Origin of the sequence: Brevibacterium sp. HMSC22B09, from assembly GCF_001806795.1 — a bacterium.
GTDB lineage: Bacteria > Actinomycetota > Actinomycetes > Actinomycetales > Brevibacteriaceae > Brevibacterium > Brevibacterium ravenspurgense.
This window is the reverse complement of sequence record NZ_KV786025.1, coordinates 1-57,671: the sequence shown is the minus strand read 5'-3', so window position 1 is coordinate 57,671 and position 57,671 is coordinate 1. Positions and strand designations below refer to the sequence as shown.

The following is a 57,671-nucleotide window of genomic DNA, read 5'->3' as shown; positions in this document are numbered from 1 at the left end:
GGGTGCTAGGCCTGCGAAGACGGAAATGCCGAGGGTGTAGCGGCGGTAACGGGTCAGGGCGAAGACGAGTTCGGTCATGATGCCCTGGCACAGGCCGGTGAACAGGATGACCGGGCCGAAGACGGAACCCAGGAGAGCTTCGGTTGCTGCGGCGATGAGTTCGCACACGATCGCGGCGCCGGGTTTGCGGATGATGAGTGCCCCCACGGGCCCGGCCAGCAGGTAGAGGCCGCCGACTAGGCCCGTGGTTGGTGGGAACACGAGGTTGAACGGGACGTCGATGATCGGCCGCAGGGACGTCCACGCGAAGTACACGGCACCGAGTGCGACGGCGAGCACTGCTGCGACGATGATGTCAACGGTGCGCCATGTGAGGCTGCGTGTGGGCGTGGTGTGTGCGGTGTGGGTCATCGGGGTCTTTCAGTTCATGTGCGGTTGGGGGTTGTGTGCTGGCGGGGTGTGGTTGTCGTCCGCCCGGAAGCGAAGGCTGACAGTGCGCCTGTGGGCACGATTGCCTTCCACAGGAGCCATGCACCCAACCCGGAAATGATAATGCTGGAGGCGATTCCGCACACGGCGTAGACGACCTTGAATGTCATAGCCCATTTGGCGTAGTACATGACTATTTCGCCGACCACCAGGGCGACACCTGCGCCGAGGCCGGACAGGAGCATGACGGGCAGGTTCCATTTGCGGTAGAGGAAGGCGAGGAGCACGATTTCGGCGCCGGCTCCCTGCAGGAGGCCGGAGATGATGGCGGTTGCACCGAAGTGGGAGCCGAGCACTGCTTCGACGACAGCGGCGAGTGTTTCGGCGATGATGGCCGCACCGGGTTTGCGGACGATGATTCCGGCCAGTGGCCCTGCAAGCACCCAGATGCCGCCGAACAGGCCGACCAGTGGTGGGAATGCGACGGTCCAGAGTTCGAAGACGCCCCAAATGGCAGCGACTCCCCAGAAGATGACGCCGACTGCTACTGCGATGACGACGGTGACGATGATGTCAACGGTCCGCCAGCGCAGGCTGGTTTTTGTCTGCGTGCTCTGTGGCCGTGGGTTTTTCGTCTGTGCTGACGAGGTGGTGTTCGGGTTGCTTGGGTTGGTGTGGTGTCCGGGCTGGACACGGTTGTCCTGTGTCATGAGTCCTCCTCAAGGCAAGGAGGGGTCAAGAGTGTGCTCGACTTCCTTCGCCGGTGCTAACCGGGCAGGTTCGAGGGTCTGCGGCATCGCACTCTCAGCGCCCTTGTTCGGATCTCTAGGTTTGATCCGAGGCGCTCCCCTGTCGTACGGCCGATACCTTAGCAAGGACAGTGCGCTGGCGCACGGGATTGGGTGGAAGGACACAGTTCGCATGAAGACGGTGCCACCTTAGACCCGAGGCCACTCGTGGTGGGATTCTCGAATGAGCGCCGCTGCGTACCCATGGAATTACAGCCCATCGGCTCAAGGCCAGCGTTTCTATTCGCTTATGTCAGTGCCTGGCGATATGCTGCATCAGGAAGTCAAAGTCAGCCACGAATCGCCAAACTCGGGGCAAAGACAAAAACCGACTATTGCGGGATCTGCAGACCGGGAGGTAGGCGCTGGTGGCTGCTCATTACTCCATGGGGGAGTTCTTTTCAGGTCCCGGCGGGCTGTCCCTCGGCGCATCAATGGCTGCTGAATCGTTCAATGAGCACGTCGTACCAGCAAACTCAAACACGGACCCTATAGTTCTTGAGCACCAATGGGCTGTCGACATCGACAGCGATTCCTGCGAAACCTACAGGAATAACATCCTCGCCCACCGGCCTCAAGCCGTCCGAAACATTGACGCCCGTGAGGCAATCAAGGACTTAGATTCTTTTGAACCCATCGATGGTTTTGCGTTTGGTTTCCCGTGCAACGACTTCAGTCTTGTGGGCAAACAGAAAGGCCTGTTGGGCGATTTCGGTGGGCTATACCAAGCCGGCGTAGCAGTATTGAATAAAAAAGAGCCTAAATGGTTTGTTGCCGAAAATGTCGGTGGAGTTCGAAGCGCCAATCAAGGTGACGCATTTAAGCAAATACTTGCTGACCTGCAGGCGGCAAAGGGAAAAAGCTACGACATTGTTCCCCATTTGTACCGATTCGAAGAGTACGGTGTCCCACAGACTCGGCACCGAGTCATCATTGTTGGAATCCACAAGGATGAACAAGTCAGATTCAAGGTCCCGGCGCCTAGTCACGGACCAAGAAACAATGCTTTAAACCTTCCCAGGTACGTTTCAGCTGAAACCGCGCTTAGCGCAACATATCCAGCAGGATTGAACGTCAAACACACGGAAGATCCTGTTCACACTGAACGCGTACGGCAACGGTTGACATACATACCCGAAGGTGGCAACGCCTTTAGCGCTGCCATGCCAGAAAACCTCAAGCTGAACGTCAAAGGAGCAACACTCAGCCATATCTACAGGCGCCTGAGAAGAGAAGAGCCCAGCTACACCATCACCGGTTCAGGCGGGGGCGGCACGCACGTCTACCACTGGGAAGAGAACCGCGCACTCACTAACCGTGAGCGAGCCCGGCTGCAGACATTTCCTGACGATTTCAATTTCAGCGGCTCACGCTCATCGGTTCGAAAACAGATCGGGATGGCTGTGCCGCCACTCGGCGCAAAAACAATTTTCGAGGCACTCTTCAAAACCTTGAATGGCATCACCTACGACACAACAGAGCCTAACCTTCTAGAAGTGCTCAGAGAGTCGAAGGGCATCCTGCCGTCATGGAGTCAGATTCGCACCCAGCTTTTTAACTAGCCGCACTCAACGACGAGGAAGAATGATGGACGAGAACGAGCGCCGCACGATTGAGATGGTCTACGGTTTCCACCGTAAGACACAGAACCGGGAAGAGGCCGAAGCAGCGACGCGCAGACAGCTCAGCACCTATGGCAAGGCTGTGCTGGATGAATTCTTCAACGAGCTAGAACAACTCCGCCAAAAATCCACAACTCTCTTCGTCAATGACATATCGGCCCGGCAGGACATCAAGGAGCGAGGATGGTACTTCCCCGACTCGGACGGTGATCTTTGGAGGAGTCTCAAGGACAAGATGCTTGACAGCGGCCTCCGCGAAGCAGTCAACAACATCGACAACGAAAGTGACGCCATAGTTGCAGCCTCCGCAGAGCCCTACCAGTTGAAAGACAGGCGCAAGGGCCTTGTCATCGGCAACGTTCAATCCGGAAAGACGGCGAATTACGCATCGGTCATTGCGAAAGCTGTAGATGCCGGCTACCGATTCATCATCGTCCTTGCCGGTCTTCACAATAACCTTCGCGGGCAGACACAAAGACGGCTCGACAGAGACCTCGGCGTGGAAGATGGCCCCCTCCCGTGGTATCGACTTACGTCATCAGACAGCGACTTCGGTCCAGGCGATGCGCGCAACGCCGAGGCAATGACACAGGGCACTCAGCCTGTCTTAGCTGTTGTCAAAAAGAATTCATCGCGCTTGAGAAACCTGCGCAACTTTCTTCGCCAAATCAGCCTGGATACCCGCGAATCTCGTTTCCCGATTCTCATTATCGACGACGAATCCGACCAAGCAACGCCCGATTCATCCAAAGAAGGCGCGCAGGAAACAACCGCAATCAACACCCTCGTTCGGCAAATTTGGGATGAGGTCAAAAACGGCACGTACATCGGATACACCGCTACCCCCTTCGCCAACGTCTTCATGAGTTCAGATGACCGACTCGGCGATGGGCACGGTGTCGATATGTATCCCGATGACTTCATCTACGTGATGAAAACACCGGACGCATACTTCGGAGCAGAGCGTCTGTTTGGAATCTCTCCGCACGACCCCGACGGCTGGGAAGACGATCCTCCTAACGTCGTACGCGAAATCCCTAAGGGGGACAAAGATCTTCTGCTGCCCCCGGGTAAAAACCAAAAAGCAATTCCACCGCAGATGGCGAAGTCGCTCGAGGACGCCATCAAATGGTTTGTAGTCGCTTCGGCGATCCGTCGCACGCGCGGACAGCAAAACATGCACTCATCGATGCTTGTGCACACAACTCACCGTACTGAACCGCACTTCCTAACCCAGAAGCTGATCGATGATTTCCTCGAACCGCTCCGCATTTCCGCCCTCGATGACGATGTCGAAGCTTTCCATGAGGTTTTTACGCGAGAAGTCAACAAAGCCAAGGATCTGTACCAAGGTGATGCGGCAGCACCCACGTGGAGGGCCGTTTCCGCAGAGATCCCCACAGTTCTCCGCAGGCTCCGGACCGTCGTTGACAACAGCCAAAGCCTGCCGAAGGATCGTTTGGACTATACGAAAGGTCCGCAGACGGTCATTGTCATCGGCGGTGGAACGCTGTCACGAGGCCTGACCCTCGAAGGACTGTTTGTCTCCTATTTCACGCGGTCATCAAACCTGTACGACACACTGCTCCAAATGGGGCGGTGGTTTGGCTATCGGCACGGATACGAAGACCTCCAGCGGATCTGGCTCACAGAAGGACTAGATGAGGACTATCGCCACCTCGCCCTCGTTGAGCTCGATATGCGCGAAGAGATCCGCCGCATGATCTCCAACGGCGACAAGCCGAAAGACATCACCGTGCGCATTCGCCAAGCCCCCGGTCGGCTGCAGATCACGAACCCGAACAAGATGAAGGGAGTACAGAAGGTCGAAACCGACTTCGAGGGATACCGCATCCAGCCCACTCTCTTCGACCTCGAGGACCCCAGTGTGCTTGACCAGAACCTGGATCTCACGAAACAGCTTCTTAAAGAGATCAGTCCACACGCTGCTCCCGAGAGCAGCAACCGAGGACGGTTCTTCAAAGATGTTGACTTTCCACCCATTGCAGATTTTGTCAGCAGGTTTAAGACAGACGCTCTCAACGATGAGCTCCGACTCAGCGGTATTCAGTGGGTAAAGGAAAAACTCCCTGAAACCAAATGGAACGTCGTTCTGATTGGGGGAAGCGGAGCCACAAACACGCTCGAAGAGACCGGCTTCCCAGTCAAGACCGTCACACGTGCGCCAATCAAAGGCATCGACCCACGATTCCCGCACCGGATCAACATACGAACCCTGATGACAGGAAGCGACTACCTCATTGACCTGACAATGCAGGGATACAAGCCAGAATCTGAAAAGCAGATCTCCATCAAGGACGCCAGAGAACTGCGGAAGAGCTCCAAATGGACAAACGGCCAAGGGCTTCTGCTTCTATACCCCATCAGCCGAAACTCGGAGTCGTCGCGGAAATCTGAAGCCCGCCAGCCTATGGCCGAAGCGTTCCAAGAAATCGGCCGGCCCGAGTTGGCGATGCCAGGCGACGAATCCAAACCGCTGATGGCCTGCGCAATGATCTTGCCCTGGGATGTTGACCACAGAATCAAAGCCAAGGGCACGTTCGTCGGTGTACCTCGCAACAGTGAAATGTTCGACGATCAGGACGATTATCGAGAGCCGATGCCGGAGGACCGAGAGAAGGACTTCAGCTGATGACCAACATCCGAGCTCTGTTCAATCAGACCCGTCGCGAACCCGGTTCTCAGGCTGGAAACGCCTTAACTGTCATTCAAGGGAACGGCGAACACGGCCAACGCTCGTGGTTCGGTTTTGATGCTGACAAGCGGCCAACTGCCGTTTTCGAAACGAGCGAAGAGCTTGGCTCGCCGTACGGCATCAGCGGTGCTGTCACCGTCGACTTCAAAAAGGTGCACGAGCAGGTCGGCGGTGAGAACAATGGGGAGTGCGCCTTAGTTCTCACCTGCCTCGACCCAAGCTTAGAGACGGCTTTCATCAGCTTTCTCGAAGACATAATCGAGCGCATCGCAGATGACTCTCCCGTCATAGCCTCTGTCGCCAATGCGGCAAACCAGCTCAGGCGGCTGCTGTCACTTCAAAAGTCTGCACTGGGAGAAGAGGCAGCGCTTGGGCTGTTTGGAGAACTCAGCTTCTTGCACAAGCTTGCTGAAGTATTCGGTCCACAAGCCGTTGATATGTGGACGGGACCAGCGAATAAGCAGCATGACTTTACAACCGAATGGGCCTGCACCGAAGTCAAAACTTCAGCATTTCAAAATCGGTCAGAAATCACCGTGCACGGGCTGAAGCAGCTTGCACCGCTGGCTGATCTGCCCCTGACCCTGGCAGTCGCCGATGTTGAGAAGGGCGCGGGCAGTACCGTAGATGAGCTTATCGACGGACTCGCGGCTTTCGGCATCACCCACGGCATGCTCTTTCCACTCTTAGAGAAAGCAGGCTTCGCATACGGTATGAAGGGTGCTGATTCGCTGCGTTTCAGTCTGCAGCGATGGAGGTTTTGGGAAGTCGCAGCAGATTCCCCCGTTCTGTCATACGTGCATCTTGATGACGCAACAGTCAACGCGATCGGAAATGTCCGGTACTCGCTGAACCTGAGCTCACTCGGCGAACCCAGCAAGGATTTCAATGCCCTCCCAATCCTCAAGGGAAACGCGTGACAATGACAGTGCTCAAACGCTATTCAAAGCCCCACGGAGCGGGAGACCAGGCCAGCGGCGGTAGGGACAAGCTGCTGAAGTCGACGACCAACCTCAGCCGAACCGAGCTGCTTATTCGGGAAACACTGCAAAACTCCTGGGACGCGAGGGAAGACGGCTGGAGGCCTGCTTACGGTGTTCGCATCCGCAGACTGTCGTCTGAAGTGCGGCGAACCCTTCGTCAGCAGGTCTTCAACAACCGCTACGATAACCTGCCGAGCCTTCACCGCAGTCTAGAAGAGGACAACACCTATGTTCTCGAGATCTATGACCGAGGCACCGTCGGGCTCAACGGCCCCGTTCGGGCCAATGAGGCTGCTGCACCGGGAGAGCCGAACAATTTCAATCCCTTGGTATTCGATATTGGAACCACAAAGGACGCCGACGACTTAGGAGGCACCTATGGTTTCGGTAAAACGGCGGCGTTTGAAGCCTCTTCCGCAAACACTCTCGTCTACTGGTCGGCGACAGAAAATCGGTACGGAGAGATCGAATACCGACTGATCGCCTCAGCCCTTGGGGATCCATATACAGTCGGGAACAGGCGCTACACCGGTGCTCACTGGTGGGGAGATCCAGGCCAGAACGAGATCATGCCCTTGACCGGCCATGCAGCACAAGAACTCGGCGAAAGACTTTTCGACGTTCATTTCGGGTCTGATGGCGATGACCATGAAAAGGGCACGTCAATCCTCATTCTCGATCCGACGGTCGAAAACCCAGAAAGCGGACGTCGAACACCGGTTCGCACCGAAGAGGAGGCCAAGCTCCTCGCCAAGAAGATCTGCGAATCACTCGCACATCACGCGTGGCCCAAAGTCATCCCGGACAGCAGCGGCGAAACGCCGATGATCATCGATGTCTACCACGACGACTTGAACCTCGGAGTCACTGAAGACATCCAATTCCGGTACGCGCGCTACGGAAGTGCTCTCGCGCACGTGAGGCGACTGCAGGGCGAGCCCTATTCCTCCGATTCCACAATTCTTAAGCCGTACACCGGCCAGCTGGACCTATTTGACACCCCCATAACGCTGAACCGGACATCCATGGAAACCCCCTCAACAAAAGCTGAGTTCTGGGGATCACGCACTGACAGAGTCGCCGGCCACCTGGTCCTCATGAAAACCGTGCATGTTTTAGATGACGACCAAACAAAAGCCGCTCCGATGAACCACCTCGCCCTAATGCGATCACGTGCTGAACTCTTAGTTGCCTACGACGACATGCGATCGACTGAGGCGACAGACTTCAGCTGGCACGGCGTATTCAAACCAACACCTGAAGTAGACCGGCATTTCGCGGCCACGGAGCCTTCTACTCATGACGCATGGACACCGAACATTGCAGTGTCAGACATCTCGAAGTCAATCGTGGATCGAACGCTCAAGCAGATTCGAAAGCGCGTGTCTGAATTCCTCGATGTAGACGGCAAACCTGATCGCGACGGCGGACTGTCCGTCAAAAAGTTTGCCAACAGCCTGTCAGCCTTTGCTCCTGCTGGCGTCATCGAACAGGTCCCCTCGGGCACGCGAGCGAGTTCACAGACCGGATTCAGGCGGCGGGCAGCAAAAAGAGAATTGGTCACTATCGACGGACACCGGGAAATCGTACGAAGCGACAGCCCCGAAGCCGATCAAGAGATCACCTTCAGCGTTTCTCCCCGGTCCGACGGTCCAGTTGAGGTGAGCATTGCTGTCACCGCACGAACACCGGAGGGCTCTATCGCCATCGACGACTCGGAATTCAAGGTTCAGTGGCTAACGGACGACGGCATCTTGAGCACTGACAAAACCATCTCGGTCAGTCCTGGGTTCAGTGGTCGAGTCATATTGAGCTTTCCCTTCGCCGCGCAGACATCCGTGAGCCTTACAGGAAAGCACAGCCGATGAGCACAATCACACTGCATCCTTTCCCCCGCCTGACCAACAGCCAGCTTAATTGGACGCCCTTTGCGCTCATGCTCAATGGAGCGCCCACTGACATCATGGATCTCGCCGATGATTGGGACCCGAACTCAAAGCTGACGATTTCAGCCGCAGTCACCATCAACGACCTCAACCGCGATGAGCTTCGTGCCCCAGAGACATCAGTTCCAGTCTTGAAGCTGACTGTGGCCTGCCAGGACACAGCTACAACATTTGTCGGGGAAGTGGTGCTCGACGAGTCTGCTGACCATCGTTGCACGGGATCGGTCGAACTCGATATCGACACGGAAAAAATTGAGAATCAGCTGATCGTCCAGGCAGTGGTGGTTCTGCCGGTATCTGGCGGTGCGGGACGAACAGTTCCGTGGCTGAACAATCGAATAATCGCTGAATCTAGGCAACTGAGGATCGGCCTCTCGGCGGAAAACCGAGGGTTTCCCACTTCTGCCGCATCATTTAAGGAGGAGGGCTGGTACGCAGCACCGTGGCGCTTTGACCTCGAGTGTTCTGATCTTTCCGATACATTCAACAACTCGATCAGGCTTTATCTGAATCAGGACGACAAGAACGTCCTCGAACTTGTGAAGAGCGGAAAACCAAAGGACCTACGAGAGCAGCTGGTGGCTTCGATCCACCGAGTTATGCTCCTCACTGCTGAGCGACTCAGCCACTCTTACGGGCCCAAGACGTCATCGGACCAAATTGCCGAAACCTATCCCGATTCAATCGCAGCTGCGGCACGCCGTTCTGCGGTAGAGCATCTTGGTTTGGAATCTCTCGACGAAGCCTTAAGCCTCATTCGCGAGAACCCAGAGGAGTTGGAATACCTCATCATGGCTAAGACCTTCAGGACGTGACGACGATGTTAAAGCGCTTACCCCGTCTCAGCGTCAAGTCTTCAACTGAGCTGAGAAAGGCTTTCTGCCGTGGCATGACAGAATTCAGTCACTCTGATCTCGTTGAAGTGCTGAATAAGCCCGAAGCTTACCCGTTGACAGCAGGAAAGCACGTTCGCCTTGGAGAGCTAGAAGACTTTCGTAGGCGGTGTCGGATCACAGTCGCAGATGCCGGTGAAAACCTGACAAACTTTGACGTTCTGCTCGGTTCAGAGCTCTACCACTTCGGACAGCAGTTCCGCGGCGATCTTGGCAACCCTTTGGTATGGGATTTCCTGACACTCATCCTGCTTCCTGACCTGGCAGCAGTGCGCTACAACCCCCGGAATGCCCCATCATCGCGATTTACCGGTGGCGACAGGCGCCACGTCTTTCAGAGACTATGGCGCCGGTGGCTCGTCCTCGGACCGGCGATCGTTCAGAGCCAGCGGCTAACCGAAGACGACTACGTTGCACTTCTTGAACGGCGAGTCACATCCGAGAGGCCAGTCCTTGCGAAGATGACCGCCGAAAAGATCGTCAGCAGCGGCTTCACTGGTCATCAACGGAGACAGTACACCCGAATCTTCATCAAACGTCTCCAGCAGATGTCGGGTGTAGTGCTCCTCGATGAAAACGACACGGAATCCCTCCAAGCAGTCTTCACCGAAATCGATGAGCACGTCCGCGAGCAAGTGCAGTTCTCACAAGACGACGATGCCGACCATTGATGACCGCTCCTGGGCCTCAGACTTCCATGCCCGCAGGACCATGCAGGCGAACAGGCGACGGGACACCAAACCTGAGCTCGCCATCCGCCGGATTCTGCATGCACGCGGTTTGAGGTACAGGACAGATGTTCGGCCTGATCGATCCATCCGTCGTCACGCGGACATCGTTTTCACAAAAGCGAAGATCGCTGTCTTCGTTGACGGTTGCTTTTGGCACGGCTGCCCCGAACACTTCATACCGCCGAAAGCCAACGCCGGCTATTGGGCCCAGAAGATCGAAGGCAACCAGAGGCGGGACGCCAACACCAATGACGTACTCAAGGCTGCCGGCTGGACAGTCCTGCGATTCTGGGAACACGACGACCCAGCCTCATCGGCCGATCGCATCGAGCAGTGCTGGAAGGCCAAGCGCCAGCAGACTTAGACCGCCGACAGGATCTGCTCGCCCAGCACGAACACCGCCATGGCCAGAACGAACACTCCGAAGCCCTTCTTTAGCTTCCTTTCGGGCACTTTGCCGATGAACGACGCCCCGATCATCGAACCCACAATCGACAGCCCCGTGAACACCAGCGTGAACACCCACGGGATCTCCGTCTGTCCCAAGTGACCAAGCAGACCAGCCGCTGACTGCAGCGCAATGATGTACACACTCGTGGCCACCGCAAAGTTCATACCCAAACCGCCCACCAGGGCGAGCGCCGGCACAATGAGGAACCCTCCCCCAGCACCGACCAGACCGGCAATCACACCGATCATCGTGCCAAGCACAACCACCAACCACACCTTGGGGCGGCGTTCGACAGTGTCACCTCGGCGGCGGCGAATCATGCCGATACCCGCAGCGAACATCACGGTTCCGAAGATCAGCATGAGCACAGTCCCCGGCAGATACCCCGACAGCTTCCCGCCGAAAAACGAACCCACCATCGAACCGAGCGCAAAAACCGTCCCGATCTTCCACTGCACCCGATGGCTGAACGCATGCCGCACCGCGCTGATCAGCGACGTTGTCCCCACAATGAACAACGACATCGCAATCGCCTGCTCCGTTGGGAAACCCGCCGCATAGGTCAGGATCGGCAGCGTGAGAATCCCACCCCCACCGCCGAACAGCCCAATCGTCACCCCGACAAGCAAAGCCAGGATCAACGCGACAACGATCGGCGCAGTCACAGTCATATCCGCAGCATTCCACTTCCCAACGACACCGGCAGGTCACTCCCAGCCTACGACCTCACGAGGTGGAGGTTCAGCAGTCGGGCAGCGGCACCTCGTTATTCATCTGGCCGGCACCGGCCGGCCACTCAGTGAGCTTCCCGATGCGTGCGCGCAACCCAGATGCCGCACAGGCCCGAAATGAGGCAGCCGGCAACCAAGTAGATCGCAACACCCAGCCACGAACCGTTGCCGATTGCCACCAGCCACGTGGCGATAAAAGGCGTGAACCCACCGGCAATCGCAGCGGCCACCTGGTAGGCGGTTCCAGCACCCGAATACCGGAACTCAGCCGGGAACATCGAAGCGAAAAGCGGCTGCTGAACAGCCACAACAGCATCGTGGGCGATGTTCACCAAAATGATCGCGCAGATGACAATGCCGATGAACGCACCCTTATCTAGGGCGAAGAAGAACGGGAACGCAAAAACCACACCGACAACCACACCGAACAGGTACACGCGCATACGGCCGAACTTGTCAGCGAGGTAGGCAAACAGCGGGATCGTCAAAATGCCCAAACCGCCCACAAACAGATTGACGTTGAGCATGGTCTGGCGCTCAAAGCCCAGATTGTCAACAGCAAAGGCGAACGCAAAAGTCGTCACAACGTACATCGAGAACAGCTCGATGAACCGCAGACCGATGATCTGCACCAGCTGGGCCGGATAGCAGCGGACCGCCTCGAACAGCGGCAGACGCTTAGGTTCGTCCTCTTGCTGCAGGCGCTTTTCGACCTGGATGAACTCTTGAGATTCGGCTACCCCTGCACGGACCCACAGGCCCAAGGCCACCAGAATTGCGCTGAAGATGAACGGGATCCGCCAGCCCCAAGCCGTGAACGCCTCGTCAGACAGGACGCTGTTGAGAAGCGACACCGCCGCGGTCGACAGGAGCAGACCCACCGAATAGCCAATCTGCACACCGGACGAAAACAGTGCGCGCAGACCCCGCGGAGCGTTCTCAACGGCAAGCATTGCCGCACCACCCCACTCACCGCCGACGGCCAGACCCTGCACACAGCGCAGAACCACCAAAAGCAGCGGAGCCACCCAGCCGATCTGCGCATATGTGGGCAGCAGACCGATGAGGGCGGTGGCAACGCCCATGATGGTCATCGTCCACACGAGCATCCGCTTACGGCCGATGCGGTCACCGAAGTGGCCGAAGATGATGCCGCCCAACGGCCTGAACAGGAAGCCCACACCCAAGGTTGCGAAAGCCGCCAGACGCGATGCGACGGGGCTCGACTCCGGGAAGAACACCTGCCCAAGCACAGTTGCTGCCACCAGGCCGTAGAGCAGAAAGTCGTACCATTCGACGACCGCGCCGACGAATGAACCCAGTGCGGCTCTGCGACTCTGCGCTGCAGACGGAGTGCTCATAGCTGTCCTTCCCTATTCTGTGAACCGGTTAATTGTGGCAGACGTCACTAGGTCGGCTGCGACGGTGTCCGCGTAGTGGGCGTATGGCCGACAGTGCAGACGGGAAGGTGGTAGCCGCGGCCCTTCTGGCGCCCAAACTCACGCAGTGGCGGGCTTTGCTGGGGTGGTCGCGGCCCTTCTGGCGCCCAGACTCACGCAGTAATGCAAACTCACGCGGTAATGCGCCGCTTTAAAGCGCAAATCTGCATTACACCGCAAATCCAGGCTGCGACGGTGTCCGACTGATAGGCGTATCGCCGACAGTGCAGACGGGAAGATGGTGGCCACGGCCCTTCTGGCGCCCAAACTCACGCGGTAATGCAAACTCACGCGCTAAAGCACCGCAATAACGCGCAAAACTGCAATAAACCGCAAATCCAAGCTGCGACGGTGCCCGACTGATAGGCGTATCGCCGACAGTGCAGACGGGAAGATGATGGCCACGGCCCCTCCCGACGCCCAAACTCACGCGGTAATGCAAAGTCACGCGCTGATGCAGCGCTTTAACGCGCAAATCTGCAATACACCGCAAATCCAGCCCAGCAGCACCACCCCAACCAGCCGGGCGCACCCACGCAACGCAAATCCAGCCAACCAACACCACCCAGCGCCCCAACCTGCCCACACAACGCAGAAGCCGGGACCAACACCTAACGGTGTCGATCCCGGCTTGTGCTTTAAGCCAGCGGGCTAGGGCAAGCCGTTAAGGCCAATCGCCCAACCCGCCTAAGCCAGTTACCTGAAAATCAGGCCTTGCCGATCACGTCGAACTTGGCGTTCGCGGTGATTTCGTCGTGCACGCGGACGGTCGCGGTGTAGGAACCGGCCTCCTTGATGTGCTTCGGAAGGGCGATCTGGCGGCGGTCGAATTCGTGACCGACGGCTTCCTTCAGTGCGTCAGCGACAGCGGTGGTCGTGACAGCACCGAACAGACGGCCGCCCTTGCCGGCCTTCATTTCGATGCGAGCGGTGGTCGCTTCAAGCTTTTCCTTGAGAGCGATTGCCTCTTCGCGGTCAGCGATCTGACGAGCCTGACGCGCCTTGCGCAGAGCTTCAACCTGCTTTTCAGCACCTGCGGTCCACAGCTGAGCCCAGCCGCGGGGCAGCAGAAGGTTGCGAGCGTAGCCAGCGCGAACGGTGACAACGTCACCAGCAGCGCCGAGGCGTTCAACTTCCTGATTCAGGATGAGTTTGATGTTTGCCATTTCAGTACCCCTCCGATCAGCGAGCTGAGCTCGTGTAGGGCAGCAGCGCCATTTCGCGGGCGTTCTTAACAGCCTTGGCGATCTTGCGCTGTTCCTGCACAGTCACACCCGTCACACGGCGAGCACGGATCTTGCCGCGGTCAGAGATGAACTTACGCAGAGTTGCAGTGTCTTTGTAGTCGATGTAGGAGGTTTCACCCGCACCGAGCGGGTTAGCCTTCTTCTTCACCGGCTTCCGGATTTCCGGCTTTGCCATTTTTACTCCTGTTGAAAATAAGCGTCGAAACAGTCGGCGCAAAAGCGTGAACAGCTAAGCGTTGACGGCCTTCACCCGAATTCTCACTCGCGGGTCAGGTGAGTCCGTACTCAGCGGATCAGAACGGGGGTTCGCTTTCAGTGGGGCTTCCCCAGCCGCCACCGCCCTGATTCTGGTTGGGATCGGATGCAGCCCAGGGGTCGTTCTGCGGGCCGCCGAAGCCGCCCTGCTGACCGCCACCCTGGTTGCCGCCGGGCTGTCCGCCCTGCTGGCCCCAACCGCCGCCGGTCTGCTGGCCGCCGTAGCCACCCTGCTGACCGCCGCCGTAACCCTGACCGCCGCCCTGGAATCCACCAGAGCGTTCGACCTTCGAAACCTGTGCTTTTGCAAAGCGCAGGCTGGGGCCGATTTCGTCGACGTCGAGTTCCATGACGGTGCGACGTTCGCCTTCCTTCGTGTCGAAGGAACGCGACTTCAGGCGCCCCTGAACGATGACGCGGGTGCCGCGGCTGAGTGATTCAGCCACGTTTTCAGCGGCATCGCGCCACAGGGAGCAGCGCATGAAGAGGGTTTCGCCGTCGCGGAATTCACCCGACTTGCGATCGAACATGCGGGGAGTCGAAGCGACCGTGAAGTTGGCAACCGCAGCACCATTGGGCGTGAACCGAAGTTCAGGGTCCGAGGTGAGGTTGCCGACGAGTGTGATTACTGGATCTCCGGCCATTCTGACTCCTTAGCTGAGCGCTGACTGTTTTCGAAAGTGATTACTGAGCTTCGGGACGAAGGATCTTGGTGCGCAGAACAGCCTCGTTGAGGCCGAGCTGGCGGTCGAGTTCGTGTGAAGTTTCCGGCTTCGCGGTGAAGTCGACGACTACGTAGTAGCCTTCGGTCTTCTTGTTGATTTCGTAGGCGAAGCGACGGCGGCCCCACACGTCCACGTTGTCGACCGTTCCGCCGTCAGCGGCAACGACCTTGAGCAGGTTTTCAACAGTGGAGTCCACGGAACGCTCTTCGAGTTCCGGTTCCAGAATGAGCATGAGCTCGTACTTACGCACGTGTAACCCACCTCCTTTGGTCTGAAGCGGCCATGGTCTTTCCATGGCAGGAGGGTATGTGCAGTGCTTCCGTCATAGCTCAGTTCTACACCGAGGCCATGACACAAGCCATCCCATCTTAGTCATTCAGTGCGCTTTGGCGCCACTCGGCGTGGTACCGGCAGGCTCGCCATCGGCGTTTTTCAGGGCTCCGGCGGCAAACACCCACACCAGCAGGCCGCCGAGCGCCATCCAACGCAGAGTCGTGAACACAAAAAGCCATCCGGGCGCGAGCCCCTTGCCGGGGTCAATCGCATCGGCGTCTGCCAGGTTGACCGCGATGAACAGCGCGGCCTCGGACAGCATCCAAAGGAAGTGCAGCACGAGGCTGTGCACGGCTGCCGCCGCAAACGGCACCAACCACAGGGCCTCACCAACACCCGCCCGAGGTGCCGTCAACAACGCGGCCACCAACAGCACCGCTGTTATCGGCAGGGGGCCGGCGGCTGCGCCAGCACGCAGGAAAAGCAGAACCGCGACAACTGCGACGGCCGCAAAGAACACAATGAGCGCCGCCACGTTGAGCGCCGAACCTTCAGCCCTATAGGCAGCAAGAGAGAACAGCGAACCGCGGTCAATGCCGTCGGTCAGCCACATGTGGACTCGGCCGGCAATCCTGCCGTCGATCACAACCAGCGCGCCCAGGACCACCATGAACAGACCCACCACTGTCAGGACTGACTGCGTGGATCCGCGCCCCGCCGCAGCAATGCCCCACCCAAGCAGAACAACAACAGCCAGCGGGCTGATAAGCGCGGCCACCGCAAACATGACCGCAACCAGCACCAGCGAAGACAGGGGCTTGCCCGCAGACCCGCCCGGCACCTCAGCGGACGGCACCTCGGCACCCGGCACCTCGGCAGCCGGGCCCTCCCCGGCCAGCACCAACGCCCACAGGGCCAGTGCAAGACCCACCGGATCGAGCGACTGCCCGATCAAGAAGAACACCACCGGCGACAGCGCGAACACCGCAAACCACGAACGGTCCCCCAGCAGCCGCAACAGGGCCATGCCCGCCAGCAGGAACGCAGCGAAGTTCAGCACCAGCAGAATCGCCATGCTTTCACCCGGCGAAAGAACAGCGCCAGCACCGTCAGCAAACCAATCGGCGGCAGGGCTGATCAGTGCAGAGCCCGTACGGCCGGGCGCTTCCGGCCAAGTGGTGCCCAGCAGTCCATTGGCAATGGGGGACGCGCACATGCGGTAGGACGCGTGAGGCATGTCCCAGCCGGCCGCAATGCACGGCACCTGCCGCAGAATGCCTGCAAGCCCCACACATCCCAGCAGAACAAGTGACGCTGCCGCCTGAAAACGCAGGTAACCCCTGCCGGGTGCACCGAGGAACTTTCCTCGACCGCCCAGCAGGGGTGCTGCGATATCAGCCGGTGACCGCATGAATCAGTTGCCGCCCGGTGAATCCGAATCAAGCTTCTTCCGCTTGTCCAGCTTCGGTTCCTTAGGCTTCTTAGGCTTTTCCGGTTCCTTAGGCTTTTCGGGCTTCGGCTTTTCCGGTTCCTTCGGCTTGTCGTTCTCCTTCGGCGGCTCCTTCTTGTCACCCTCGTCCGGCTTGGAGTCTTCGTTCGAATCCTCGACTTCCGGAGCCTTCGTTTCCTTCGGCTTTTCTTCCTTCTTCTGTTCCTTCTTCTTGGTGCTCGGACGGTCGTAGTTGCGCTGCACCGGTGCGTTGCGCGAACCGCCGGACTTGTTCTTCGGCTTTTCAACGTCCGGGAGCTTGCCGCGCTCAGGGAACTTCTCGACGTCCATACCCTTCATGGCACCCTGCATGTAGCTCGTCCACGCGATCGTGGGGTACGAACCACCCGTGATGGATCCACGGCCGCCGTAGGCGCCGATCTCGATGGGCTTGTCCTGGTCGTCGTAGCGGAAGATCGACACCGCCGTCGCCAGCTGCGGGGTGTAGCCGACGAACCACGCCGACTTCGACTCGTTCGACGTACCGGTCTTACCGGCAACCGGACGGCCGAGGTTCGACGCGTAGCTGCCCGAACCGCCCTGCACCACGCGGCTGAGCGCATAGGTGGTTTCGGCCATGACGTTCTTGTCGAACTTCCTTTCGCCCTTCGTGTCGGGCTTGTACAGCGATTCGCCATCGGGGTCTACCGCTTCGACGACAAAGTGCGGTGTGCGCTGAACACCCTCGGCGGCGAAGGTCGCAAACGCTCCGGCCATCTGCAGGGTGGTGGGGCTTGCGGTGCCGAGCACGTTCGAGGCGTTGGAGTCCAGACCCTGCGTGTTCTCCGGCAGGCCGGCGCGCACTGCGACGTCCTTTGTCTTGTCCGGGCCCACGTCGATGTTGAGCTGCGCGTAGGCGGTGTTGACCGAGCTCTGGGTTGCCTTCAGCAGCGTGACTTGGCCGTAGCTGGCGCCGCCGTAGTTTTTCGGCGTCCACGTGCCGCCGCCTGGCAGCTGGAACGTCTGCGCCGAACCGGTGAACGAGTCGTTCAGCGTAAAGCCGTTTTCCAGACCGGCCACCAGGGTGAACGGCTTGAAGGTCGAACCTGCCTGTGCGGTGTCCTGCGTGGATGCGTTGTGCATCCGCTTGAAGTAGTTCTTACCGCCGTAGATCGCGCGGATTTCACCCGTCTTGGGGTCGACGGACGACAGCCCGACGTGCATACCGGGCTTGAGTTCCGGCAGGTTTTCCACGGACTTGACCGCGGACTTCATCATCTTCTTGTCGATGCCGGTCTCAATCTTCAGGCCGCCGCGGTCAATCTGTTCGTCGGTCAGCCCACCGGCGGTCTTCAGTTCATGGCGCACGGCGTCCATGAGGTAGCCGGTCTGGCCCTTGCGTTCGTTGTCAGACTTGGGCTGTTGGAATTCGGGGAGTTCGACCTTGTCGGCTTGTTCCTGCGTCAGGTAGCCCAGGTCGACCATGTTGTCGATGACGTAGTCGAAGCGCTCCTGCAGGCGCGAGGGGTCTTCAGCCGGGTCTTGTGCGCCCGGCGTCTGAATCATCGCTGCGAATGCTGCGGCTTCTTCGACCGTGAGGTCTTTAGCGTCCTTGTGGAAGTAGGACTGTGATGCCACCTGCACGCCGTAGCTGCGACGGCCCAGGTAGATGGTGTTGAGGTAGTTCGCCATGATCTGGTCCTTGGACAGTTCCTGGTCCAGTTTGATGGCGATGAACATCTCCTTGACTTTGCGCTGCAGGGAGAATTCGTTCGTCAGGTAGTAGTTCTTGACGTACTGCTGGGTGATGGTGGAACCACCGCCGGCGTAGTCGTTCGTGATGATGCCGACTGCCGCGCGAAAGATGCCCTTGATCGAAATGCCGCGGTTTTCGTAGAAGGTTTTGTCTTCGGCGGCCTGTGCGGCGTATGCCATGTTCGGCGAAATCTCTTCGGGCTTGAGGATCTCGCGGTTTTGGTCTTTGAAAGTGCCGATGACGTCCTTGCCGCCCTTGTAATAGACGTGGGAAGTCTGGCCGGCGGCTTCAGCGTTGGGTTCGGGGATGGGTGTGAGGGCGTAGCCGATGGTGAAGCCGGCAATAGCCAGCAGAAACGCACCGAGCAGGCCGAAGCCCCACAGGCGCGCAGACGGCAGCCAACGCGTCCAGCCCTTCTTGTTTTTTCTCGGATAGTTCAGGAAGCGGCTGGCACTGGAACTCTTTGCCGCTGCCTTTCGCTTAGCAGTGGACACAGTTTTCCCCCAATACGAACAGACAGATCATTTCAGTCAACCACAGTTGACTGGGAGTAGTCGCGGAAATGTGCCGAATTTCATTCGGCCTGTTTGATTCCTGTGACGCATCTCAATCACGAGGCGCCGCTCCCCTTCCCGCTGCCCTCCCCCAGCTGCCGCTGAGCTGGGTACGGCGAAGGGCCGGTGCTCGGTGCACCGGCCCTTCGCGTAAGCCCATTCAGCCCTTGAGTCCGGGGAAGTCCGTGTCGGCCCATTCCTGGGCGGTGACGGTGGCTTCGCCGAATTCGGGGTGGAGTTCGAGTTCGCGGGTGCGCAGCTCCACTCGGCGGATCTTGCCGGAGATGGTCTTGGGCAGTTCCGTGAATTCGATGCGGCGGATGCGCTTGTACGGTGCGAGCGTTTCGCGGCAGAACTTCAGAATCGACTCTGCCGTGGCCGCGGTGGGCTCCCAGCCCGGCGCCAGAACGACGTACGCCTTGGGCACTGCAAGACGGACGGGGTCCGGGGACGGGACGACGGCGGCTTCCGCGACCGCTTCGTGTTCGATGAGTGCGGATTCGAGTTCGAACGGCGAGAGCCGGTAGTCGCTTGCCTTGAAGACGTCGTCGGCGCGGCCAACGAACGTGATGTAGCCGTTTTCGTCTTTCGCTGCGACGTCGCCGGTGTGGAAGACACCGTCGTAGAAGGCTTCGGCGGTTTTGACTTCATCCCCCCAGTAGCCCTGGGTGATGCCGACCGGGCGCGGATCGAGGATTGCGCAGACTTCCCCTTCGTCGCCGAGTTCGCCGGTGGCGGGGTCGCGCAGCACGATGTCGTAGCCGGGCAGCGGGCGGCCCATGGAGCCTGGAACCATTTCCTGGCCGGGCGAATTGCCCACCATGAGCGTGGTTTCGGTCTGTCCGAAGCCGTCGCGGATGTCGGTGCCCCATTCGGCGCGCACACGGGAAATGACTTCCGGGTTGAGCGGTTCGCCGGCGGACATGGTCTTCTGCGGCGGGGTGGGCAGCAGGCCGAGATCGGCGTGGATGAGCATGCGCCACACGGTCGGCGGAGCGCAGAAGCTGGTCACGCCCACCCGCTCCATGGTCTTCATGAGCGCCGCCGCGTCGAAGCGGCCGTAGTTGTAGATGAAGATGCAGGATTCTGCGATCAGCGGGGTGAACAGGTTCGACCACGCGTGCTTGGCCCAGCCGGGGGACGAAATGTTGAGGTGGATGTCGCCGGGCTCCATGCCGATCCAGTACATGGTCGACAGGTGTCCCACGGGGTAGGACGTGTGGGTGTGGGCGACCATCTTCGCCTTCGACGTGGTGCCGGAGGTGAAGTACAGCAGCAGGAGGTCGTCGGCTTTTGTCACGCCGTCTGCCTGGAAGTCTTCCGAGGCGCCGGCTGAGTCTGTGTAGGCGAGGTCCTGTTCGCGCTGGGGCTCACCGCCGACGACGATCCGCTTGAGGTCGACTGAAACATCGTCGAACTTCGATGCTGAGGGTGCTTCGACGACGACGTACTGGGCTTTGCCGCGATCGGCGCGGTCCTGCAGGTCGATGGGGCCCAGCTGGACGGTGGTGGGCATGAGCACAGCACCGAGTTTGATGCCGGCGAGCATGGTTTCCCACAGTTCGACCTGGTTGTTGAGCATGACCATGACGTGGTCACCGCGCTTAACACCGGCTTCGCGGAGGAAGTTGGCCACCTGGTTGGAGCGGCGGCGCAGAGTGTCATAGGAGTAGATGTTCTCCTGACCGTCTTCTTCGACGATCCACAGTGCCGGGTTGTCGTTGCCTTCGGCTACCTGATCGAACCAGTCCAGTGCGAAGTTGAACTCTTCAAAGCGCGGCCAGGTGAATTCACGGCGTGCTGCTTCGAGGTCGGTCCGGTACCGCAGAAGCGTGTCGCGGGCTTCGCGGAAGGTGGTGGTGACATCGCTCATGTGCGATTCTCCTTCTGTGATCTGGGCCTCTTTGCCAGATCTAAGACTAGCCCGCCTCGGGTTGTTCTGCCCACCAGGTCAGCAGAGCGGCCTTGGCCGTTTCAAAATCGGTCGGCCCGTTCTCCATTCGCAGCTCCAGCATGTGCTTGTACGCCCGGCCCACAACCGGTCCGGGTGTGATGCCGAGGATCTCCATGATCTGCTGTCCGTCGAGGTCAGGGCGGATGGCGTCGAGCTTTTCCTGCTTCTGCAGGTTCTCGATGCGCCGCTCGAGGTCGTCATAGGCCCGCGCCAGACGGTCTGCCTTGCGTTTGTTGCGGGTGGTGACATCACTGCGGGTCAGGATGTGCAGGCGGGTCAGCTGATCGCCGGCATCCGTGACGTAGCGGCGCACAGCCGAATCGGTCCACCCGGCATCGCCGTATCCGTAGAAGCGCAGGTGCAGCTCCACCAGGCGAGCCACTCGTTTGGTCGTGGCGTTGTCGAAGGCGAGCGCACGCATGCGCCTGCGTACGAGCTTCGCGCCGACAACATCGTGGTGGTAGAAGGTGACCGCACCGTTGGGTTCAAAGCGGCGGGTGTCGGGCTTGCCGATGTCGTGCATGAGCGCGGCAAAGCGGACCGTGAAGTCAGGCACTGAGATTCGCAGCTGCGAATCAGCCGGCAGCAGTTCTTCGGCATCGTCGTCTTCTGCTGCCGCGGCATCGGCTTCGGCCTGTTTGCGGGCGTAGCGCTCTTCAAGTTCAACGGCCTGGCGCAGCACCGTCAGCGAATGCCAGTAGACGTCCTTGTGGCGGCCGTGTTCATCCTTTTCTTCCCGCAGGCGTGCAACCTCTGGCAGGAAGACATCCGCAAGACCGGTGACCACCAGCAGGTCGATCCCCTTCCACGGTGCTTTTCCGCAGATGAGTTTGACCAGTTCGTCTTTGATCCGCTCAGCCGACACGATGTCCATCCGGCCGGCCATGTCGGTCATGGCCTCGCGGACGTCATCGGCGACCTCGAAGTCCAGCTGGGATGTGAAGCGGGCGGCCCGCATCATGCGCAGCGGGTCATCGCTGAAGGAGTCCTCCGCTTTGCCGGGTGTGCTAATCCGGCCGGCTGTGAGATCTTCCAGACCGCCGAACGGGTCAACGAAGACTCGGCCGGGCAGGCGCACCGCCATCGCGCCGATCGTGAAATCACGGCGCACAAGATCGTCATCGAGATTGTCGCCGAAGGCCACAACGGGTTTGCGGGACTCAGAGTCATAGCTTTCAGCCCGATACGTGGTGATCTCAATCTGGAAGCCCTTCTTGACCATCCCGATGGTCCCGAACTTCTTGCCGATATCCCACCACGTGTCCGCCCAGTCGCGGATCAGCCGCACAATGTCATCCGGCCTGGCGTCCGTTGTGAAGTCGAGGTCCGGCATGTCCCGGCCCAGCAGAGCATCGCGCACAGAGCCGCCCACCAAAGCCAGTTCAAAACCGGCATCGGCAAAGGTCCGGCCCAGAGGACCGAGCACATCGTCCAGTTTCTCGAGTGCCTCGCTCAGTCGAATGTGCGCTGTCGCTGCGTCCACGCAGACCTCCTTTTTTGTCCCGTACAAGGGTACCCGCGCGCTCACAGAAGCCGCGGAGGCCCGAACGGTAGGGTAGATCCCATGATTCGACCGCTTCCCAAACCGGGCCCCTTCCCGGTTCGCTCGCAGGCTGTGGAGGAAACCTCCGCCGGCGGGCTCGTGGTCGATTTTTCCTCCCCCGGCCGCGAAGTCGCGGTCATCGCCCGCATCAACCGCGCCGGCAGACTCGAATGGTGTCTGCCGAAGGGCCACCTGGAAGCAGGCGAAACACCCGCCCAGGCCGCCCGCCGCGAAGTCGCGGAAGAAACCGGCATAGAAGGCAAAGTCATCGCACCCTTAGGCAGCGTCGACTACTGGTTCTCCGCAGCCGGGTTCCGCATCCACAAGGTCGTCCACCACTTCCTGCTGCGCGCAGTAGGCGGGGAACTGACCGTCGAAAACGACCCCGATCACGAGGCGGTGGCAGCCGAGTGGGTCCCCTACGCTGATCTTGGCGAACGACTGTCATTCGCCAACGAACGCCGCATCGCGCTCGCCGCCAGCCGACTCCTGCGATACCCGTCATGAAGATCATCCGCCCGATCGCCGCAGCAGCTGCCGCGGCACTGACAGTCCTGCTGGGAACCACGCCCCTGCCCACCCCAGCGCACGCCCAGCCGGCACAGGAGCAGAGCTCCGCCTCGGCAGAAGAAAAAGACAGCGCCCCCGCCCAGAAGCCCGGTGTCGAGATCACCTCGATCACCCCGTGGCTGGATGACAAGGGCACCCTGTCCATCAGCGGGAACGTGCGCAGCGGTGATGCGGAACTGAAGAAGCCCACGCTGCAGGTGGGTATGTCCACCCAGATTCTCAACTCCACCGACTCCGTCAACGCGTGGGCAGACAGAGCCAATCCCCACAGGACGCTGACGACAATCGCCCCGGGCTTCAAACCAGAAGACGGCGATGACGCCATCACAGCAGCCCCCCTGCCGGGGACCATCAAAGCCAACAGCACGGCCCGCTTCAGCGTGACCATTCCCGCCGCAAAGCTGGGCCTGTCAGCCAAAAAGCCGCTGTCCACGTGGGGTGCGCGCGGCATCCGCGTTGCCGTCACAACAGAAGCCGGGCCCTTCGGGGAACCGACAACGGCCTACACAACGTGGTACCCCAACCCGAAAATCGACCACACCAAGCTCGGGGTGATCATCCCCGCGACCATCACCCGGTTCGGCCTCGACGGAAAGTACGTCCCCCAAGACCTCGAAAAAGCCGCCGCGGGCGGAGAACTCCGCGACCTGCTCGACGCTATGAAAAAAGCCCCGGATGCCGCGATCGCCCTCGATCCGCGCCTGGTGGTCAGCATCAGCAGCACTCTGGAAACCCAACAGGCCCCAGAGGAAACAGAAGCGCCCGACTCAGATGAAGAGAGCGAGTCGAAACCGGGCAGCTACAAAGAACTCGAAGCGTTTTGGGACGAATTCCGGGAAGAGCTCACCAAACACGACATCATCCCGCTGCCCTACGCTGACGCCGACCTGCGCAGCATCCGCGCCGTGGGCGAAGACAAGCTGGCCGAAACGGCACAAGCCGCCTCTCGCCAGATCACAGAAGCGGTTCCCGAACTCGAAGGCAGCGGCAGAATTCTGCGCTACTCCTGGCCGGCAGCGGCAGGAGCCGACAGCAAACACCTCGACACCTTCCACTCGACCGGGCACGACGCCCTGCTGCTGAGCGAAGACCAGCTGCCAGCAGAAACTTCGTACACATCGAACGCCCGGGCCCTCATCACCGCTGACGATGTCGGGTCCAACATCCCGGTGCTCGTCACCAACCGCGACCTCAACGAAGCTCTCGGCATCACCCAGGCAACGCGGACCGGCGACGACACACCCGGCGAAGCTGACGGCGATGAATCCGAAACCCAGGCAAAGGACAGCGCCCACTCCCCCAGGTCGGCCGAAGACATCAGCCGCACCATCGCACTGACCGCGGCCATCACCTCGGAACGGCCCTTCGACCAGCGCTCTATCCTTATGAGCCTTCCCCGCCGCACGGCTGAAGCCGACTGGGCGGACCTTGCGGGAATGCCGACAGACCTCCCGTGGCTCGACCCCATCAGCCTGCCCCAGCTGGAGAAAAGCGAAGAGTCCGACCGCGGAGCGTTCGTCACCGCGCAGAAGACAACCCTGCCCGCCACCACTCTGGCGCCCCTGCCCGGGATGTACACAGACATCGGCGTCTTCGATTCGCTGTTCACCAACCCCACGGAAGCCCGCACCGCCGATTCGCGCATGCTCCTGACCTGCGCATCCGTCGGCTGGCAGAACCAGCAGAAGGAACTCGGCGAATGCGTTGAAAGCGCCTCAAAAGCCGCCGAGGGCTTCGGCGGACGAATCGGAATCGAAAAGGGATCAACCGTCCTGCTGGTCACCGGCGAATCGACCACAATCCCGATCACGGTGCACAACAACTCGACCCGCCCAGCCAAGCTTTCGGTCAACCTGCGCCCCCAAACAGCGCAGCTGCAGGCCGAAACCTCCCCCGCCCAGACAATCGGGCCGGGCGAACACGCCCGCTTCACCGTCCCCGTCAAAGGCATCGCCAACGCCGACGTGCTCAGCCGCATCAACCTCATCGCAGCAGACGGCACAACAATCCCCACCGACGAAGAAATGCTCGTGCGCGTCCGCGCCGACTGGGAGAACATCGGCACCGCCATCGTCGGCACCGGCCTGGCCATCGTGTTCGTCGTCGGCCTGTACTTCTCCGTCCGCCGCGGCCGACCCAAGATCCCCCAAAGCCAACTCGAAGCGGCCATGGCGCGCGCAGAAAGCCAAAACGACTAGTCCCCCTGAGGAGTTTTGTGAGCACATCAAAAGCAGCATCATTCGCCAAATCCTCAGCGATCATGGGAGCCGGCACGCTCGTCTCCCGCATCCTCGGCCTGGCCAAGACCATGCTGCTCACCGTGGCCATCGGCGTCACGATCGGCGGTGCCGCCGACGCCTTCGACGTTGCCAACAAAATCCCCAACAACCTCTACATGCTTCTGGCCGGCGGCGTGCTCAACGCCGTCCTCGTCCCGCAGATCGTCCGCGCGGCAGAACAGCCCGACGGCGGCAAGGACTACACCGACAGACTGCTGACGCTGTCCATCCTTCTGCTGGGCGGCCTCACCATCATCGCCACCGCGGCCGCCCCGGTGCTCATCTGGCTGTACTCGTCATCCACGTGGTCGGCCGAACAGACCTCACTGGCCGTCGCCTTCGCCTTCTGGTGCCTGCCGCAGCTGTTCTTCTACGGCCTATACACAATGCTCGGCCAAGTGCTCAACGCCAATTCGTCCTTCGGGCCCTACATGTGGGCGCCGGTTTTGAACAATGTCGTAGCAATTGCCGGGCTGATCGTGTTCATCTGGATGTTCGGCCCCGGCTCCGAAGGCCAGCACCCCGTGGGCGAATGGACCGGGCCCATGATCGTCGTGCTCGCCGGCTCCGCAACACTCGGCGTGGTCTCGCAGGCGCTCATCCTCCTCTGGCCGCTGAAGCGAATGGGCTTCCGCTACACGCCCCGCTTCAACTTCCGAGGCGTCGGGCTCGGCACAGCCGCGCGTGTTGCCGGGTGGACCTTCGGTGCGCTGGTCGTGGGTCAGCTGGGCTTCCTCGTGATTTCGCGCGCGGCTGCGCTGGGCACATCCCAAGGCGGTGAAGTCAGCGCCTCAAACGCCGCGTACACAATCTCCTACCTGATCTTCATGCTGCCGCACTCACTCGTCGCGGTATCGCTCGCAACGGCACTCTTCACACCGCTGTCAAAGTACGCTGCAGCCGACGACACCGCCGCCGTGAAAGACAGCTTCCGCACCGGGGTGAACCTCGTCGGCCTGGTCAACATGTTCTTCACGGCAGCCTTCATCGCACTCGCCGGGCCTGCCGCCATGGTCGTCGGCGGGGCGGGCTTCGAACAGGCCCGAGCGCTCAGCCTGGTCATCATCGCCATGATCATCGGACTGGTCCCCTTCAGCGCCAACTACCTGCTGCAGCGGGTGTTCTACGCCTACGAAGACGCCAAAACCCCGTTCTGGATCAACCTGCCCCAAGTGGTGCTGACCTCCATCGGCGTGATCCTTTCCGCCCTCTTCCTGCCCCGCCACCTGATCGTTGCCGGCATCGGCCTGTCAATGAGCACCGGCTACACCATCGCAATGCTGCTGTCGTTCATCCTGCTGCACAGGAAGATCGGCAACCTCGGCGGCAAGCGGATCGTGTTCGCTCACCTCAAATTCGCCGTGGCAGCTGCCCTATCCGGTGTCATCGGCGCATTCCTGCTGAGCCGACTGGGCGACTTCTGGGCAAGCCGCGCAACCGCGTTCATCACCGCGGCCGGCATCGGCATGATCATGCTGATCATCTACTTCGGCATCTGCTGGGCCCTGCGCGTTCCGGAACTCCGCTCACTCATAACCACGGTCCGGGCCAAACTCGGCCGCTGATCTTCTTTTCAGACAATGGCGGTTAGAATCAAAAACCACAGAACACACGGGAGGTGGGACAGCTGACAAGCGCAGACCGCGGCACAGTCATCGCCGACCGCTACGTCATATCTGAAGTGCTCCGACCCTGGCTTCCCGACCACCCAGAAGCAGGCCAGGTCAACCTCGGCCTCGACGCTGTCCTCGACACCCCCGTCATCGTCTACACCGCCCGTGAAGACACCGCGGCCGGCCTCTTCAGCACCGCCAACCGCGCCGCCCTGCTGGCTGATCCGCGCATCCCCGCCATCACAGATGTCGGCATGCAGGACGACCTTGTGTACATCGTGTGCGAACGCACCGGCGGCACCCCGCTGTCGAAAATGCTCGCGGGCGGACCCCTCACGGTCGACCAGGCAACAGCCGTCGTCGGCGAAGTCGCCACAGCACTCACCCATGCCGACAAACGCGGCCTGCACCACCTGATGCTCGGCCCCGAATCCGTTGCGGTCACCCCCGAAGGCGAAGTCATCATCCGCGGAGTCGGCATTGACGCGGCAGTCGCCGACGCCGTCGAAGGCCTCGAAATCGACATGCTCACGTCCAGCCGCGCTGCCCGCCGTGACGCCCTGGACATCATCAATATCTTCTACGCCGCAATCACCGGCCACTGGCCCGACGACCACGGCCGGGCCGGCCTTCCCGCAGCCGGACGCAAAAACCGCCGCATCACACCCGTCGGCGCTTTCACGAACGACCTTTCCGATGACCTCGAAGTATTCCTCTCCGGGGTTGTCGGCGGCACCGACCCCGGCCCCCGCTCCCCCAGCGAAATCGTTCGCTACCTGGGCGAATGGGACACAGGCCTTCTGACCGAACTGCCGCAGCTGTCCCGCACAGAAAGCGAACTGTTCGCCGAAAGCGCCGGCCCCACACACCCAGAACCCGACGAAGTCGCACCGGAAGCCAGCGCATCCGACGCCCAGATGGCCAACGCCTGGGCCCGCATCGGGCTTGTGCGCCCCGGAGTTTCCGGCGCCGCCGCCGGCGTCAGCGGAAGCGGCGTCACCCCCTATGACGACCGCATGAAAATGGCGAAAGCCACCCGCTTCCCGCTGTCGCCCGACCAGCTGAGCGGCAAACCCGAATGGACCGCCGAAGACTCGACGCCAAGCACCGTCAGCGCGCACGATCCCAACCTCACCGCGCCCATCATGCGCCGTGACGAATCAGACCCCACCACGCAGGCCATGCCCATCGTCCACGAACCCGAAGAACCCGCCGCGGACGACGGCGACGGTTCATGGTTCCTGGGTGGAATGTTCCAAACCCGCGAACAGGAATACGCGCGTCAGCGCGCCGAATACGATCACGAACGCCGCCTACGCGAACACGCCCGCCAGCGCGCCGAAGAAGCACAGGCAGCAGAACGCGCCCAGGCGACAGACAACCAGCCGGCCCAGCAGCCGGCTGAAGCGCGACCGCAGGCACCCATCGTCAAAAGCGCCCCAGCGGCCACACCGGCACCCAACCAAACCAAACGCACAGCGGCAGGAGCCGGCGCCGCGGCAGCCGGCGGCACCTCGGCGGCAGCTGGTGCTGCGGCCAGCAGTGCCGCAGTCCGCAGCACTGCCAGCGGTTCCGCAGCCGGCACCTCGGCAGCTGAGAAAGCCCAGAACAGCCAAACCAAGCGTTCAAAGAAGGGGCGCGGACCGGTCTACACGGCACTCGCGCTCATCACCGCCGGCATCATCGTGCTGGTGATCGCAATCATCTGGATGTATCAGGCCGGCGGCGGCGACACCGACACTGCGACCCCACAGCCGGCACCCGAAACCAGCACACCGGCACCCGCCGAAACGCAGGAAGCAGCTGAACCGGTCAAGGTGAAGATCACCAAGGCCAAACCACTCGACCCGCAAGGCGATGGAACGGAAAACAACGCGGCAGCCAAGAACGTCCTCAAAAAGAAGGGCGAATGGACCTCCGACCGCTACAACACGCCCGAATTCGGCGGACTCAAAGACGGCCTCGGCCTCGAACTGACTCTGGAAGGCGAACAGAAGCTCACCAAAGTCGTACTCGACTCCAAAGCCAAGGGCGGTTCCTACGAAATCCGGGTGGGCGACGACCCCGAAGACGCCAAAACCATCGGCACCGGCGAATTCGGCAAGAAGACCGAAGTCGAATTCGACAAACCCGTCGAAGCCGACAGCTTCTACGTGTGGATCACCGAACTGCCCACCTACGAAGGCAATTCCAGGGCGGCCTTCAGCCGCATCACCGCCTACGCAGAAGAAAACTGAGACCGGCCTCGCAGGCGGTACTCCACAGCACAGGAATAACACCCCAAACACCATCGTTGACCCAAAAGAAGATAACCGCCGGCAGCTAAGCCGGAGCAGCGCTTCCAAGGAGAACACCCGTGACCAATAAGAAGCTCATCATCGTGGGCTCCGGACCAGCCGGATACACCGCCGGCGTCTATGCCGCCCGCGCCGGATTCGAACCGCTCATCATCGCCGGCTCAGTCACCGCCGGCGGTGAACTGATGAACACCACTGACGTCGAGAACTTCCCCGGTTTCCCCGAAGGCATCCTCGGCCCAGACCTCATGGAGAACATGCGTCAGCAGGCTGAGCGCTTTGGAGCGGAAGTCATGTACGACGATGTCAAGACCATCGACTTCTCCCCCGGCGCACACCGCCTGACCACCGAAATGGGCGAAGAGTTCACAGCTGAGGCCGTCATCCTCGCGACTGGTTCGGCTTACCGCGAATTGGGCCTGGACAACGAAAAGGCACTCACCGGCAAGGGCGTCAGCTGGTGTGCAACCTGCGATGGCTTCTTCTTCAAGGACCAGCACATCGCGGTGGTTGGCGGCGGCGATTCCGCAATGGAAGAAGCAACCTTCCTGTCGCGCTTCGCTTCAAAGGTCACCCTCATCCACCGCCGTCAGGGCTTCAGCGCATCACACGCAATGGTCAAACGGGCCGAGAGTGACCCCAAGATCGAATTCCTGCTCGACGCCGAAGTCTCCGCAGTGCACGGCGACGACAAGCTCACCGGAGTCACCGTGCGCAGCACCGCCAACGGTTCGGAGTCCGCACTCGACGTCACCGGCCTGTTCGTCGCAATCGGCTCCGACCCCCGCACAACCCTGTTCAAGGATCAGCTCGACCTGCACGACAACGGCTACATCAAGGTCGACGGACGGTCGTCGCGCACCAGCATCGAAGGTGTCTTCGCTGCCGGCGACGTCGTAGACTCGGTGTACCGTCAGGCCGTCACAGCAGCCGGATCGGGCTGTGCAGCAGCCCTCGACGCTGAAAAGTATCTGGCCGACCGCGCCGATAAGGAGTAATCATGTCTCAAGAAGTCACTGACGCCGATTTCGAGGCGGAAGTCCTCAAGCACGACAAGCCCGTCCTTGTCGACTTCTGGGCCCCGTGGTGCGGCCCCTGCCGCCAGGTTGGCCCGATTGTCGACCAGATCGGCGAAGAGAACGCCGACAAACTCAAGGTCGTCAAACTCAACACGGACGACAACATGAAGACCGCCGCCGAGTACGGCATCACCGGCATTCCCGCCATGTATGTCTTCAAGGACGGCAAAGTCGTCAAGGAGATCGTCGGCGCCCGGCCTAAGCCGGCGCTTGAAGAAGAGCTCGCCGAGTTCATCGGCTGATCTTCACAGATCACTGTTCAGGCGCCCAATGTAAACTCATTGGGCGCCTGGCACGTTATCGGAAGAATTTATGGACACCTTTTTTTCGCACGGGAACAGCGATCCCATCATCGCGGTGACCAAAGGCCACCTGAGCCGTTTGGGCTACAAGGTGGGTGATGCAGACGATACCGTATTCGATCATGTGTTCGAATCTGGTCTGCGTCAGTTCCAGCAGGATCGCGGGATCGTTGTCGACGGAGTGCTGGGAAAGGAGTCTCTTGACGAAATCGAGCTGGCTCGCTTCCGCCTGGGCGACCGCATTCTGAAATATGATCCCAGCCGCCCGCAGGTAGGTGATGACGTTGCTGACCTGCAGAAACGTCTTGCAAACCTCGGTCTGCTCACCGCGCGGATCAACTTTCGGTTCGAAGACGCTACGGATTCTGCCGTGCGCAGTGCCCAGCGGCAACTGGGCCTGAACCCCGACGGCGTGGTCGGACCGAAGACCATCAAGGCTCTCAACGACGTTCACCGAGACCACGCAGTCGGCAACCTGTTCAATCTGACCGAGCGCGCACGGGTGAAGTCCCTCGGCCCGTCTCTGGCTGGTCAGGTCATTGTTCTGGAATCAGCTGCGTCATACCGCCACTTCCCCACTCAGGAATTCACTCCCGCACAGGCTGAGTTCGAGCGTCGCATCAGCGACGACATTGCCCGTCGTGTTGACGGTCGACTCACTGCCATGGGTGCCGCTGTCGTACACGCAGCGAATGACAACCCGCGGATTGCAGACGATCTCCGGGCATCGGCGCTGATTTCCATTGCACAGGACAACAGCCCCTCTCCCCTGCCCAACGGCGTTGCCACGTACTACTTCGGATCTACCAAGACACCGTCGATTTTCTCCCCTGTTGGCAGGGAACTGGCAAACCTTGTTTCACGTGAAATTGCATCGCGCACTCCCCTGCTGGACTGCCGATCGCACGCGAAGTCATGGGAATCTCTGCGCGTTTTGAACACTCCGAAGATCTACGTGCTTGCCGGCTACGCCAGCAATGAGCACGATCATGCTCTTCTCGAGGACGCGGACGTCCGGGCAGACCTTGCCGAAGCTATTGTCGCTGCAGTACAGCGGCTTTTCCTCACAGAACAGAACGACTACGACACGGGAACACTCGATTTGAGTAACGTCCCGTGGGCGTCGCGCTCCTAAGACTCCGCAAAAGCGCTAAGACTCCGCAAAAGCGCTTACAGGCAATAGAAAAGGCCGGCACCGTGTGGTGCCGGCCTTTTCTATTGCCTTGTTCTAAGGCATTACATTCCAAGTGCGTCGATAATACGCTTCAAGTCCTTTTCATCGGCGAATTCAACGCTGATGCGGCCCTTGCGCTTCCCCATCGAAATCTTGACTCGCGTGTCCAATTTGTCGCCAATCGTGCGAGCAATCGATTCGAGTTCAGGGTTTGGCTTCGATGTTTCACGTGAAACGGGCTTGTCGTCTCCCCTGTTCATGAGGACTACGGCTTCTTCCGTTGCACGAACAGACAGTCCTTCGGCCACAATGCGCTGTGCCAGAACTTCCATATGCGCGGCATCGTTCAACCCCAACAGAGCACGGGCGTGCCCCTGCGACAGAACACCAGCAGCTACACGGCGCTGCACCAAGCCGGGAAGCTTCAGGAGCCGCAGGGTGTTGGAGATCTGCGGGCGCGAACGGCCAATGCGCTCCGAAAGCTCGTCCTGCGTGCACTTGAAGTCTTCAAGAAGCTGCTGATAGGCAGCGGCTTCTTCAAGCGGGTTGAGATCAACTCGGTGAAGGTTTTCAAGAAGTGCATCGCGAAGCAGGTCGTCGTCGCGAACATCGCGGATGATTGCCGGAATCTCCTTGAGACCGGCTTCCTGCGATGCGCGGAACCGGCGTTCACCCATGATCAGCTGGTACGACGGTTTCTTCGCATCCACCACTCGCACAACTACGGGCTGAAGAACGCCTACTTCTTTAATGGAAGTAACCAGTTCTGCCAGGGCATCTTCATCAAAGACATCGCGAGGCTGACGGGGGTTCGGCGCGATCTGTTCGACTGGAATCAGGCCAAATGCTGCACCGGGAACGTTCTGCAGATCCGTTTCACGTGAAACATCCTGCTGTGTTTCACGTGAAACATTCTTCTTTGCAGCCGCCGTGTTCTTCTTCGTGTCTGTAGACGGGGACTTCGTGGCACGTGTTGCAGACTTTGCCCCAGTCTTTGATCGGGGAGTGGTCTTCGCAGTCTTCGCCTTAGTACGCGACTGCCTCATTCCTACAGCCGGATCGACCTTTGTTTCACGTGAAACATTCTCTTTCTTTTCGCCTTCACCCGTGAAGAAGACGTCAATTGGTCGTTCGTCGCTGACGACATCCGGGATGAGCGCGCCGATTCCGCGCCCCAGGCCACGACGACGCGACTTCGGTGCTTCACTCATTGTGCTCTACTCCTCGGTTTGCAATTTCTTCGGCGGCTTCACGGTACGACAGCGCTCCAGAAGAATTCGGATCATAGGTGATGACTGTCTGTCCATAACTCGGCGCTTCGGATACGCGCACAGAGCGGGGGATAGGGGTATTAAGGACCTGCTTGGGGAAGTGGTTGCGCACGTCTTCAGCTACTTGAGCGCTGAGGTTCGTGCGGCCGTCGAACATGGTCAGCAGGATTGTTGTCAGTTCCAGTGAGGGGTTGAGGTGCTTCTGAATCAGCCGAATGTTGTTCAGCAGCTGGCTCAGTCCTTCAAGAGCGTAGTACTCACACTGGATGGGAATGATGACTTCGTTGGCAGCAACGAAAGCGTTGACGGTCAAGAGTCCCAAGCTGGGCGGGCAGTCAATGAACACGTAGTCAACGCGAGAACCTTCATCCTCACGCTTCTTGAGATACTCCTGCAGGGCACCTGACAGTCGCTGTTCGCGGGCGACCTTTGACACCAATTCGATTTCAGCACCCGCAAGGTCGATGGTTGCAGGAACTACGGCAAGTGTTTCGAAATCGGGGCAGTAGGCCACGGTGTCCGCCATATCCATGTCGTCGATGATGACGTCGTAGATACTGGGGACATCGGTCGAATGCTCAATGTTGAGAGCAGTACTTGCATTGCCCTGAGGGTCCGAATCGATGACAAGCACCTGCAGCCCCTGCTTGGCAAGGGCTGCTGCGAGGTTGACCGCTGTCGTCGTCTTTCCCACGCCGCCCTTTTGATTGGCGACCGTGAAGATTCTTGTTGAGTCCGGTTTGGGGAAGGTCGTTTCTGAGAGACGGGCTGCACGGCGGTTATCGCGTGCAATTGCCGCACCCAGGGGAGTCGACTCATCCAAGATAGGCATTCGCCCTCCATTCGCGCGGTGGGTTTTGATTACTGCCTATTCTACGCGTTTCACGTGAAACATCACGGCGCAAGAATAGAACAGTAATCGAACACTCAGCGGCGAATGACTTCGACTACACGGGTGGGCTGTTCTAGGATTCCTTCGCCCACGTGCTTGATGACGGGGGACTGGCAACGGTGAGCTTTCACTGCCTTCTTGGACTTGTAGATCTCTTCCTGTGCGCGGTCGCCCTTGATGGCAAGAAGACGTCCTTCAGGGCTCAGCAGCGGAGCGCACCACTCAATGAGCTGGGGGAGTGCCTTCACTGCACGAGCGGTGACGGCAGTGAACATTTCGATGTCCACGAGTTCTTCGGCCCGGGCACGAACAATGCGCACGTTGTCGATGCCCAGGTCATCCACGACCATCGTGAGCCAATCAACCCGACGTTCCATTGCCTCAATGAGAGTGAACGAAACATCGGGGCACGCAATGGCCAGGGCAAGTCCGGGAAGCCCCGCACCGGAGCCTACGTCGCCGACTGTGTCACCGGGCTCAAGCAGCTCTTTCACAACCGCACAGTTGAGGATGTGCCGGGTCCACAGCCGATCGAGTTCACGCGGGCCGATGAGGCCCCATTCAACGCCCGTTGTAGCCAGGTGCTGAGCGTAGGCCTCGGCCAGCGGCAGACGGTCGCCGAAGACCTCTGCCGCGGCCTGGGGGAGTGGTTCGATCATGACAGGCTGATGACCACGTGGCGCTTGGGTCCTTCGTCTTCGGATTCCGAAACCAGTCCGGCACGAGCAACCTGGTCGTGAATGACCTTGCGTTCAAAGGAGTTCATGGGCTTCAGGGCCACGGATTCGCCGGTTTCCTTGACCTGGTCGATCTTCTTGTTCGCCAGTTCCTTCAGCTGGTCACGGCGGCGGTTGCGGAACCCATTGATGTCGAGCATGAGCCACGAGCGCTGCCCAGTGGCCGTCTGCACGGCGAGGCGGGTGAGTTCCTGCAGCGAGTTGAGAACGTCGCCGTCACGGCCCACGAGGATGTCGACTTCAGAGTCGTCTTCCGGCGGGATGATGGCGACCTGTGCGCGGCCTTCAACGACGTCGATGTCGATGTCACCGTCGAGGTCGACAATGTCGAGGAGCTCTTCGAGGTAGTCCGCGGCGATGTCGCCTTCTTCTTCGAGAAGTTCGGCGCGGGTGGGCTTCTTGTCTTCTGTGGAGTCAGTCATCGTCGCTCACTTCTTCTTTTTCTTCTTCTTCTGACGATTCTTGCTGATGGGCTGTTGGCGCTGGCCGCCCTTCTTGACCGGTGCTTCCTCTTCAGCCTTGGGCTGCATGTGCTTCGGCAGTGCGCGGCCCTTCTTGGCGTAGCGAGCCTGCATTTCCTTTTCAGCCTTGGATCCGGGTGCCGGCATGTTGCGGATGACGATGAACTGCTGAACCATCGTCCAGGTGTTGGTGGCCAGCCAGTAGATGAGCACACCCAGCGGGAAGTAGATGCCGCCGACGGCGAAGATGATGGGGAACAGGTACAGAAGCATTTTCTGCTGCTGCATGAACGGGTTGTCCATGGCCTGCGCAGACATGTTCTTGGACATCATCTGCTTCTGCGTAATGAACTGCGTGGCAGCCATGATGATGATCATGACGGCGGTGAGGACCTTGACACCGAGGCCGTCGCTCATGAAGGTGTCGCGCAGGTAGATGCCGAAGATGGTGGCATTGTCCATCTGCTGCGCGAGCTGCTGCGTCATGCCGCCGATGGCGCCCATCTTTCCGGCAGCGATGTCCGGGACGTTGTGGATGACGCGGAACAGCGAGAAGAAAACTGGAATCTGAACCAGCATCGGCAGGCAGGAGGCCAGCGGGTTGGTGCCGTGCTTCTTGAACAGGGCCTGCTGTTCTTCGGCCATCTGCTGACGCGAGTACTGGTCGCGCTTGCCCTTGTACTTTTCACGCAGCCGCTGCATGTCCGGCTGGAGCAGCTGCATTTTGCGCTGCGCCTTGATCTGGTAGACGAACAGAGGGATGAGGATCGCGCGAATGAGCATTGTCATTGCGATGATCGCAACTGCCCACGTCCACCCGTTTTCAGCGGGCATGCCGATGGCAGTGAAGATCTCGTGGAACAGACGGAGGATCCACGCGATAACCCACTGAATGGGCTTCAGGATTGTGTCCATGAAGTTTTCGTTCTCCTTGGCGGTCAGTCGGCCGTGTCTATTGTGCCACCCTTCGCGGATCGGGCCTTCATAGTGCGAGATTGCTTCTCCATGAAGGACCCGGGCACATAGTCGAGGCCGCCGGGTGAAAAGGGGTTGCATCGCAGCAGGCGCCACGTGGTTGCGATGGCGCCGCGGACTGCACCCTGGACTTCAAAGGCGTCGAGCGCGTATTTCGAACACGACGGGTAGTACTTGCACCTGTCGCCGTAGAGCGGTGAGATGAGTTTTCTGTACAGCCTCATGAGCCATACGAATGGCATACGAGGTGCCAGCCGGATTCCGTGCAGAATTCGGCTGCCGTCGTGTGGCACCGAGGGCAGGGACGACGGGGTGTGCTCAGAGTCTTTGGTCAGCATGGATGCGCTGCAGTGCCGTCTGGACTCTGTCTTTGAGCTCTGCGTAGTCGGAGTGCGCTGCCTTGGGGTGGGCGCGTATGACGTAGTCGCCGGTCAGCTGGTCGATGAGTTCGGCGCTGATGGCGCGCAGTCGCCTTTTGACGAGGTTGCGGGTGACGGCGTTGCCTACGGCTTTGGAGACGATAAAGCCCACGCGCGGGGCGTGGGCAGTATCGAGGTCGGCATGGACGACCAGCGTCTGGCTGCCCGCTTTTCTTCCTGAGCGGAAGATCCGCTTGAAGTCTTCGGGGCGCCGGATGCGGTTCCGTGCCGGAAGCACGTCAGGCTGAAAGGTTTGCGCGGCCCTTGCGGCGACGAGCGGCGAGGACAGAACGGCCTGCACGCGTGCGCATACGGGCGCGGAAGCCGTGGGTCTTGGCGCGCTTGCGGTTGTTGGGCTGGAAAGTACGCTTGCTCACTTGTTTCTCCGTCTAGGTCAGTCTGTGCCCGAAGATCAGGCGTTTGGCGCAGATCTTCCTGTGAAAGCTTCAGGGGCTGTCTTGCTTCCTGCGCCTTCAGGCCAAGGGGAAGTTCACACAACTCAAACGGGCCCACAAACACAGGACGCTCAAGCTTAGCCTCTTCTGCCCGCCTTGGTCAAAACGAGTGCAGCACCGGTGGAGGGGTCACGATCCGCGTGTTGTCGCGGATCACAGGGAATGTGCACAGCCGTCCGTGGAGAACTTTGAACTTACATTTATGTAGTTAACGGAGTCGTTCACACGATGTTCACGGACAGATCCACAAATAACATCCGTGTAGTTATCCACAAAGTTGTCCACGATTGTGCATATCTTGGCCCCCGACATCGATTTGCTCCACATTCTGTGGAAAACTATGGGGACTGATTCGGAGTTCATTTCACATGTGTGGATAAACCTTGGGAAGGTCGATGAGCGACAAGACACGACTGCAGGAGATCTGGCAAGCGGTTCTCAATGCCCTTATGGCCGATCCCGCAATTCAAGCCCGTCACAAGGGCTTCCTCGCACTCGCGGTTCCCACGGCGCTTGTCGGTGACGAACTGATCGTCCTGTCGGTGCGCAATGACCTGACGCGCAAAACCCTGGAAGTCGACCTTCGGGACCGCCTGCAAGAGGAATTCTCCCGGGCGCTGGGCAAGTCCGTGACCTTTGCGATTGCTCTGGACGAGAACCTCGAACTGCCCGGTGACAACGAACCTGTCGAAGACGACAGCACAGATTCCGCAGCACCGGCAGCACCCCCGGCACCGGCACCTCGGGCGCCAATCGGCTCCCAGCCCCCGGCAGCCGCCCCGATCCCTTCCGTTCCGCACCATGCGGCACCGGCAGAACCGGCACCCGCCGTGAGTTCCGCCTCGGAAGAAGAGGACAGCGGCTTCACCGCGGCGGCCAGCGGAGCGGCGGATCTCAACCCCAAGTACACGTTCGACTCGTTCGTCATCGGGGCATCGAACCGGTTCGCCCACGCGGCAGCGCTGGCCGTGGCGGAAGCACCGGCGAAGGCGTACAACCCGCTGTTCATCTACGGCGAATCCGGACTGGGCAAAACCCACCTGCTGCACGCCATCGGCCACTACTCCATGCAGCTGTTCCCCAACCTGCGGGTGCGATACGTCAGCTCGGAAGAGTTCGTCAACGACTTCATCAACACGATCGGTTCGTCGACCACGTCTAATTCGCTGCGACCGGCTTTCCAGAAGCGCTACCGCGAAGTCGACATCCTCATGATTGACGACATCCAGTTCCTGCAGGGCAAAGACGCGACCGTCGAAGAGTTCTTCCACACGTTCAACGCCCTGCACAACGAACAGAAGCAGGTCATCATCACCTCGGACCAGCCGCCGAAGCTGCTCAGCGGCTTCGAGGAGCGGCTGAGGTCGCGCTTCGAGTGGGGTCTGCTGACGGATGTCCAGCCGCCGGACCTCGAAACCCGCTTTGCGATTCTGCGCAATAAGGCAACGGGGGAGAACCTCGATGTTCCGGATGACGTTCTGGAGTACATTGCATCGCGCGTGTCGTCGAATATTCGTGAACTTGAGGGCGCGCTGATTCGCGTGACGGCATTTTCGAACCTGAACGATCAGGTCATTGACGTCGATCTTGCCGAAACCGTGCTCAAGGACTTCATCACGCAGGATGACACTCCGGAGATCACAGCACTCGACATCATGGGCCAGACCGCCCAGTACTTCAGCCTGACCCTGGAGGATCTCAAGGGCACCAGCCGTTCGCGCACACTGTCGACTGCCCGGCAGATTGCCATGTACCTGTGCCGTGAGCTCACGGATCTGTCGCTGCCGAAGATCGGGCAGGCCTTCGGCGGGCGCGACCACACGACTGTTATGCACGCGGTGAAGAAGATCAAAACGCAGATGGCTGAGCGTCGGGCGCTGTATACGCAGGTCACAGAGCTGACAAACCGCATCAAACAGCAGCACCGGCTGTAGGAATTCCTGCGGGAAATGTGATTCCACACTTGTGGAAAAGTCGGTGGATAACGGGGGTTTTCTGTTATCGAACCTCTGGAGGGATGACAGAGCGTCCGTGGACGGCTGTGTAATCACATCGATGTAACCAGCAGGCGTCCACGGAAGGCCGCCGATTCATGAACAGAGTTGTCAACGGGGTCTGTGTGGCGCTTCGCCGCATAGACTTTCGATGACATCGATGTAATTCCACAGGTTCCACAGGGCCTACTACTGCGTCTGTACTTACTCAAAGACTCAAGAGAGAACCCGCCAATTGCTTTTCCAGGCTCCGAATGACATTTATGTCGACAGGGTTCTCGACCGCTGCGAGGCGAAGTTTTGCGATAACGCCGCTGACATGTGGTCACAGTTCCTGGCCGCCGTTGTTCCCAGCCCGCTCGGCGTGTAATGTTGCTTTCTGCTTATGCTGCGACTAGTGCGCAGGCGATGAAGGCTGGAATCCTCGGCTTTGCCGGGAAGAACCGACCAGGAGAGATGTGAACGCTGAAGCTGCTCAGTCCGTGAAGTTCAAAGTGGACCGCGATGTCCTGGCCGACGCCGTAACGTGGACGACCAAGTCGATTCCGCAGCGCCCCGCTGTCCCGGTTCTCACCGGTCTTCTCATCACTGCTAATGCCGATGGCTCGGTTGATCTGGCTGTTTTTGACTACGAGGTTTCGGCTCGCGCTCGCATTGCCGCGGATGTCGAGGTGGAGGGCACCATCCTCGTGTCCGGTCGCCTTCTTGCTGACATTGCTCGCGCTCTTCCGCCGCAGCCTGTTGTGTTCGAACTCGATGGAACCAAGTTCAGCGTGACGTGCGGATCTTCGCGCTTTGCTCTGATGACCATGCCGGTCGAGGAATACCCCGCACTTCCAGAGGTTCCCGAAACCACGGGTGTCATTTCGGCTTCGGATTTCCAGTCCGCTGTCGGTCAGGTCAACATCGCCACGTCGAAGGACGAAACCCTGCCGATCCTCACCGCTATGCGGGTTGAGATCGAAGGCGACCGCGTCACCCTCCTGGCCACTGACCGTTACCGCCTGGCGGTTCGCGAATTCACCTGGAACCCGCGCAACCCGCAGGTCGAAGCGGTTGCCCTGGTCCGAGGCAAGACGATGGCCGAAGCCGCTAAGGCTATGAGCGGCGACATCGAGATCGCCCTTGCCGAATCCGGCGGCAAGGAAATGCTGGCGTTTTCATCTGAAGGCCGCGTCACCACGTCTCTGCTGGTGGAAGGCGACTACCCGAAGGTCCGTTCGCTGTTCCCCAAGGATGTTGCGATCACCGCCGTCATGGAGACGAGCGCTCTTCGTGAAGCCGTGCGCCGTGTATCGCTCGTGGCCGAACGCAACAGCCCCATCAAGTTTGAGTTCGCCGACGGTTCGCTGGTGCTGCGCGCCGGGGCCGGTGATGACGCCCAGGCGACCGAAGCTCTGCCGGCGACCATCGAGGGCGAAGACATCACGACCGGCTTCAACCCCGGCTACATTGCCGAGGGTCTCGCACAGATCGACACTCCCTTTGTGCGGTTCTCGCTGACCGAACCGAAGAAACCGGTTGTCATCTCGGGCATGACCGAGGCTGACGGCGAAGAAGACACGTCGTACCGCTACCTCCTCATGCCGATTCTGCGATTCTGACGGCGGGCCCATGTGGGTCAGTCGGCTGATTCTGGACCAGTTCCGCTCCTATTCGCGGCTTGATCTTGAACTTGCCCCCGGGGTGACGGTTTTCCTTGCCCCCAACGGCTGGGGCAAGACGAACCTGGTTGAGGCTCTCGGCTACGTTTCGACTCTGCGCAGCCACCGTGTGACAAACGACTTCCCCCTTGTGCACACCGGTAGCGAGCGGGCCGTTGTGTCTGCCCTGGCCCATCGGGGCAAGCGGCAGGTGCGGGTTGAAGTCACGATCAAGGCCAAGGGTGCGAACACCGCGCGGATCAACAAGCAGGCCGTGCGGGTGCGGGAACTCTTAGGTCTGCTGCCGGCGGTCGTGTTCGCCCCGGAGGACCTCGGTTTGGTCAAGGGCGAACCCGCTGAGCGCCGCGCCTATCTCGATGAGCTGCTGGTAGCGCTCACTCCCCGCTATTCCGCTGTCATCGCTGACTTCGATCGTGCTCTGAAACAGCGCAACGCGCTGCTGAAATCTCTGCGCAAAGCCCGGTACGAAGAGCGTTCGGGCGCTGCAGATGACCCATTGCGGGCCAGCTTGGGCCTCGAAGCGACCCTCGAGATCTGGGATCACGCTTTTGCCCGAGCCGCAGCAGCCCTGGTGACGGGTCGGCTCGATCTTCTGGACCGGCTGGCTGAACCGCTGGCCGATGATTTCGCCAGACTCGCTGAAGACGCCCGCCTCGAAAGGCGCACGGCGGCAGCGACCTACGCATCGCGCGTTGACTATTCGGTGATTGACCGTTCCCTGCCAGGTGCCCAGCAGGCGATGGAAGACCTCATCCTCGATGAACTGGCCAAGCGTCGCAGGGTTGAAATTGAGCGGGGAGTGACCCTCGTCGGTCCGCAGCGTGATGACCTCGATCTGCACATCGGCGGCACTCCGGCCAAGGGCTATGCCAGCCACGGCGAAAGCTGGTCGCTCGCACTTGCTCTGCGTCTGGCCAGCTGGAGGGTGCTGCAGGCCAATCCGGATGAACCCGACGATTCACCCGTGCTGGTGTTGGACGATGTCTTCTCAGAACTCGATGAGGGTCGCACCCGCAGACTTGCCGACATTATTCAGGAAGCTCAGCAGGTCCTCATAACAACAGCTGTCGCCGCACACATCCCGGAGAACCTGACAGGTGAGATCATCGATCTGACAGCAGGCACCTCGGCAGGGGATCAGGCGGGAGGACAGGGCTGATGAACCAGAAGATGCCGGTCTCGAACGCTGCTCTCGAGGCACTCGATCGGGTCAGGCGCATGGGTTCGGTGCAGGCGCGCTACAGCGGTTCGCTGCGTCGGGTGCCGCAGGGGATTCGCGAACCCCAGTATTCGGGGGCGGGTGAAGATCCGCGCGATCCCAAGAAGCTGTCGGCTGACCTGTCGGCTCTGACGAAGGCGCGCGGGTGGACCACGTCCATGGATGTGGGGTCGCTGCTGGGCAGATGGCCCGAGCTTGTTGGTGAGAACGTTGCTCAGCACTGTGTTCCGGAACTGTGCGAACCGCCGAAGCTCACGGTGCGTGCGTCATCGACAACGTGGGCAACTCAGCTGCGGCTTATGCGCGACATGCTGCTGGATCGGCTGGAGCGTGAACTGGGCCGGCGGGTCATCGACGACATCGAGATCATCGGCCCCAAGCAGAAGTCCTGGAAGAAGGGCCGCCGGTCCGTGCCGGGCCGCGGTCCGCGCGATACCTACGGGTGATTTTCTGCCCCGTGCCCAAGCACGAGGTGCCGCCCCAGTGCGGTCGTGACTGTTTTTGCCCGGTTTTCGGCAGGTTCTCGAACCTGTGCCGGCCCGTACAGGCGGCTGTGGGGTCTGTGGACGGCCCGCCCCTCATCTGCAGATCTGAAAATGCGCAGAAACGGCCGTTATGTGCCTATCAGGCGGTGTTTGCAGCCAGGACGCTGTAGACTTGGACGGTAATCTGCACTGATCCGAGGAGTTCCATGGCCGACGACCACCAACCGCATTATGATGCCGGTGATATCACCGTTCTCGAAGGGCTCGAAGCGGTCCGCAAACGGCCCGGCATGTACATCGGATCAACATCCGAACGCGGTCTTCATCACTTGGTCTATGAAATCGTCGACAACTCGGTTGACGAAGCCCTGGCCGGCTACAACGACAGCATTGAAGTGACCATCCTCGCCGACGGCGGCGTGCGCGTGGTCGACCACGGGCGAGGAATCCCCGTGGCTATGCACCCCTCAGAAGGCCGACCGACTCTGGAAGTGGTGCTTACGGTTCTGCACGCCGGCGGTAAGTTCGGTGGCGGCGGATACGCGGTCTCCGGTGGTCTGCACGGCGTCGGTTCGTCCGTCGTCAACGCGCTTTCGCTGCGCATGGACGCGGTTGTCCGCCGTGACGGCAAGGTGTGGCGACAGTCCTACGAACGCGGTGTCCCCACCTCGGACGTGGTGGAAGGCGAAGACACCGATATCACCGGCACCGACATCACGTTCTGGCCGGACCCGGATATCTTCGACACCGTCGAATTCAGCTTTGAGACCCTGCGGGCGCGCTTCCAGCAGATGGCGTTCCTCAACAAGGGCCTCAAGATCACGCTGACTGATGAACGTCAGCAGGAAATCGATGATGACGACGTCCAGCTGGAAGACGAAGAAACGGAAGAGTTCAAGCCTCGCGAAGTCGTCTTCAAATACGACAACGGCCTGCTGGACTACGTTGCGTACCTCAATTCGGCCAAGAAGAGCGAAACCGTCCACGACGACGTCATCGCCTTTGAACACGAAGACAAAGAACAGGCAATCGCCCTGGAAGTGGCCATGCAGTGGACCACCGGTTTCCAGGAGGGCGTGCACACCTACGCCAACACCATCAACACGCACGAGGGCGGTACGCACGAAGAGGGCTTCCGCACAGCGCTGACCTCGGTGCTCAACTCCTATGCGCGCGAACAGAAGCTGCTGCGCGAAAAGGACGCCAACCTCACCGGTGAGGACATCCGCGAAGGCCTCACCGCGGTCGTGTCGATCAAACTGGGCGAACCTCAGTTTGAGGGTCAGACCAAGACCAAGCTGGGCAATTCTGAGGCCCGCAACTTCGTCAGCCGCGTTGTGCGCGACGAACTGACCCACTGGCTGGAGTCCAATCCCGCAAATGCCCGTGAAGTTGTGCGCAAGGCCGTGCAGGCTTCGCAGGCTCGCTTGGCTGCGCGCAAGGCGCGTGAAGCGACGCGGCGGAAGGGTCTGTTGGAAACCTCCGGCATGCCCGGCAAGCTGCGTGACAACCAGTCGAAGGACCCGACGATCTCGGAAGTGTTCATCGTCGAGGGTGACTCGGCAGGCGGTTCGGCCGTGCAGGGCCGCAACCCGCTGACTCAGGCGATCCTCCCGCTGCGAGGCAAGATCCTCAATGTGGAGAAGGCCCGCCTGGACCGCGCGCTGGGCAACAACGAAGTCCAGTCGATGATCACGGCGTTCGGCACCGGAATCGGCGACGAATTCGACATTGAAAAGCTGCGCTACCACAAGATCATCCTCATGGCGGACGCCGATGTTGACGGTCAGCACATCACCACGCTGCTGCTGACTCTCATCTTCCGGTACATGAAGCCGCTCATTGAGAACGGCTACGTCTACCTGGCAACCCCGCCGCTGTACCGCATCAAGTGGTCGAACGCGGACGACGACTTCGCCTATTCGGACGCTGAACGCGACAAGCTGCTCACCGAGGGCCGCGCCGCGGGCAAGCGCCTGCCGAAGGATCTTGCGATCCAGCGCTACAAGGGTCTGGGCGAAATGAACTACCAGGAACTGTGGGAAACCACGATGAACCCCGAAAACCGTCTGCTCAAGCAGGTTGAACTCGAAGACGCGCTCGTGGCTGACGAAATCTTCACCATCCTCATGGGTGACGATGTCGAATCGCGCAAGCGCTTCATCCAGGAAAACGCCAAGGACGTCCGCTTCTTGGACATCTGATGCCGGAACGCGCTGCCGGGCACAAGGGCTTAAGGCAGCGCAGTTCCGACACAGATCCGCTTAGGTTTCTATCAACGGAGGATCCGGTCAGGTGGCCGAAGAAGACAACAACAACGTAAACCCTGAAGAACAGCCCCCGGTTGACGGCGCCGGCACCCAGGTTGCCGCTCGCATCGACCAGGTCAACCTCAATGCCGAAATGCAGCGGTCCTACCTGGACTACGCGATGTCGGTCATTGTCGGCCGTGCTCTGCCGGATGTTCGCGATGGCCTCAAGCCGGTTCACCGGCGTGTGCTGTACGCCATGTACGACGGCGGATACCGTCCCGATCGCAGCTTCTCGAAGTGCTCGCGCGTGGTCGGCGACGTCATGGGCCACTTCCACCCGCACGGTGACTTGGCCATCTATGACGCGCTCGTGCGTCTGGTTCAGCCGTGGAACATGCGCTACCCGCTCATTTCGGGTCAGGGCAACTTCGGTTCGGCCGGTGATGACGGTGCGGCTGCTCCGCGTTACACGGAATGCAAGATGGCGCCTCTGTCCCTGGAAATGGTCCGGGACATTGAAGAGGAGACCGTCGACTTCCAGGACAATTACGACGGCCGCAACCAGGAACCCGTCTACCTGCCGTCGCGCTTCCCGAACCTGCTGGTCAACGGTTCGGCCGGTATTGCCGTCGGTATGGCCACCAACATTCCGCCGCACAACCTGCGCGAAGTCGCAGCGGGTGCGCAGTGGCTGCTGAGTCACCCGGATGCTTCCAACGAGGAGGCTCTCGAGGCGCTGCTGGGCATCATCAAGGGTCCCGACTTCCCGGGTGGGGCCACGATTCTGGGCCGCCAGGGCATTGAAGACGCCTATCGCACCGGCCGCGGTTCGATTACGCAGCGCGCGGTTGTCGAAGTCGAGGAAATCCAGGGCCGCACCTGCCTGGTTGTCACCGAACTGCCCTACCAGGTCAACCCGGACTCGCTGGCTGCGAAGATCGCCGGCTACGTCAAGGACGGCAAGGTTGCGGGCATTGCGGATATGCGCGATGAATCGTCCGGCCGTACGGGTCAGCGCCTGGTGATTGTGCTCAAGCGCGATGCCGTGGCGAAGGTTGTTCTGAATAACCTGTACAAGCACACGCAGCTGCAGGAGAACTTCTCGGCGAACATGCTTGCGCTTGTCGACAATGTGCCGCGCACCCTGTCGATCGACGCTTTCCTCCGCCTGTGGGTCAAACACCAGATCGATGTGATTGTCCGCCGCACCCGCTTCCGTCTGCGCAAGGCAGAAGAGCGCGCCCACATTCTGCGCGGTTACCTCAAGGCGCTTTCGGCGCTGGACGAAGTGATTGCACTGATCCGCCGTTCGCCGTCGTCTGACGAAGCACGCACCGGCCTGATGGAGCTGCTCGACGTCGATGAAGTCCAGGCGAACGCCATTCTTGACCTGCAGCTTCGCCGTCTTGCAGCGCTTGAGCGCCTCAAGATCGAAGAAGAAGCACAGAAGATCGAAGAGCTGATCAAGGAATACAACCACATCCTTGAAACCCCGGCTCGGCAGCGCGAAATCGTGTCGGAAGAACTCGACGCGATCGTCGAACGCTACGGCGATGACCGTCGCACCCAGATTCTGGCTGGTTTCGACGGCGACATGTCGATGGAAGACCTCATCCCCGAAGAGCAGGTGGTCGTCACCATCACCCGCGGCGGCTACGCCAAGCGCACCCAGACCAACCTGTACCGCGCACAGCGCCGCGGTGGCAAGGGTGTTGCCGGCGCTCGCCTGCGCGGTGAGGACGTGGTTGAGCACTTCTTCGTCACCTCGACCCACAACTGGCTGCTGTTCTTCACGAACAAGGGCCGGGTCTACCGTGCGAAGGCCTACGAACTTCCCGAAGCACACCGGGATGCGCGCGGCCAGCACGTGGCAAACCTCTTGGCTCTGCAGCCGGACGAAGAGATCGCTCAGGTCCTCTCCATTGCCGACTACGATGCGGCTGACTACCTGGTGCTCGCCACCAAGTCCGGTCTGGTGAAGAAGACCCGTCTGGGCGAATACGATTCGAACCGCACCGGCGGTGTCATTGCCATCAATCTGCGCGAAACCCCGGATGGGGGAGTGGACGAACTCGTTTCGGCTCGCCTGGTCAACGGCGAAGACCACCTGCTGCTCATTTCGAAGAACGGCATGTCGATCAGGTTCCCCGCGGACGACGAAACGATCCGTCCCACGGGGCGCGCCACCTCGGGTGTTACCGGTATGAAGTTCCGGGACGACGATGCTCTGCTCGCCATGGATGTTGTCACTCCGGGCACCGATGTGTTCGTTGTGACCGAGGGCGGTTTCGCCAAGCGCACCCCGGTCGAGGAATACCGAGTCCAGGGGCGAGGCGGAATCGGCATCCGCGCGATCCGCTTCTCTGATCAGAGGGGAGTGCTGGTCGGCGGTCTGATCGTGGACGAAGATGACGAGGTGTTCGTCATCATGGAGCGCGGCAAGATTGTGCGTTCCTCCGTTGCCGAGGTTTCGCAGACCGGACGCAATACAATGGGCGTTGTTTTCGCCAAGCCCGGCAAGCGCGACCGTATTATGGCCGTGACCCGCGGTTCTGGCCACGAAGACGAGGAACTGGACGACAACGCAGACGAAATCGCAGTCGACGAAGCCGCAGAGGGCACCTCGGAAGGGGAAGCCCCCGCAGTGGAAAGCGACGTGCAGGACTCCGCCGCCAACGGGAGTGATGAGCAGTGAGCAATAGCGAAAAGCCAGGCAGGATCATTCGGACGTCGTCCGGGTCCACGCGCCTGACGGCATCGAGCGATGCCGACAAGCCCAAGCCGGCAGAAGCTGAGCAGAACAAGCTCGCGGCCAATACCCCGGAAGCTGGTTCGCAGTTCAAGGGCTCGCAGGCCAACGGTGACTCAGGTCCCGTGCACTCGACATCAAAGGGTGTGCGGATTGGCGGCAAGAAGGACAGCAGCGACTCCGGTGCTGCCAGCGGAAATGCGCCTGCCGCAGCAAGTGGAGCAGGAAGCGCGAGTGGAGCAGGCGCCTCGGCGGCTTCTGCACCCGCTGGCACCAGTACTGGCAAGCCTCATCAGGACGGCGCAGAGAAGGACGATTCCGAGACCACGGTCATGCAGACCAGCGGCACCCGGACCACAGCGCAGGGTTCGCAGAATGCGGCCCAGACTGAAACGGTGAGCCCGTCCGGTGGGGAAGCCGCAGCGTCGGCGGCCTCTGGCCCGGCTTCGGGTGCGGGTGCGGCTTCTGGTCCGTCGGCTGTGACGGCTCAGTCCTCGCAGGGTCTGCGGATGTCCGGTTCCGCGCAGCGAAAGGGTCCGCGCACCGTCAAGCTGGCGGTCTCGAAGGTTGACCCATGGTCGGTTATGAAGATGACCTTCATGCTGTCATTGGCATTGGGCATTGCCACGATCGTCGTGATGTTTGTTCTGTGGCTGGTGCTCGAAGTGACGGGTACGTTCGGAAGTCTGCAGGCGGCACTCGCCGAATTCGCCGGCGAAGAAGGTGCTGACCAGCTGCTGCAGGTGTTCGGCCTGGGCAGGATTCTCAGCTTCGCCGTCATCATCGCGGTGGTCAATGTGATTCTCATGACCGCGCTGTCGACTCTGACATCGATCATCTACAACATCGGTTCGAGCCTGGTGGGCGGTTTCCACCTGACGCTGACCGACGACTGATCTTCGAAGCACAGTTTTCGCAGAAGAAACGCAGGCCCCGGGTTCGCTCGGGGCCTGCGTTTTTCGTGTGATTGGGGGATGGTTGAGGTCGATTTTGCATTGTGTGGGACGTGGGGCTATAGTAGTTTTTCGGTTCACCCCGAAGGGGCCTATAGCTCAGGCGGTTAGAGCGCTTCGCTGATAACGAAGAGGTCCGTGGTTCAAGTCCACGTAGGCCCACGAACCAACTCAGATCGGAGGTATTCGTGAAGAGATGGTTTGGTGCCGCGGCAACGACCGCAGCAGGACTGCTGACAGTCTTGGTTCTTCGCAAGAAGAGGCAGGAAGGTCACAGCACTTGGTCTCAGTACACCGACAGGGTAGAATGAGACTTACCTCTTGGGGGTATGGCGCAATTGGTAGCGCATCTGCTTTGCAAGCAGAGGGTTAGGGGTTCGAGTCCCCTTACCTCCACAAGAGAAAGGCCCCTCACCAGGGAAAACGTCCGGTGAGGGGCCTTCGTCATTCCGTTAGCGGGTCCAGTACCCACGTTTACCCTTCCCTTTCGCCGCTGTAGGTCCTGCATCCCCACACCCGTTAGCCGGGAAACACCCGTTAGCCACGAATCCTCGCTTTAGCGGCACGGAGACTCCCTTTAGCAACCGAAACTCCCTTTAGCAGTTGCTCCTAAGGCGCAGAATCCGGCTAAAGGGTGTCGAGCCGTCTGAATATGGGTGGGAACTATGTCGTGGGACATCCGCAGGCCGATTCTCAGGTGCAGGGGTGAACGATGTCCTGAAACCAGACAGCAGTGAGGAACGTTCATTCAGCCAGACTGGCAAAAATGAAACCTTAAACACGGGTAATGCGCGTAAACACGGGCAACGAACGCTATTTATGCCACACATTTTGTCCAGGTAACAAGTTTTGTGGGTAAAAGATGAAACCCGATTCTGCCGCGTAAACACAGGGGAAAACCGGGATTTTTGCCACACATTCTGACCTATAACCCCAACAGGAGCATGACGGCTAGATCGAGAAAAACAAAGACCGGCCCTGGGCTCCCACCAAAATGGGTAGCGGTACCGGTCATGTTGGTATTCAGGCTAGGCGATGACACCTAGCTGTGCAACGGTGAGGGCTCGACAAGCCACTCGATAATGTTTTTGTGTTGGATCCCGTCGCGGCTCATGTCGAACTGGTCCATGCTCAGCACGGTTTTCGGGAAGTTGTCGGTAACCCCGCGAAAGGCACCGAACTCGCGGTCGACGGTGTTTTGGCTGCCGAGCAGGTAACTCACCTGGAAGTACTCAGTGTCGGAACCCTTGCGGGCGATGAAGTCAATCTCGCGCGCGCCGGCTCTTCCGACACTTACCTCGTACCCGCGCGCAAGCAGCTCCACGCACACGATGTTTTCGAGGGTCAGCTCAATGTCGGCCTGGTTCGAAAGGCCGAGCGTTTCACGAAAACCGTGATCCACCGCATAGTACTTCTCAGTTGCCCGAAGCCTCGCCTTCCCCGCAATGTCAAAGCGCGGAATCCGATAAATCAAGAAAGCGTTCACGCAAAACTCAAGGTAGTTCAATACGGTATCAACCGAAACGGTGCGCCCCTCGCTTTTGAAAAAACGCACCAGTGACTGCGCCGAGAAGGTTTTTCCAATATTTGCGAAGCAGTAACCGACGATGCGGTGAAAAATGTCGACGTCGCGGATCTGGTGATACTCAATCACGTCTTTGAGCACAACCGAGTTGTACACCGAGTCAAGGTAGTCGAGCGAGGGTTCCCGGTCGAGGTTGAAGTATTTCAACGCCGGGAAACCGCCGAACTGCACAAAGTGCTGGAAGTGTTCGCTCAGTGTGCGGTCGCTTTGGCGGTGCAGCTCGACAAATTCCGCAAACGAAAACGGTTGGATCAAGAACTCAACGTAGCGACCGGCAAGATGTGTGGCGAGATCACCGGAAAGCATGCGCGAATTCGACCCGGTGACATAGATATCTGCGTCATAGTCGACGCGGATCGCGTTGATGGCTTTCTCCCAGTCGGCGACCTGCTGAATTTCGTCAAAGAAGAAATACGCGCGGGTGTTTTTGTTGAGGTTTTCGGCTTCGATGCGCCGTAGCAGCGCCGCTGCGTCTGTGATGTGAAGCCCGTCAGCGGACTCAAAATTCATCGCAAACACTTGTGGATCAGCGCTGCCCGCGCGAATCACTTCTTGCAGCTGCTGCAGAATCGTAGATTTGCCGGAGCGACGCACACCGGTGAGCACCTTCACGAGGGGTTTGTCGATAAAGGGCTGGATCCGCGAAAAGTATCTCGGGCGTTCAATGATTCTGTCCACCACAAACCTCCCTGTTTTGTCGAGTATAGTCGACAAGCTGCTACTTTGCGGAGGTTTTGTCGATCATAGTCGACAAGAATCGCGCTGGCTCGGGCACAAAACAGCGCACCGCGGGAAGGTTGCCGGCGTGTGCCAGCGTCCAACCCGCGGTGCGCTATTCGGACGGTGCGGCCCGAATCGAGCCGCTGAGCCCTCGAGCCGTTAAGCCCTTGAGCCTAGAAGTCCCAGTCGTCGTCGGTGGTGTCTTCGCCCTTACCGACGATGTAGCTCGATCCTGATCCACTGAAGAAGTCGTGGTTTTCGTTGCTGCCAGGTGACAGCGCCGCGAGAATCTCAGGGTTCACTTCGGTCTCTTCAGCGGTAAACCGCGACGGGTAACCGAGGTTCATCAGCGCCTTGTTCGCGTTGTAACGCACGAACACGGCAACGTCGTCCATCAGGCCGAGCGGCTCGTACAGCTCACCCGAGTACTGCAGCTCAAGCTCGTAGAGCTCTTCCAGCAGGTCGAAGGTGAACTTGCGCATCTCTTCCTGACGCTCTTTGCTCTGCGTCTCGAGTCCGCGCTGGTACTTGTAACCCGAGTAGTAACCATGCACTGCCTTGTCACGCAGAATCAGGCGGATCATGTCTGCGGTGTTCGTCAGCGTCGCGTGCACCGAGAAGTGCAGCGGCAGGTAGAACCCTGCGTACAGCAGCAGCGACGACAGCAGCGTCGAAGACACTTTACGCTTGAGCGGATCATCGCCGTAGTAGTGGTGCAGCACCTTCTTGCAGCGTTCCTGCAGCAGATCGTTGGCAACTGCCCAGCGGTAGGCGTCGTCGATTTCCGGGGTGCTCGTCAGCGTTGAGAACACCGAGGAGTACGAGCGGGCGTGCACCGACTGCATGAACGCAATGTTGGTGTAGACGGCCTCTTCGTGTTCGGTGCGGGAGTCTTGGATCTGCACGATCTCACCGACAGTTGCCTGCACGGTGTCGAGCATGGTCAGACCGGTGAAGACGCGCATCGTGAGGGTGCGCTCTTCCTGGGTCATTTTCTGCCACGCGGGGATGTCGTTTGACAGCGGCACCTTCTCTGGCAGCCAGAAGTTCGCGGTCAGACGGTTCCACACCTCGAGGTCTTTGTCGTCGGTGACGCGGTTCCAGTTAATGGGGCGCAGCCGGGCTGTCGGGTCGTGGCGGTACGACGGCGGGGTGACCGAGATCTCTTGCAGCGGGCGGTCGGTGTTCAACGGATCAGTCATAGTTCAATAAAGCTCTTTCACTAGTGGTGTCTGGTGGTCAGTGCGCGGAGTGCGCGGACGGCGCGCGGTGCGCCCGCGCGCGCAGCACGGGCGCACACGCGGGCGCGAACGCGACTACAGCGCGCAGGAAACGCAGCCTTCGATCTCGGTTCCCTCGAGCGCGGGCTGGCGCAGGCGGATGTAGTACAGCGTCTTGATGCCCTTGCGCCACGCGTAGATCTGCGCGCGGTTGATGTCGCGAGTGGTCGCCTCGTCTTTAAAGAACAGCGTGAGCGACAGACCCTGATCCACGTGCTTGGTCGCAGCAGCGTAGGTGTCGATGATCTTCTCGGCGCCGATTTCGTAGGCGTCTTCGAAGAACTCGAGGTTGTCGTTTGTCATGTGCGGAGCCGGGTAGTACACGCGGCCGAGCTTGCCCTCCTTACGAATCTCAATCTTCGAGGCGATCGGGTGGATCGAAGCCGTCGAGTTGTTCACGTAGCTAATCGACCCGGTCGGTGGCACCGCCTGCAGGTACGCGTTGTAGATACCGTGTTCGCGGATCGACTCGCGCAGCTGTTCCCAGTCCGCAACCGTCGGCAGCGCAACTCCAGCCTCGGCGAAGAGCTCACGCACCCGCGCGGTTTCTGGCACCCACTCCTCGGCCGTGTAACGGTCGAAGTAGCTGCCGTCAGCGTAGTCGCTCTTCTCGAAGCCCGCGAAGGTCGCACCGCGGTCAATCGCCAGCTGGTTCGAAGCGCGCAGCGCGTGGTAGGTCACCGTGCGGAAGTACGCGTCGGTGAAGTCAATTCCCTCTTCGCTGCCGTAGTGGATGCGCTGCGAAGCGAGGTAGCCGTGCAGGTTCATCTGGCCGAGGCCGATGGCGTGTGACGCACGGTTACCCTCGGCAATTGACGGCACCGCCTGAATGTCGGTCTGATCCGACACACTCGTCAGCGCCCGCACCGCAATCTCAACGGTTGCGCCGAAGTCCGGGCTGGCCATTGCCTGCGCAATGTTCAGCGAGCCGAGGTTGCACGAAATGTCGTGACCGATCGTCTCGTACCCGATTGCGGCGTCGTACTCAGAGGCGGTGTTCACCTGCAGAATCTCCGAGCACAGGTTCGACATGTTGATGTGCCCCTCGAGCGGGTTCGCACGGTTCACAGTGTCTTCGAACAGCACGTACGGGTAGCCCGACTCGAACTGCAGCTCAGCGAGGGTCTTGAAGAACTCGCGCGCGCTGATCGTGGTCTTGCGGATCCGCGGGTTCGCGACGAACTCGTCGTAGCGCTCGGTGATTGACTGATCCGAAAGCGGAATACCGGTTTCGCGAAGCACATCGTAGGGGCTAAACAGGTGCATATCTTTGTTCTGCTTAGCCAGTTCGAAGGTCACATCCGGAATCACAACCCCAACCGACAGGGTCTTAATGCGGATCTTCTCGTCAGCGTTTTCACGCTTCGTGTCGAGGAACCGCATAATGTCGGGGTGGTGCGCGTGCAGGTACGCAGCGCCTGCGCCCTGGCGAGCGCCGAGCTGGTTCGCGTAGCTGAAGCTGTCTTCGAGGATCTTCATCACGGGAACAACACCGGAAGCCTGGTTCTCGACCTGCTTAATCGGGGCACCCGCCTCGCGGAGGTTTGACAGCAGCAGCGCCACACCGCCGCCGCGCTTGGACAGCTGCAGCGCAGAGTTAACGCTGCGGCCAATCGATTCGAGATTGTCTTCAACGCGCAGCAGGAAGCACGACACGAGCTCGCCGCGCTGTTTCTTACCCGCGTTCAAGAACGTCGGAGTTGCCGGCTGGAAACGGCCCGAGAGGATCTCGGTGACCGTCTTCGAAGCCAGTTCCTCGTCACCCTGACCGAGGAACAGCGCCGTGGCAACAACTCGCTGCTCGAAGTTTTCGAGGAAGAGGCTGCCGTCGAAGGTTTTCAGCGCGTAGGAGGTGAAGAACTTAAACGCACCGAGGAAGGTCTGGAACTTGTGCCCGAAAGCGTCGGCCTGTTCGTGGAGGCGCTCGACGAAGTCCTTGTCGTAGGCGCGCAGGTATTCGGCTTCGTAGTACTCGTTTTCGATCAGCCACTCCAGGCGTTCCCACACCGAAGCGAACTGCTTCGTGTTCGGGATGACCTGCTGGTTCAGGTAGGCCTCCGCCGCTTCGTGATCCTTGTCAAACTGGATCGACCCGTCCGCCGCAAACAGGTTCAGCTGGGCGTTGAGCGCGTGGTAGTCCTTCCGCTCGCCGACCCCGCCAACCCGTGCAGTGTTGGGGGTGGTTGTTTCTGATGGTGTGGCGATCGTCATGCGACGTCCTCCTCATTTGCTTCTGCTTCTAATGTGTTCTGTCGTGCCCAAAATTCGTCTAAACCAGCCTTGACTCGAGCAACGTCGCGGTTGGTGCCAAGAAGTTCAAAGCGGTACAGCTCAGGAACTTTGCACTTGGCTGAGATGATCGGTCCTGCGATGCAGTAGTGCTCACCGAAGTTGGTGTTCCCCGCGGTAATCACGCCGCGGATCAGCGCGCGGTTTGCAGGATCGTTCAGGAACGTAATCACCTGCCGCGGCACCGCCCCGGCCTGCGCTCCGCCGCCGTAGGTCGGAACCACGAGCACGTAGGGCCTGGTCACTCGGATCATTCCCTCTGTGCGCGGTCGGAGTGGGATCCGCACCGCCGGGCGCTCGAGCTTCTCGACGAAGCGGAGGGTGTTCTCCGAAACGCTCGAGAAAAACACCAGGTCAGGTGAATCTTGCCCCTCGAGCACTCGAACCTCCGCGACGCTTCGTGTTCGGCCTTCCCTGCGTTCACTCATCAGCATGTTCTCCTCTCAGCATTTGCGCCTCAGCAATCCCACCCCTACATCTAGTCCTGACCCACATTGCGGGGCACCACATATAGTGTTTAGCACGAATAATCTCACAAAACTACGACACGCCGAAGTACAGACGACGTCATACCGAACCCAAGACTCAAAGGGGATACTTATGGTGCTGTCAGACTCGACGTACTACGGTAGAGAGCACAAGTGAGACCCGGAAACTAAAGAATGAATGAGGGCGCCTGGTGACCGCATCAAAGCAATTTCAAGTTCCTCCAGAGATTCACGTGGAAAGCGTTCGCGCTTTTGTGAGCGAGTGGGCAGAGATCACCAATCCTGAAAAGATCGAGCTCGTCTCAGCAGCGGATGACGCCAGGCTGCTCGAAGAGGCCATCGCCGCCGGCGAAATGCTCCGCGCAGGCAAAGGTCGCTACTACTCACGGTCACACCCGAAAGACACCGCCCGCACCGAAGAGCGCACCTTTGTCGCCACGGCTGACGAGGCGGATCGCGGGCGCTACAACAACTGGCGCCACTCAAGCGAGGTCAAACCGCTGCTGACGAGCCGCATGCGCGGCGCTTCGGCGGGCAAAACCATGTACGTGGTGCCGTACCTGATGGCCCCTCCCGGCACCCCGCTTGCGAACTTCGCGCTCGGAGTTGAGCTCACCGACGACCGCAACGTGGTGCTGCAGATGATCCGCATGGCCCGCGTCGGAATTGAGCACTTCGACGGTGTCAGCGACCAGGACTTCTTCGTGCGCGGTGTGCACGTCACCGGTGACCTGACCGCGCTGCAGCAGGGCACCGACGCCGACGAGCGGATGTTTGTGACCGTCGCAGACGAGCGCACCATTTTGCACTTCGGCTCCGCGTACGGCGGCAACGCGCTGCTTGGTAAAATCGCCCACGGTCTGCGCCAGGCGTCCTACGACGGTTACGCCTCAGGGAAGTTCCTCGCGGAGCAGTTCCTGCTGCTTGGGATCCACGACCGTGAAACCGGCGTCACCACGCACGTGTGCGGCGGCTTCCCGAGCGCGTCAGGGAAAACCAACCTCGCGATGACGCTGCCGCCAAACGGACTCGGCGACCGCTACCGCGTTGATTTTTACGGCGACGACATCGCCTGGATGTGGGTTGACGACGAAGGGAAACTCCGTGCCATCAACCCCGAAAACGGTGCCTTCGGTGTCGCAAAAGACACCAACGAGGGTTCCAACCCCACCGCGATGGCGGCAATCGCTGAGGGATCGGGCACGATCTTCACCAACACCGCCTACAACGAAGTCACCGGCGAGGTGTGGTGGGAGGGTCTCACCCCCGAACCCCCGGCCGACCCGGCAGGGTGGCTCGACTGGACCGGCGCGAAAATCACCGACCGCACCGCCGAGCAGCAAAACGAACCGTGGGCGCACCCGAACAGCCGCTTCACTATTCCGCTGGAGCGCATCCCGAACCTCGCCGAAGACGTCTCCAAACCCGAGGGCGTGGTCGTTGACGCGATTATCTTCGGTGGCCGCACCCGCGATCGTGAACCGCTGATCCGCGCAATCGACAACCTTGTTGATGGCGTCTACGACGGGCTGACACTCGGCGCCGAGGCGACTTTCGCAGCGGACGGGCTTGACGGGCAGCTGCGTTACGACCCGATGTCGATGCGTCCGTTCTTCTCGTACTCCGAGGGTCGCTACGCCGAACACTGGCTTAAAGTGCTCGGGCAGCTGAAAGAGATGCCGATGTTTGCCCACGTCAACTGGTTCCAGCGCGAACCCGAAACCGGTCGTTACCTGTGGCCGGGCTTCCGCGAGAACCTGCGCGCGCTGAACTGGCTCACACAGTACCGCGACGGCAAAGTCAAGGGACGCAAAACCCCGATCGGCGTGCTCCCGCTTGTTGAAGAGCTCGACTTTACCGGTCTCGAAATCGACGCGGCGGATCTCGACAAACTGCTGCGGGTTGACGTTGAACGCTGGCTGCAGGAAACCGATCACCGCGCTGAGCACCTGCGCGAGCTGCCCGATATGCCGCGCGAAATCTGGGACGCACACGAGGCGCTTGTCGAGGCGTTGCGGGCCGAGGCGGCAACTGACGCAGGGGGCGCAGACAGCTAGCGCCTGCGCCACCGCGCGGCCGCGGCGACACAAAACTGCCACACAACAAACGAGGGGGAAACCGAAACGTGTTCGGTTTCCCCCTCGCCTTTGGGTTACGCGCCCGCGAAAACTAATCGCGGCTGGTTTTTTCGATCAGCTCAGCGAAGCGGTCAATGTATTTCTGCAGGAACTCAACGGTTGACTCGCGGGTGATCTTATCCCCGTCACCGAAAAGCTCAGGCGACTGCGACAGGAACACCTCGGGCTGGCCAAGCGTTGGCATGTCGAAGTAGGAAAGCGCAAGGCGCAGGTTCTTCTGCGACGAGTACCCGCCCATGCGTCCAACAGAGTGGCTCACAATTCCCGCCGGGAGTCCCTTCCACGCAACGTCGGCGTTGGGTTTCGACCCAATATCCACCGCGTTTTTCAGGCACGCCGGGATGGTGCGGTTGTTCTCCGGGGTCACAAACAGCACCCCGTCAGAGGCCTTAATCGTCTCGCGGAACTCCGTGTACTCCGCCGGCACCGGCTTGTCGGTGACCTCTGGGTCGTCGTAGTCGAAATCGTACAGCGGCAGGTCGCGGATCTCCACGATCTTCGCCTCGTACCCCTCAGGGAACATCGGAATCAGGTTGTGCGCAATCTTACGGGCAAAGGAGCCACGACGCAGGCTCCCAACAATCACACTCACGCGCTTCGTCATACGTTTCACTCTCTTTTCTCTATTTCAACTGTGGATCATGCACCGCGATCCGCGCCCTCATACGCCACAGACTCGCGCGGCGCGAGCTGCCGGTCGCTGCCCCAAGCCGAGCAGAACCGGCACTCGCTCACGAGGTCAAACCTATGTTAACAATTCCGCCATTGCGAACCTCATGAGTAACCGAAGCTCCGAGTGGGGTTACCCGCAAATCGTGGACACGTAGTGGAGCTACCTAGTTGTACTAACCGGGGACGTTGGTTGA

Annotated in this window: 47 protein-coding genes, 2 tRNA genes and 1 riboswitch (1 of these 50 running past the window's edge); of the genes, 24 read left to right on the top strand and 25 right to left on the bottom strand. The window is 60.1% G+C overall.

Going from position 1 to position 57,671, the window contains the following annotated elements; genetic code table 11:
• On the bottom strand, positions 1 to 411 hold the 5' portion of the coding sequence (locus HMPREF3087_RS08145) for an ECF transporter S component (RefSeq protein WP_070428744.1). The gene continues 282 nt to the left of window position 1, outside the view; only the first 411 of its 693 coding nucleotides appear in the window; the start codon lies at positions 409 to 411; its stop codon lies beyond the left edge, outside the window.
• 14 nt (positions 412 to 425) lie between these two features.
• Positions 426 to 1,139: an ECF transporter S component gene (locus HMPREF3087_RS08140; RefSeq protein ID WP_083272101.1), complete on the bottom strand. Its 714-nt coding sequence runs from the start codon at positions 1,137 to 1,139 to the stop codon at positions 426 to 428.
• A gap of 25 nt (positions 1,140 to 1,164) precedes the next feature.
• A riboswitch (TPP riboswitch) is annotated at positions 1,165 to 1,290 on the bottom strand.
• Positions 1,291 to 1,585: 295 nt separating this feature from the next.
• Here HMPREF3087_RS08140 and HMPREF3087_RS08135 point away from each other — a divergent pair.
• The 7 genes from HMPREF3087_RS08135 to HMPREF3087_RS08105 all read left to right on the top strand — a co-directional run bounded on the left by HMPREF3087_RS08135 (position 1,586) and on the right by HMPREF3087_RS08105 (position 10,472).
• Complete coding sequence (locus tag HMPREF3087_RS08135; protein ID WP_256173076.1) at positions 1,586 to 2,779, top strand: DNA cytosine methyltransferase; 1,194 nt, start codon at positions 1,586 to 1,588, stop codon at positions 2,777 to 2,779.
• Between the two features lie 22 nt (positions 2,780 to 2,801).
• A complete protein-coding gene (locus HMPREF3087_RS08130) occupies positions 2,802 to 5,492 on the top strand; it encodes a Z1 domain-containing protein (protein WP_083272100.1) in 2,691 nt (896 codons plus the stop codon).
• Positions 5,492 to 6,475 (top strand): PD-(D/E)XK motif protein, encoded by a 984-nt coding sequence (locus HMPREF3087_RS08125; RefSeq protein ID WP_070428741.1) that lies wholly within the window; start codon positions 5,492 to 5,494, stop codon positions 6,473 to 6,475. The genes HMPREF3087_RS08130 and HMPREF3087_RS08125 overlap by 1 nt, the downstream gene beginning before the upstream one ends.
• A gap of 2 nt (positions 6,476 to 6,477) precedes the next feature.
• A complete protein-coding gene (locus tag HMPREF3087_RS08120; protein WP_070428740.1) occupies positions 6,478 to 8,406 on the top strand; it encodes a hypothetical protein in 1,929 nt (642 codons plus the stop codon).
• Complete coding sequence (locus HMPREF3087_RS08115; RefSeq protein WP_070428739.1) at positions 8,403 to 9,299, top strand: hypothetical protein; 897 nt, start codon at positions 8,403 to 8,405, stop codon at positions 9,297 to 9,299. Before HMPREF3087_RS08120 ends, HMPREF3087_RS08115 begins: the two co-directional genes overlap by 4 nt.
• Positions 9,300 to 9,406: 107 nt before the next feature.
• Positions 9,407 to 10,048, top strand: a complete 642-nt coding sequence (locus HMPREF3087_RS08110; RefSeq protein WP_176745022.1) for a DUF6339 family protein — start codon at positions 9,407 to 9,409, stop codon at positions 10,046 to 10,048.
• Positions 10,035 to 10,472, top strand: coding sequence for a very short patch repair endonuclease (locus tag HMPREF3087_RS08105; RefSeq protein WP_070428737.1), 438 nt, complete (start codon positions 10,035 to 10,037; stop codon positions 10,470 to 10,472). The genes HMPREF3087_RS08110 and HMPREF3087_RS08105 overlap by 14 nt, the downstream gene beginning before the upstream one ends.
• On the opposite strand, the gene HMPREF3087_RS08100 is transcribed toward HMPREF3087_RS08105, so the two are convergent.
• From HMPREF3087_RS08100 to HMPREF3087_RS08055, 10 genes are all read right to left on the bottom strand, one after another.
• Positions 10,469 to 11,230 carry a sulfite exporter TauE/SafE family protein gene (locus tag HMPREF3087_RS08100; protein WP_083272099.1) on the bottom strand — a complete coding sequence of 254 codons (762 nt, stop codon included), beginning with the start codon at positions 11,228 to 11,230 and terminating at the stop codon, positions 10,469 to 10,471. The genes HMPREF3087_RS08105 and HMPREF3087_RS08100 overlap by 4 nt on opposite strands.
• A gap of 125 nt (positions 11,231 to 11,355) precedes the next feature.
• Positions 11,356 to 12,651 (bottom strand): shikimate transporter, encoded by a 1,296-nt coding sequence (gene shiA / locus HMPREF3087_RS08095; RefSeq protein WP_070428736.1) that lies wholly within the window; start codon positions 12,649 to 12,651, stop codon positions 11,356 to 11,358.
• 785 nt (positions 12,652 to 13,436) lie between these two features.
• Entirely contained in the window at positions 13,437 to 13,895 is a 459-nt protein-coding gene (gene rplI, locus HMPREF3087_RS08090; protein WP_019174238.1) for a 50S ribosomal protein L9, read from the bottom strand.
• 16 nt (positions 13,896 to 13,911) lie between these two features.
• Complete coding sequence (gene rpsR, locus HMPREF3087_RS08085) at positions 13,912 to 14,151, bottom strand: 30S ribosomal protein S18 (RefSeq protein ID WP_019174237.1); 240 nt, start codon at positions 14,149 to 14,151, stop codon at positions 13,912 to 13,914.
• 118 nt (positions 14,152 to 14,269) lie between these two features.
• Positions 14,270 to 14,875, bottom strand: a complete 606-nt coding sequence (locus tag HMPREF3087_RS08080) for a single-stranded DNA-binding protein (RefSeq protein ID WP_062022867.1) — start codon at positions 14,873 to 14,875, stop codon at positions 14,270 to 14,272.
• 40 nt (positions 14,876 to 14,915) lie between these two features.
• Positions 14,916 to 15,206: a 30S ribosomal protein S6 gene (gene rpsF, locus HMPREF3087_RS08075; protein ID WP_019174235.1), complete on the bottom strand. Its 291-nt coding sequence runs from the start codon at positions 15,204 to 15,206 to the stop codon at positions 14,916 to 14,918.
• Between the two features lie 126 nt (positions 15,207 to 15,332).
• On the bottom strand, positions 15,333 to 16,640 hold the full coding sequence (locus HMPREF3087_RS08070; RefSeq protein WP_070428735.1) for a hypothetical protein: 1,308 nt from the start codon (positions 16,638 to 16,640) through the stop codon (positions 15,333 to 15,335).
• Positions 16,641 to 16,643: 3 nt separating this feature from the next.
• On the bottom strand, positions 16,644 to 18,908 hold the full coding sequence (locus tag HMPREF3087_RS08065) for a transglycosylase domain-containing protein (protein ID WP_070428734.1): 2,265 nt from the start codon (positions 18,906 to 18,908) through the stop codon (positions 16,644 to 16,646).
• A gap of 220 nt (positions 18,909 to 19,128) precedes the next feature.
• On the bottom strand, positions 19,129 to 20,841 hold the full coding sequence (locus HMPREF3087_RS08060; RefSeq protein ID WP_070428733.1) for an AMP-binding protein: 1,713 nt from the start codon (positions 20,839 to 20,841) through the stop codon (positions 19,129 to 19,131).
• A gap of 46 nt (positions 20,842 to 20,887) precedes the next feature.
• Positions 20,888 to 22,405: a CCA tRNA nucleotidyltransferase gene (locus HMPREF3087_RS08055; protein WP_070428732.1), complete on the bottom strand. Its 1,518-nt coding sequence runs from the start codon at positions 22,403 to 22,405 to the stop codon at positions 20,888 to 20,890.
• 81 nt (positions 22,406 to 22,486) lie between these two features.
• On the opposite strand from HMPREF3087_RS08055, the gene HMPREF3087_RS08050 reads away from it, so the two are divergent.
• From HMPREF3087_RS08050 to HMPREF3087_RS08020, 7 genes are all read left to right on the top strand, one after another.
• Entirely contained in the window at positions 22,487 to 22,972 is a 486-nt protein-coding gene (locus HMPREF3087_RS08050) for an NUDIX hydrolase (RefSeq protein WP_019174230.1), read from the top strand.
• Complete coding sequence (locus HMPREF3087_RS08045; protein ID WP_070428731.1) at positions 22,969 to 25,233, top strand: DUF6049 family protein; 2,265 nt, start codon at positions 22,969 to 22,971, stop codon at positions 25,231 to 25,233. Before HMPREF3087_RS08050 ends, HMPREF3087_RS08045 begins: the two co-directional genes overlap by 4 nt.
• 17 nt (positions 25,234 to 25,250) lie before the next feature.
• Positions 25,251 to 26,879, top strand: a complete 1,629-nt coding sequence (gene murJ / locus HMPREF3087_RS08040) for a murein biosynthesis integral membrane protein MurJ (RefSeq protein WP_083272098.1) — start codon at positions 25,251 to 25,253, stop codon at positions 26,877 to 26,879.
• 53 nt (positions 26,880 to 26,932) lie between these two features.
• On the top strand, positions 26,933 to 29,164 hold the full coding sequence (locus HMPREF3087_RS08035; RefSeq protein ID WP_070428730.1) for a hypothetical protein: 2,232 nt from the start codon (positions 26,933 to 26,935) through the stop codon (positions 29,162 to 29,164).
• Between the two features lie 119 nt (positions 29,165 to 29,283).
• Positions 29,284 to 30,222, top strand: a complete 939-nt coding sequence (gene trxB, locus HMPREF3087_RS08030) for a thioredoxin-disulfide reductase (protein WP_070428729.1) — start codon at positions 29,284 to 29,286, stop codon at positions 30,220 to 30,222.
• 2 nt (positions 30,223 to 30,224) lie between these two features.
• Entirely contained in the window at positions 30,225 to 30,545 is a 321-nt protein-coding gene (gene trxA, locus HMPREF3087_RS08025; protein ID WP_019174225.1) for a thioredoxin, read from the top strand.
• A gap of 70 nt (positions 30,546 to 30,615) precedes the next feature.
• Positions 30,616 to 31,740, top strand: a complete 1,125-nt coding sequence (locus tag HMPREF3087_RS08020; protein ID WP_070428728.1) for an N-acetylmuramoyl-L-alanine amidase — start codon at positions 30,616 to 30,618, stop codon at positions 31,738 to 31,740.
• 101 nt (positions 31,741 to 31,841) lie between these two features.
• Here HMPREF3087_RS08020 and HMPREF3087_RS08015 read toward each other — a convergent pair whose 3' ends face one another.
• The 8 genes from HMPREF3087_RS08015 to rpmH all read right to left on the bottom strand — a co-directional run bounded on the left by HMPREF3087_RS08015 (position 31,842) and on the right by rpmH (position 36,911).
• Complete coding sequence (locus tag HMPREF3087_RS08015) at positions 31,842 to 32,990, bottom strand: ParB/RepB/Spo0J family partition protein (protein WP_070424862.1); 1,149 nt, start codon at positions 32,988 to 32,990, stop codon at positions 31,842 to 31,844.
• Positions 32,983 to 33,882, bottom strand: coding sequence for a ParA family protein (locus HMPREF3087_RS08010; protein ID WP_070424861.1), 900 nt, complete (start codon positions 33,880 to 33,882; stop codon positions 32,983 to 32,985). The genes HMPREF3087_RS08015 and HMPREF3087_RS08010 overlap by 8 nt, the downstream gene beginning before the upstream one ends.
• Before the next feature lie 95 nt (positions 33,883 to 33,977).
• Positions 33,978 to 34,601: a 16S rRNA (guanine(527)-N(7))-methyltransferase RsmG gene (rsmG, locus tag HMPREF3087_RS08005; RefSeq protein ID WP_070428727.1), complete on the bottom strand. Its 624-nt coding sequence runs from the start codon at positions 34,599 to 34,601 to the stop codon at positions 33,978 to 33,980.
• The gene (locus tag HMPREF3087_RS08000) at positions 34,598 to 35,101 is read right to left on the bottom strand and encodes a Jag family protein (protein ID WP_070428726.1); all 504 of its coding nucleotides are present in this window, start codon (positions 35,099 to 35,101) and stop codon (positions 34,598 to 34,600) included. Before HMPREF3087_RS08000 ends, rsmG begins: the two co-directional genes overlap by 4 nt.
• Positions 35,102 to 35,107: 6 nt before the next feature.
• Positions 35,108 to 36,055, bottom strand: coding sequence for a membrane protein insertase YidC (yidC, locus tag HMPREF3087_RS07995; protein ID WP_061944488.1), 948 nt, complete (start codon positions 36,053 to 36,055; stop codon positions 35,108 to 35,110).
• Positions 36,056 to 36,078: 23 nt separating this feature from the next.
• Positions 36,079 to 36,453, bottom strand: a complete 375-nt coding sequence (gene yidD / locus HMPREF3087_RS07990; protein ID WP_061944485.1) for a membrane protein insertion efficiency factor YidD — start codon at positions 36,451 to 36,453, stop codon at positions 36,079 to 36,081.
• Positions 36,434 to 36,772: a ribonuclease P protein component gene (rnpA, locus tag HMPREF3087_RS07985; protein ID WP_061944961.1), complete on the bottom strand. Its 339-nt coding sequence runs from the start codon at positions 36,770 to 36,772 to the stop codon at positions 36,434 to 36,436. Before rnpA ends, yidD begins: the two co-directional genes overlap by 20 nt.
• A gap of 1 nt (position 36,773) precedes the next feature.
• On the bottom strand, positions 36,774 to 36,911 hold the full coding sequence (rpmH, locus tag HMPREF3087_RS10410; protein WP_081499682.1) for a 50S ribosomal protein L34: 138 nt from the start codon (positions 36,909 to 36,911) through the stop codon (positions 36,774 to 36,776).
• Between the two features lie 473 nt (positions 36,912 to 37,384).
• Here rpmH and dnaA point away from each other — a divergent pair, with 473 nt between their 5' ends.
• The 9 genes from dnaA (at position 37,385) to HMPREF3087_RS07940 (ending at position 48,701) form a co-directional block, all read left to right on the top strand.
• Positions 37,385 to 38,923 carry a chromosomal replication initiator protein DnaA gene (gene dnaA / locus HMPREF3087_RS07980; RefSeq protein ID WP_070428725.1) on the top strand — a complete coding sequence of 513 codons (1,539 nt, stop codon included), beginning with the start codon at positions 37,385 to 37,387 and terminating at the stop codon, positions 38,921 to 38,923.
• A gap of 518 nt (positions 38,924 to 39,441) precedes the next feature.
• Positions 39,442 to 40,587 carry a DNA polymerase III subunit beta gene (gene dnaN, locus HMPREF3087_RS07975; RefSeq protein ID WP_176745021.1) on the top strand — a complete coding sequence of 382 codons (1,146 nt, stop codon included), beginning with the start codon at positions 39,442 to 39,444 and terminating at the stop codon, positions 40,585 to 40,587.
• Between the two features lie 10 nt (positions 40,588 to 40,597).
• Positions 40,598 to 41,806 carry a DNA replication/repair protein RecF gene (gene recF / locus HMPREF3087_RS07970; RefSeq protein WP_070428724.1) on the top strand — a complete coding sequence of 403 codons (1,209 nt, stop codon included), beginning with the start codon at positions 40,598 to 40,600 and terminating at the stop codon, positions 41,804 to 41,806.
• A complete protein-coding gene (locus tag HMPREF3087_RS07965; RefSeq protein WP_019174213.1) occupies positions 41,806 to 42,312 on the top strand; it encodes a DciA family protein in 507 nt (168 codons plus the stop codon). Before recF ends, HMPREF3087_RS07965 begins: the two co-directional genes overlap by 1 nt.
• Positions 42,313 to 42,557: 245 nt before the next feature.
• Positions 42,558 to 44,555, top strand: a complete 1,998-nt coding sequence (gyrB, locus tag HMPREF3087_RS07960; protein WP_019174212.1) for a DNA topoisomerase (ATP-hydrolyzing) subunit B — start codon at positions 42,558 to 42,560, stop codon at positions 44,553 to 44,555.
• Between the two features lie 172 nt (positions 44,556 to 44,727).
• Entirely contained in the window at positions 44,728 to 47,298 is a 2,571-nt protein-coding gene (gene gyrA / locus HMPREF3087_RS07955; protein ID WP_256173086.1) for a DNA gyrase subunit A, read from the top strand.
• On the top strand, positions 47,295 to 48,248 hold the full coding sequence (locus tag HMPREF3087_RS10755) for a DUF3566 domain-containing protein (RefSeq protein ID WP_256173075.1): 954 nt from the start codon (positions 47,295 to 47,297) through the stop codon (positions 48,246 to 48,248). The genes gyrA and HMPREF3087_RS10755 overlap by 4 nt, the downstream gene beginning before the upstream one ends.
• A 145-nt stretch (positions 48,249 to 48,393) precedes the next feature.
• Positions 48,394 to 48,467 (top strand) — tRNA-Ile (locus HMPREF3087_RS07945).
• A 161-nt stretch (positions 48,468 to 48,628) separates the two neighbouring features.
• Positions 48,629 to 48,701: transfer RNA gene (locus HMPREF3087_RS07940), tRNA-Ala, on the top strand.
• Between the two features lie 646 nt (positions 48,702 to 49,347).
• Here HMPREF3087_RS07940 and HMPREF3087_RS07935 read toward each other — a convergent pair.
• The 4 genes from HMPREF3087_RS07935 to nrdI all read right to left on the bottom strand — a co-directional run bounded on the left by HMPREF3087_RS07935 (position 49,348) and on the right by nrdI (position 54,607).
• Positions 49,348 to 50,568 (bottom strand): ATP-binding protein, encoded by a 1,221-nt coding sequence (locus HMPREF3087_RS07935; protein WP_070428722.1) that lies wholly within the window; start codon positions 50,566 to 50,568, stop codon positions 49,348 to 49,350.
• Between the two features lie 215 nt (positions 50,569 to 50,783).
• Positions 50,784 to 51,812, bottom strand: a complete 1,029-nt coding sequence (nrdF, locus tag HMPREF3087_RS07930; RefSeq protein WP_019174208.1) for a class 1b ribonucleoside-diphosphate reductase subunit beta — start codon at positions 51,810 to 51,812, stop codon at positions 50,784 to 50,786.
• Between the two features lie 114 nt (positions 51,813 to 51,926).
• Positions 51,927 to 54,101 carry a class 1b ribonucleoside-diphosphate reductase subunit alpha gene (nrdE, locus tag HMPREF3087_RS07925; RefSeq protein WP_016664110.1) on the bottom strand — a complete coding sequence of 725 codons (2,175 nt, stop codon included), beginning with the start codon at positions 54,099 to 54,101 and terminating at the stop codon, positions 51,927 to 51,929.
• Positions 54,098 to 54,607 (bottom strand): class Ib ribonucleoside-diphosphate reductase assembly flavoprotein NrdI, encoded by a 510-nt coding sequence (gene nrdI / locus HMPREF3087_RS07920; protein ID WP_016664109.1) that lies wholly within the window; start codon positions 54,605 to 54,607, stop codon positions 54,098 to 54,100. The genes nrdE and nrdI overlap by 4 nt, the downstream gene beginning before the upstream one ends.
• A gap of 251 nt (positions 54,608 to 54,858) precedes the next feature.
• On the opposite strand from nrdI, the gene HMPREF3087_RS07915 reads away from it, so the two are divergent.
• Positions 54,859 to 56,724 carry a phosphoenolpyruvate carboxykinase (GTP) gene (locus HMPREF3087_RS07915; protein ID WP_070507295.1) on the top strand — a complete coding sequence of 622 codons (1,866 nt, stop codon included), beginning with the start codon at positions 54,859 to 54,861 and terminating at the stop codon, positions 56,722 to 56,724.
• A gap of 112 nt (positions 56,725 to 56,836) precedes the next feature.
• Here HMPREF3087_RS07915 and HMPREF3087_RS07910 read toward each other — a convergent pair whose 3' ends face one another.
• On the bottom strand, positions 56,837 to 57,409 hold the full coding sequence (locus tag HMPREF3087_RS07910) for an NADPH-dependent FMN reductase (protein ID WP_019174205.1): 573 nt from the start codon (positions 57,407 to 57,409) through the stop codon (positions 56,837 to 56,839).
• Positions 57,410 to 57,671: the final 262 nt, after the last annotated feature.

Excerpts from the sequence above, each read along its gene's own strand:
- HMPREF3087_RS08140 (WP_083272101.1), bottom strand. The coding sequence starts at position 1,139 with ATGACACAGGACAACCGTGTCCAGCCCGGACACCACACCAACCCAAGC.
- HMPREF3087_RS08130 (WP_083272100.1), top strand. The coding sequence starts at position 2,802 with ATGATGGACGAGAACGAGCGCCGCACGATTGAGATGGTCTACGGTTTC.
- HMPREF3087_RS08125 (WP_070428741.1), top strand. The coding sequence starts at position 5,492 with ATGACCAACATCCGAGCTCTGTTCAATCAGACCCGTCGCGAACCCGGT.
- HMPREF3087_RS08120 (WP_070428740.1), top strand. The coding sequence starts at position 6,478 with ATGACAGTGCTCAAACGCTATTCAAAGCCCCACGGAGCGGGAGACCAG.
- HMPREF3087_RS08115 (WP_070428739.1), top strand. The coding sequence starts at position 8,403 with ATGAGCACAATCACACTGCATCCTTTCCCCCGCCTGACCAACAGCCAG.
- HMPREF3087_RS08105 (WP_070428737.1), top strand. The coding sequence starts at position 10,035 with ATGCCGACCATTGATGACCGCTCCTGGGCCTCAGACTTCCATGCCCGC.
- HMPREF3087_RS08100 (WP_083272099.1), bottom strand. The coding sequence starts at position 11,230 with ATGACTGTGACTGCGCCGATCGTTGTCGCGTTGATCCTGGCTTTGCTT.
- shiA (WP_070428736.1), bottom strand. The coding sequence starts at position 12,651 with ATGAGCACTCCGTCTGCAGCGCAGAGTCGCAGAGCCGCACTGGGTTCA.
- rplI (WP_019174238.1), bottom strand. The coding sequence starts at position 13,895 with ATGGCAAACATCAAACTCATCCTGAATCAGGAAGTTGAACGCCTCGGC.
- rpsR (WP_019174237.1), bottom strand. The coding sequence starts at position 14,151 with ATGGCAAAGCCGGAAATCCGGAAGCCGGTGAAGAAGAAGGCTAACCCG.
- HMPREF3087_RS08080 (WP_062022867.1), bottom strand. The coding sequence starts at position 14,875 with ATGGCCGGAGATCCAGTAATCACACTCGTCGGCAACCTCACCTCGGAC.
- HMPREF3087_RS08070 (WP_070428735.1), bottom strand. The coding sequence starts at position 16,640 with ATGCGGTCACCGGCTGATATCGCAGCACCCCTGCTGGGCGGTCGAGGA.
- HMPREF3087_RS08060 (WP_070428733.1), bottom strand. The coding sequence starts at position 20,841 with ATGAGCGATGTCACCACCACCTTCCGCGAAGCCCGCGACACGCTTCTG.
- HMPREF3087_RS08050 (WP_019174230.1), top strand. The coding sequence starts at position 22,487 with ATGATTCGACCGCTTCCCAAACCGGGCCCCTTCCCGGTTCGCTCGCAG.
- HMPREF3087_RS08045 (WP_070428731.1), top strand. The coding sequence starts at position 22,969 with ATGAAGATCATCCGCCCGATCGCCGCAGCAGCTGCCGCGGCACTGACA.
- trxA (WP_019174225.1), top strand. The coding sequence starts at position 30,225 with ATGTCTCAAGAAGTCACTGACGCCGATTTCGAGGCGGAAGTCCTCAAG.
- HMPREF3087_RS08020 (WP_070428728.1), top strand. The coding sequence starts at position 30,616 with ATGGACACCTTTTTTTCGCACGGGAACAGCGATCCCATCATCGCGGTG.
- HMPREF3087_RS08015 (WP_070424862.1), bottom strand. The coding sequence starts at position 32,990 with ATGAGTGAAGCACCGAAGTCGCGTCGTCGTGGCCTGGGGCGCGGAATC.
- HMPREF3087_RS08010 (WP_070424861.1), bottom strand. The coding sequence starts at position 33,882 with ATGCCTATCTTGGATGAGTCGACTCCCCTGGGTGCGGCAATTGCACGC.
- rsmG (WP_070428727.1), bottom strand. The coding sequence starts at position 34,601 with ATGATCGAACCACTCCCCCAGGCCGCGGCAGAGGTCTTCGGCGACCGT.
- HMPREF3087_RS08000 (WP_070428726.1), bottom strand. The coding sequence starts at position 35,101 with ATGACTGACTCCACAGAAGACAAGAAGCCCACCCGCGCCGAACTTCTC.
- yidC (WP_061944488.1), bottom strand. The coding sequence starts at position 36,055 with ATGGACACAATCCTGAAGCCCATTCAGTGGGTTATCGCGTGGATCCTC.
- yidD (WP_061944485.1), bottom strand. The coding sequence starts at position 36,453 with ATGCTGACCAAAGACTCTGAGCACACCCCGTCGTCCCTGCCCTCGGTG.
- dnaA (WP_070428725.1), top strand. The coding sequence starts at position 37,385 with ATGAGCGACAAGACACGACTGCAGGAGATCTGGCAAGCGGTTCTCAAT.
- recF (WP_070428724.1), top strand. The coding sequence starts at position 40,598 with ATGTGGGTCAGTCGGCTGATTCTGGACCAGTTCCGCTCCTATTCGCGG.
- HMPREF3087_RS07965 (WP_019174213.1), top strand. The coding sequence starts at position 41,806 with ATGAACCAGAAGATGCCGGTCTCGAACGCTGCTCTCGAGGCACTCGAT.
- gyrB (WP_019174212.1), top strand. The coding sequence starts at position 42,558 with ATGGCCGACGACCACCAACCGCATTATGATGCCGGTGATATCACCGTT.
- nrdF (WP_019174208.1), bottom strand. The coding sequence starts at position 51,812 with ATGACTGATCCGTTGAACACCGACCGCCCGCTGCAAGAGATCTCGGTC.
- nrdE (WP_016664110.1), bottom strand. The coding sequence starts at position 54,101 with ATGACGATCGCCACACCATCAGAAACAACCACCCCCAACACTGCACGG.
- nrdI (WP_016664109.1), bottom strand. The coding sequence starts at position 54,607 with ATGAGTGAACGCAGGGAAGGCCGAACACGAAGCGTCGCGGAGGTTCGA.
- HMPREF3087_RS07910 (WP_019174205.1), bottom strand. The coding sequence starts at position 57,409 with ATGACGAAGCGCGTGAGTGTGATTGTTGGGAGCCTGCGTCGTGGCTCC.